General features: G+C 45.2%; 47 protein-coding genes and 1 tRNA gene (2 of these 48 running past the window's edge). 15 read left to right on the top strand and 33 right to left on the bottom strand.

Annotated features, from left to right (window positions below; translation table 11 throughout):
- The 6 genes from OO016_RS12345 to nagB all read right to left on the bottom strand — a co-directional run.
- Positions 1-542, bottom strand: the 5' end (the start) of a protein-coding gene (locus OO016_RS12345; protein ID WP_266014473.1) for a hypothetical protein. It extends 712 nt beyond the left edge of the window; only the first 542 of its 1,254 coding nucleotides appear in the window; it begins with the start codon at positions 540-542; the stop codon falls past the left edge of the window.
- Between the two features lie 125 nt (positions 543-667).
- Positions 668-1,744 carry an anhydro-N-acetylmuramic acid kinase gene (locus OO016_RS12340; protein ID WP_266014470.1) on the bottom strand — a complete coding sequence of 359 codons (1,077 nt, stop codon included), beginning with the start codon at positions 1,742-1,744 and terminating at the stop codon, positions 668-670.
- On the bottom strand, positions 1,731-3,347 hold the full coding sequence (locus OO016_RS12335) for a glycoside hydrolase family 3 protein (protein WP_266014467.1): 1,617 nt from the start codon (positions 3,345-3,347) through the stop codon (positions 1,731-1,733). The genes OO016_RS12340 and OO016_RS12335 overlap by 14 nt, the downstream gene beginning before the upstream one ends.
- The gene (locus OO016_RS12330) at positions 3,340-4,611 is read right to left on the bottom strand and encodes an MFS transporter (RefSeq protein WP_266014464.1); all 1,272 of its coding nucleotides are present in this window, start codon (positions 4,609-4,611) and stop codon (positions 3,340-3,342) included. Before OO016_RS12330 ends, OO016_RS12335 begins: the two co-directional genes overlap by 8 nt.
- Before the next feature lie 11 nt (positions 4,612-4,622).
- Positions 4,623-6,122, bottom strand: coding sequence for a glycoside hydrolase family 10-like protein (locus OO016_RS12325; protein WP_266014461.1), 1,500 nt, complete (start codon positions 6,120-6,122; stop codon positions 4,623-4,625).
- A 52-nt stretch (positions 6,123-6,174) separates the two neighbouring features.
- Positions 6,175-8,118, bottom strand: coding sequence for a glucosamine-6-phosphate deaminase (gene nagB, locus OO016_RS12320; RefSeq protein ID WP_266014458.1), 1,944 nt, complete (start codon positions 8,116-8,118; stop codon positions 6,175-6,177).
- Between the two features lie 179 nt (positions 8,119-8,297).
- Between nagB and OO016_RS12315 the strand changes: the two genes are divergently transcribed.
- A complete protein-coding gene (locus OO016_RS12315) occupies positions 8,298-9,047 on the top strand; it encodes a DeoR/GlpR family DNA-binding transcription regulator (RefSeq protein WP_266014455.1) in 750 nt (249 codons plus the stop codon).
- Position 9,048: 1 nt separating this feature from the next.
- Positions 9,049-9,864 (top strand): N-acetylmuramic acid 6-phosphate etherase, encoded by an 816-nt coding sequence (murQ, locus tag OO016_RS12310; RefSeq protein WP_266014451.1) that lies wholly within the window; start codon positions 9,049-9,051, stop codon positions 9,862-9,864.
- Here the strand turns inward: murQ and OO016_RS12305 are convergent.
- Both OO016_RS12305 and OO016_RS12300 read right to left on the bottom strand, forming a co-directional pair.
- Positions 9,861-10,265 carry a c-type cytochrome gene (locus OO016_RS12305; protein ID WP_266014448.1) on the bottom strand — a complete coding sequence of 135 codons (405 nt, stop codon included), beginning with the start codon at positions 10,263-10,265 and terminating at the stop codon, positions 9,861-9,863. The genes murQ and OO016_RS12305 overlap by 4 nt on opposite strands.
- Before the next feature lie 36 nt (positions 10,266-10,301).
- Positions 10,302-11,423, bottom strand: coding sequence for a PQQ-dependent sugar dehydrogenase (locus OO016_RS12300; protein WP_266014445.1), 1,122 nt, complete (start codon positions 11,421-11,423; stop codon positions 10,302-10,304).
- Positions 11,424-11,561: 138 nt separating this feature from the next.
- On the opposite strand from OO016_RS12300, the gene OO016_RS12295 reads away from it, so the two are divergent.
- The 3 genes from OO016_RS12295 to OO016_RS12285 all read left to right on the top strand — a co-directional run bounded on the left by OO016_RS12295 (position 11,562) and on the right by OO016_RS12285 (position 20,937).
- Positions 11,562-19,883, top strand: coding sequence for a T9SS type B sorting domain-containing protein (locus OO016_RS12295; RefSeq protein WP_266014442.1), 8,322 nt, complete (start codon positions 11,562-11,564; stop codon positions 19,881-19,883).
- Positions 19,884-20,240: 357 nt separating this feature from the next.
- Complete coding sequence (locus OO016_RS12290; protein WP_266014439.1) at positions 20,241-20,765, top strand: Dps family protein; 525 nt, start codon at positions 20,241-20,243, stop codon at positions 20,763-20,765.
- A gap of 46 nt (positions 20,766-20,811) precedes the next feature.
- Positions 20,812-20,937 carry a hypothetical protein gene (locus OO016_RS12285; RefSeq protein WP_266014436.1) on the top strand — a complete coding sequence of 42 codons (126 nt, stop codon included), beginning with the start codon at positions 20,812-20,814 and terminating at the stop codon, positions 20,935-20,937.
- Between the two features lie 91 nt (positions 20,938-21,028).
- Here the strand turns inward: OO016_RS12285 and OO016_RS12280 are convergent, their stop codons facing one another.
- The 14 genes from OO016_RS12280 to OO016_RS12215 all read right to left on the bottom strand — a co-directional run bounded on the left by OO016_RS12280 (position 21,029) and on the right by OO016_RS12215 (position 33,187).
- Positions 21,029-21,787: a GW dipeptide domain-containing protein gene (locus OO016_RS12280; RefSeq protein WP_266014433.1), complete on the bottom strand. Its 759-nt coding sequence runs from the start codon at positions 21,785-21,787 to the stop codon at positions 21,029-21,031.
- A 162-nt stretch (positions 21,788-21,949) separates the two neighbouring features.
- Complete coding sequence (locus OO016_RS12275; protein ID WP_266014430.1) at positions 21,950-22,357, bottom strand: c-type cytochrome; 408 nt, start codon at positions 22,355-22,357, stop codon at positions 21,950-21,952.
- A 27-nt stretch (positions 22,358-22,384) separates the two neighbouring features.
- Positions 22,385-22,969, bottom strand: coding sequence for a hypothetical protein (locus tag OO016_RS12270; protein ID WP_266014427.1), 585 nt, complete (start codon positions 22,967-22,969; stop codon positions 22,385-22,387).
- Positions 22,959-24,317: an NrfD/PsrC family molybdoenzyme membrane anchor subunit gene (gene nrfD, locus OO016_RS12265; protein ID WP_266014424.1), complete on the bottom strand. Its 1,359-nt coding sequence runs from the start codon at positions 24,315-24,317 to the stop codon at positions 22,959-22,961. The genes OO016_RS12270 and nrfD (OO016_RS12265) overlap by 11 nt, the downstream gene beginning before the upstream one ends.
- Positions 24,314-25,225, bottom strand: a complete 912-nt coding sequence (locus OO016_RS12260; RefSeq protein ID WP_266014421.1) for a 4Fe-4S dicluster domain-containing protein — start codon at positions 25,223-25,225, stop codon at positions 24,314-24,316. Before OO016_RS12260 ends, nrfD (OO016_RS12265) begins: the two co-directional genes overlap by 4 nt.
- Positions 25,226-25,423: 198 nt before the next feature.
- Positions 25,424-26,662 (bottom strand): glutamyl-tRNA reductase, encoded by a 1,239-nt coding sequence (gene hemA, locus OO016_RS12255; protein WP_266014418.1) that lies wholly within the window; start codon positions 26,660-26,662, stop codon positions 25,424-25,426.
- Positions 26,663-26,759: 97 nt separating this feature from the next.
- A complete protein-coding gene (locus OO016_RS12250; protein ID WP_266014415.1) occupies positions 26,760-27,158 on the bottom strand; it encodes a c-type cytochrome in 399 nt (132 codons plus the stop codon).
- 11 nt (positions 27,159-27,169) lie between these two features.
- Positions 27,170-28,042: a hypothetical protein gene (locus tag OO016_RS12245; RefSeq protein ID WP_266014413.1), complete on the bottom strand. Its 873-nt coding sequence runs from the start codon at positions 28,040-28,042 to the stop codon at positions 27,170-27,172.
- Positions 28,039-29,358 (bottom strand): NrfD/PsrC family molybdoenzyme membrane anchor subunit, encoded by a 1,320-nt coding sequence (gene nrfD, locus OO016_RS12240; RefSeq protein ID WP_266014411.1) that lies wholly within the window; start codon positions 29,356-29,358, stop codon positions 28,039-28,041. Before nrfD (OO016_RS12240) ends, OO016_RS12245 begins: the two co-directional genes overlap by 4 nt.
- Positions 29,355-30,335 carry a 4Fe-4S dicluster domain-containing protein gene (locus tag OO016_RS12235; protein WP_266014408.1) on the bottom strand — a complete coding sequence of 327 codons (981 nt, stop codon included), beginning with the start codon at positions 30,333-30,335 and terminating at the stop codon, positions 29,355-29,357. The genes nrfD (OO016_RS12240) and OO016_RS12235 overlap by 4 nt, the downstream gene beginning before the upstream one ends.
- A 21-nt stretch (positions 30,336-30,356) precedes the next feature.
- Positions 30,357-30,623: a hypothetical protein gene (locus OO016_RS12230; RefSeq protein WP_266014405.1), complete on the bottom strand. Its 267-nt coding sequence runs from the start codon at positions 30,621-30,623 to the stop codon at positions 30,357-30,359.
- Between the two features lie 14 nt (positions 30,624-30,637).
- Positions 30,638-31,531, bottom strand: coding sequence for a DUF5777 family beta-barrel protein (locus OO016_RS12225; RefSeq protein WP_266014402.1), 894 nt, complete (start codon positions 31,529-31,531; stop codon positions 30,638-30,640).
- 21 nt (positions 31,532-31,552) lie between these two features.
- Positions 31,553-31,939 (bottom strand): hypothetical protein, encoded by a 387-nt coding sequence (locus OO016_RS12220; RefSeq protein WP_266014399.1) that lies wholly within the window; start codon positions 31,937-31,939, stop codon positions 31,553-31,555.
- A 120-nt stretch (positions 31,940-32,059) separates the two neighbouring features.
- Positions 32,060-33,187, bottom strand: coding sequence for a hypothetical protein (locus tag OO016_RS12215; RefSeq protein ID WP_266014396.1), 1,128 nt, complete (start codon positions 33,185-33,187; stop codon positions 32,060-32,062).
- A gap of 316 nt (positions 33,188-33,503) precedes the next feature.
- Here OO016_RS12215 and OO016_RS12210 point away from each other — a divergent pair, with 316 nt between their 5' ends.
- A complete protein-coding gene (locus OO016_RS12210; protein ID WP_266014393.1) occupies positions 33,504-34,214 on the top strand; it encodes an urease accessory protein UreH domain-containing protein in 711 nt (236 codons plus the stop codon).
- A gap of 56 nt (positions 34,215-34,270) precedes the next feature.
- Here the strand turns inward: OO016_RS12210 and hypE are convergent, their stop codons facing one another.
- The 7 genes from hypE to OO016_RS12175 are packed head-to-tail and all read right to left on the bottom strand — an operon-like array spanning position 34,271 to position 42,834.
- Entirely contained in the window at positions 34,271-35,296 is a 1,026-nt protein-coding gene (hypE, locus tag OO016_RS12205; RefSeq protein ID WP_266014390.1) for a hydrogenase expression/formation protein HypE, read from the bottom strand.
- A gap of 15 nt (positions 35,297-35,311) precedes the next feature.
- Entirely contained in the window at positions 35,312-36,403 is a 1,092-nt protein-coding gene (hypD, locus tag OO016_RS12200; protein WP_266014388.1) for a hydrogenase formation protein HypD, read from the bottom strand.
- Positions 36,400-38,676: a carbamoyltransferase HypF gene (hypF, locus tag OO016_RS12195; RefSeq protein WP_266014386.1), complete on the bottom strand. Its 2,277-nt coding sequence runs from the start codon at positions 38,674-38,676 to the stop codon at positions 36,400-36,402. The genes hypD and hypF overlap by 4 nt, the downstream gene beginning before the upstream one ends.
- Before the next feature lie 36 nt (positions 38,677-38,712).
- Entirely contained in the window at positions 38,713-39,246 is a 534-nt protein-coding gene (locus OO016_RS12190) for a hydrogenase maturation protease (RefSeq protein WP_266014384.1), read from the bottom strand.
- On the bottom strand, positions 39,243-39,950 hold the full coding sequence (gene cybH, locus OO016_RS12185; RefSeq protein WP_266014382.1) for a Ni/Fe-hydrogenase, b-type cytochrome subunit: 708 nt from the start codon (positions 39,948-39,950) through the stop codon (positions 39,243-39,245). The genes OO016_RS12190 and cybH overlap by 4 nt, the downstream gene beginning before the upstream one ends.
- A gap of 10 nt (positions 39,951-39,960) precedes the next feature.
- Positions 39,961-41,688 (bottom strand): nickel-dependent hydrogenase large subunit, encoded by a 1,728-nt coding sequence (locus OO016_RS12180; RefSeq protein ID WP_266014380.1) that lies wholly within the window; start codon positions 41,686-41,688, stop codon positions 39,961-39,963.
- 12 nt (positions 41,689-41,700) lie between these two features.
- Entirely contained in the window at positions 41,701-42,834 is a 1,134-nt protein-coding gene (locus tag OO016_RS12175; protein ID WP_266014377.1) for a hydrogenase small subunit, read from the bottom strand.
- 199 nt (positions 42,835-43,033) lie between these two features.
- Between OO016_RS12175 and hypA the strand changes: the two genes are divergently transcribed.
- From hypA to OO016_RS12135, 8 genes are all read left to right on the top strand, one after another.
- Positions 43,034-43,375, top strand: coding sequence for a hydrogenase maturation nickel metallochaperone HypA (gene hypA, locus OO016_RS12170; RefSeq protein ID WP_266014374.1), 342 nt, complete (start codon positions 43,034-43,036; stop codon positions 43,373-43,375).
- A 173-nt stretch (positions 43,376-43,548) separates the two neighbouring features.
- Positions 43,549-45,369 carry an NAD(P)H-dependent oxidoreductase subunit E gene (locus OO016_RS12165; protein WP_266014371.1) on the top strand — a complete coding sequence of 607 codons (1,821 nt, stop codon included), beginning with the start codon at positions 43,549-43,551 and terminating at the stop codon, positions 45,367-45,369.
- Positions 45,362-46,627, top strand: a complete 1,266-nt coding sequence (locus tag OO016_RS12160; RefSeq protein WP_266014369.1) for an NADH-quinone oxidoreductase subunit B family protein — start codon at positions 45,362-45,364, stop codon at positions 46,625-46,627. Before OO016_RS12165 ends, OO016_RS12160 begins: the two co-directional genes overlap by 8 nt.
- Positions 46,628-46,662: 35 nt before the next feature.
- Positions 46,663-48,117, top strand: coding sequence for a Ni/Fe hydrogenase subunit alpha (locus OO016_RS12155; RefSeq protein WP_266014367.1), 1,455 nt, complete (start codon positions 46,663-46,665; stop codon positions 48,115-48,117).
- A complete protein-coding gene (locus OO016_RS12150; RefSeq protein ID WP_266014365.1) occupies positions 48,098-48,556 on the top strand; it encodes a hydrogenase maturation protease in 459 nt (152 codons plus the stop codon). Before OO016_RS12155 ends, OO016_RS12150 begins: the two co-directional genes overlap by 20 nt.
- A gap of 11 nt (positions 48,557-48,567) precedes the next feature.
- On the top strand, positions 48,568-49,392 hold the full coding sequence (gene hypB, locus OO016_RS12145; protein ID WP_266014362.1) for a hydrogenase nickel incorporation protein HypB: 825 nt from the start codon (positions 48,568-48,570) through the stop codon (positions 49,390-49,392).
- A 19-nt stretch (positions 49,393-49,411) separates the two neighbouring features.
- Positions 49,412-49,678: a HypC/HybG/HupF family hydrogenase formation chaperone gene (locus OO016_RS12140; protein ID WP_266014359.1), complete on the top strand. Its 267-nt coding sequence runs from the start codon at positions 49,412-49,414 to the stop codon at positions 49,676-49,678.
- A 91-nt stretch (positions 49,679-49,769) separates the two neighbouring features.
- Positions 49,770-49,846 (top strand) — tRNA-Pro (locus tag OO016_RS12135).
- A 723-nt stretch (positions 49,847-50,569) separates the two neighbouring features.
- On the opposite strand, the gene OO016_RS12130 is transcribed toward OO016_RS12135, so the two are convergent.
- The 3 genes from OO016_RS12130 to OO016_RS12120 all read right to left on the bottom strand — a co-directional run bounded on the left by OO016_RS12130 (position 50,570) and on the right by OO016_RS12120 (position 56,219).
- On the bottom strand, positions 50,570-51,937 hold the full coding sequence (locus tag OO016_RS12130) for a RagB/SusD family nutrient uptake outer membrane protein (protein ID WP_266014357.1): 1,368 nt from the start codon (positions 51,935-51,937) through the stop codon (positions 50,570-50,572).
- 8 nt (positions 51,938-51,945) lie between these two features.
- On the bottom strand, positions 51,946-54,939 hold the full coding sequence (locus tag OO016_RS12125; RefSeq protein WP_266014354.1) for a SusC/RagA family TonB-linked outer membrane protein: 2,994 nt from the start codon (positions 54,937-54,939) through the stop codon (positions 51,946-51,948).
- 353 nt (positions 54,940-55,292) lie between these two features.
- A complete protein-coding gene (locus OO016_RS12120) occupies positions 55,293-56,219 on the bottom strand; it encodes a DUF6607 family protein (protein WP_266014351.1) in 927 nt (308 codons plus the stop codon).
- 308 nt (positions 56,220-56,527) lie between these two features.
- Here OO016_RS12120 and OO016_RS12115 point away from each other — a divergent pair, with 308 nt between their 5' ends.
- Positions 56,528-57,298 (top strand): hypothetical protein, encoded by a 771-nt coding sequence (locus OO016_RS12115; protein ID WP_266014348.1) that lies wholly within the window; start codon positions 56,528-56,530, stop codon positions 57,296-57,298.
- Between the two features lie 90 nt (positions 57,299-57,388).
- Here the strand turns inward: OO016_RS12115 and OO016_RS12110 are convergent, their stop codons facing one another.
- Positions 57,389-57,671 carry the end of a 2-hydroxyacid dehydrogenase gene (locus tag OO016_RS12110; protein WP_266014345.1) on the bottom strand. 713 nt of this gene lie beyond the right edge of the window, so the window shows 283 of its 996 coding nt (coding positions 714-996); its start codon lies beyond the right edge, outside the window — the gene reads right to left on this strand; it ends in the stop codon at positions 57,389-57,391.

Genomic DNA, 57,671 nt, shown 5'->3' with positions numbered 1-57,671 from the left:
CCCACATGCCTTCCGAATTGATCGGAAAGTCCCAAAGTAGCCCAGGCCTGCCTGTGATTATCCAGCGTCATCATATTCAGGGTACTCTGGCTGTTTAGCCTTGATATTCCGTTGAAGTAGTGCAAACCACCACCAAGCGCATGGTTTTTGTTGAGGTTGTATTCAACCCAGGCCCCGTGAAAAAATAATTGTGAACCTTCCCCTTTTCCTGTTGGACTTATGGTATTACTGTTCAGGTTGTTTAATCCAAAATGAGTGACGATCAGGAAATTTCGATTCAGCTGGGAATATAGTAAAATCCGTGCCCTTCGCAGGTTAAAACTCAGGTTGCTGTTTTGGTTACCATTGACATCAAAAGTATCTTCAGTATTGTAAACCGCCTGTCCCTGCACCCAGGATATTATACGAATGTATTTGGAGCCATCTTCACTAAGTTCAAATTTGAATCCTCCCTCATAATTAGGGAAACCCTGTGCGATAATTGCCTGACCAATACAAATTAAAAATCCTGTCAGGAAAAGGGCAGCTTTTCTGGTTGACATCATATTTTGTAACTGTTGTGAATGCCTGGGGAACAGGCTCATATTCAGTACAAAATTGGGACTATAAGTTGTAGAATTTTATGACAGAAATCATAGTACGGAAATATTCATACTGGCCTGTATTACTAGGCTGGATAATAAATTACACCGCCAGTGCTGTCCCTTTCTGCACCTGTCACCGAGGAGAGGATATTGATCTCGTTTTCCATTCTCATCACACCCATGAGTCCAAAAACCAGAGCTTCTTTGTAGTCTACCAAAGTTGCGTCCGGAACAACAACCTCAGCGTTGCCTGAAAGCTTTTCAGACAGTTGTCCGATCAAAAATTTGTTATGCGCGCCTCCGCCGGTAACCAGCAGTGTACGGCCCTTATTTTGGCCGAAGATTCGCACCTGATCGGCTACCTGACTGGTAATATGTTCCACGGCTGTGCATAACTGGTTTTCCAGGCTGTCCGGGTATTGCTCCAGTAAGGGCACCAGATCATTCAGGAACCATTCATAGCCTGTCGACTTAGGAAAAGGAAGCCGGTAATACTCCACGTTATTCAGGGCATCCAATAAGGGTTCATTAATTGTTCCCTTTGCGGCAAGGGCACCACCCTCGTCGAACAAAAACCCTGATTTCTGGCAGATGTGGTTGAGCATCATATTGGCCACCCCAATGTCGTAAGCGATCCGCTTTCCCTTGTGGTGAAGGGAAATATTGCTTATTCCCCCGAGGTTGAGGCAGAAAGTATAATCTCCAAATAGTTCCTGGTCTCCTATGGGTACCAGGGGAGCCCCCTGGCCACCCAGGGCCACGTCGTTTGATCTGAAATCGCAAACCGTTTGGAGGCCGCAGGCGTTTGCCAAGTGCTGACCGGAACCAAGTTGCCAGGAAACGCCTTTATGAGGCTGGTGATGTGAAGTATGGCCATGGCTGGAAACAAAATCAACATCCAGCCCCTCCTCAGCGATAAAGCTCCGTACCTGCTGACCCAGCCAGGTACCGTATTCATTATGGAGGCAGGTATGTTCCAGTGCGGGGAGTGTGATAGCCAGTTTAAGGACTTCCCTTCGCTCTCTTTCGTAGGCAACCTGCCGTGTTTTTTTAATTTCAAATGTCCAGCGCGAATCTGACTTCGCAAAGTGGCAATATGCCATATCCAGGCCATCCAGGGAAGTGCCGGACATCAGGGCTAAGACCTTATGCTTTTTCATTACTGTCGCATTTGAGTTTTACGGGAAGTTTGCCTGGAGCTTTACACCTGCCCGTCAAATATTCTAACGCAATGTGCTGGAATTCATCAAAATGCTGATATGCAATCAGGACTTTTTGATTCGGATTCAATTCCAGGAGGTTCAAAAAGTAAGGATTTCCAAATAAACATATGGTCACGTTGGCAAACTTTAGCAGGTCATTGATGAACGAGATCGTATGTTCTGAAAATCCAAAATTGCCCGCTGGTTTAACCAGTGGAGGATTTAGGGACAGAAGTATTGTGTCTTCCGGACTCAACTGTCCCGGGGCTATTTCAGGATTTTGGCGGTCTACAATTATTTCCCTTAGTCTCCCTGTTTCCCTGAGTTTATTGAACAGGAGATCATTACCAGCAGAGCCTAATTGAATTCCGGTAACTGCTATTTCATTCTGCGCAAAGAGGTGGGAATCCGGCCCCATTTGAGTAAGGCTTCTTCTGGCAATTTCCAGGTTGAGGGAATGCGGGTTGGTCAATTCCGATTTATCCGAACCATTTATCGGAATGCTCCTGGATTTCAATCGCCATATACGCTGAAAACTTTCATCTATAGCGGCTTGATTCCCCTTTTCGCAGATCTTCTGAATACCTTCCACGGGGTTCTCCGAAAAGCAGAACAAGTCTATGCCAGCTTCGAAAGCACGGAATTCCAACTCCCCTTTTTCCTTGAACGATCTGGATACGGCGTGCATGTTAAGTGCATCTGAGACAACCACTCCGTCAAAACCCATATCTTTCCTGAGCACACCTTTGATTATTTTATCCGATAGGGTTGCCGGTAGATTTTGGTCTCTACTAAGTGCGGGCACGGCCAGGTGTCCGATCATTACAGAATCGACCCCGGAAGCGATAAGCTCTTTAAAGGGAAACAATTCATTTGCTTCCAGTTCTGCCCGGGATTTATCAATTAACGGGATTCCCAAATGCGAATCGGTGGCCGTATCTCCATGACCGGGAAAATGTTTGGCGCTGCTCAACACTCCCTGGCTTTGCATCCCTTTAGCAAATGCAATGGCGTAATCTGACACCTGTTTTTTGTCGCTGCCAAAGGATCTGTAGCCGATTACGGGATTGTCCGGGTTGTTGTTAATGTCGGCCACAGGCGCAAAATTCCAGTGAATTCCTGCTGCGCGGCAATCGGCCCCAACCTGGCTACCTGCCTGATAAACCAGTTTATTGGCATTGCGCATCGCCCCAAGGGTAAGGGCATAGGGATAACAGGGTGTGTTTTCAATGCGCATGGCAAGCCCCCATTCAGCATCTATGGCAATGAGCAAGGGAATTTGTGCTGCTTCCTGATAGCGTTTAATCAGGGATTTGAGGGTGGCAAAACTATCCTCGTTATAAGGGACTTCCTTTTTACCTTCATAATTAGTCGCCGCACTGGCCCTGCTGTGAAAAAAACATATACCACCAATACCACATTCCCGGATAAGCTCCTCCAATTTGAGGATTTCTTCTTCACTATCGTTTATGAAAGCAGCAGGCATAAAGAGTTGACCAACCTTTTGCTGCAGGCTGAGCTGTGCAGCTGCTTCATCAGAAAAATCAAATGAACTATTCATCAGAAGCCCCTTTTTTTCCGTAATCCGCCGGGTAATCAATAAACTTTAGCAATATAATGGAAGGTAGTGCTGCAATAACCACCCATATAAAAAACCCATCGTACCCCAGCCATTCCTGAACGTACCCGCTAATGAGCCCGGGCAGCATCATCCCAAGGGCCATAAATCCTGTGGCCAGGGCATAATGGGAAGTCTTTGAGGCCCCTTCCGCAATATAAATCAGGTACACCATGAAACCCGCAATGGCAAAACCGTATCCGAATTGTTCAAGCACTACGGTAGTAACAACCGCAGCTATATGAGAGGTGTTGCTTATGGCCAGGAAGGCGTAGAAGGCATTAGGTATATTTAGGGATAACACCATCGGGAACATCCACCTTTTCAGGCCGTGGCGGGAAATCAGGACACCTCCCAGTATACCTCCAACGGTAAGCATGATAACCCCGATAGTTCCATAGATAGTACCCACTTCAGCAGTTGAATATCCCAACCCGCCAACTTCAGGATCGTCCAGCAGGAATGGGGAAGCCATTTTCACAAGCTGGGATTCCCCCAGCCGGAAAAATAAGATGAAGGTAAGTGCCATACCCATTCCCTTTTTACTGAAAAACGTCCTGAATACCTCCAGGAAACCTTTGGGCTTTTCCAGGTTGATGTCTGAAGAACTTTCGTATTTGGGTGTTGCAAAAAAGTTAGCCGCCGTTAGCATAAACATCAAAAGTGCTGCTGCAAGCATGGTTACGGACCAGGCTCTGGTATTGTCCCCGTAGTGGTTTTCCAGAAATCCGGCCAGGATAACCAGTAAGCCCTGCCCTGTAACGTTTGCAAGCTTGTAAAAGGTGCTCCTTACCCCTACAAAGAAGGACTGTTTTTCCTGGGTAAGCCCTATCATGTAGTAGCCGTCAGAAGCAATATCATTGGTTGCTGAAGCAAAAGCCGCCATCCAGAAACAAGCCAGGGTGGTGATGAAAAAAATGTTGGTGGGGAGGGTAAGACCTATCCCAAGGAAGGAGAGGGAAACCAGCAATTGCATGAGCAGGAACCAGTTGCGTTTGGTACTCAGCAGGTCAAGAAAGGGGCTCCACAAGGGTTTGATCACCCAGGGCAGGTAAAGCCAGCTGGTGTAAAGGCCAATATCGGCATTGCTGATACCCAGTTTCTTATACATGATCACTGAAACCGTAACCACCATGACATAGGGCAGTCCCTGGGTAAAATAGAGTATGGGAACCCACGCCCACGCCCACTTATTTTTTTGTATCATAGAGGTCAGGTTTATTTTCGGTTGATTTTCAAGGGTTTGGTTTTTTGACGGAATTTATCGGTAAAGACCAGTTCCAGATTTTTCATTCCCCTAAGGTCTCTGGCAGGAACACGAAATGAACTAAGTTCTCCTAAATATATCTTTTTCCCGCGATATCTTTTCTTTTTTCCAGTACCGGTAACCCCCGGACTGCGGATTTCGACAAATTGGTACCGCAATTCGGTATCGGTAAGGGTAAAATAGAGGTAGTCCCGGGTTTCCTTAAGAACTATACCTGGCCTTTTAAGGGAGGATTCGACTGTCTGCTCAAGGGGTGGCGGAAAGACAGGTTTGTTATAGATCTGATTGCGGAGTATACGAACTACATCGGTATTTTTCCGCATAAGAGAACGGGCACTAAAAAATATATTTCCTTTGATATTGCTGGTCTTCCTTCCCAGTATCAGTTGTTCCGGCAGCTCCGTCTTGTTGCTCCAGGCCTCATCCGGATTATTGCCGATTTTATAGGCCCCACTACCAATCAGCAGCGGTGTTTCGGGTACTGCCCCGGACCACCAGCTGAGTAGTTTTCGGTGGGCTGCAGGGGCGTAGTCCAGGCTCCAGTAGAGTTGCGGTGCCAGGTAATCGACCCAGCCATTGCGAGACCACTCCAGGGGATCTGCAAACAGGTCGTCAAAATTAGTTTGTCCGGCCCGGGTATCTGACCCCCTTGGGTCCTGAGATGCGTTTCGCCACACCCCAAATGGACTGATGCCAAATTGTACCCATGGCTTTAATTCTTTGATGGCAGCATGCGTATCACGAACAAGCATACTGATATTGCTTCTCCTCCAATCCTCAAGCGACTGGTCCTCAATGGCGTAGTTTTCATAGGCTATGGAATCTTCAAAAACTTCTCCCTGAATGCGATAGGGGTAAAAATAATCATCAAAATGAACCCCGTCAACGGGGTAGCGCGCTACTACTTCCCGGACTATATTTACCAGGTGCTCACGTACCTCTGGAAGGCCGGGGTTGTAATAATATTTTTTCCCGTATTTAACCATCCATTCCGGAAACTTGTAAAAGTCATGCGTAGTATCCAGCAACTCGGTCTTCATGTCAAATGTGGCCCGGTAGGGATTGAACCAGGCGTGGAATTCCATCCCGCGCTTATGGGTTTCATCAATCATCCATTTAAGCGGATCTGTAACCAGGTCTCCCGGGTCTCCTTCCTTTCCGGTAAGGTACCGTGACCATGGGGCTAACCTGGTTGCATACAAGGCGTCCCCTGCTGTTCTTACCTGCACAAAAACGGCGTTGAACTGCAGTTTGCTATAAAAATTGAGAATTTTTAGAAAGTCGGCTTGTTTTTTCCCCCAGGGATCTGCGGGGTGCTCCGGCCAGTCAATATTGGCTACCGTAGCCACCCAAACACCCCTGAATTCCTCTTTAGGTTGAGGAACAGGGGTCTTCAGGGTACTACATGCTATAAACACAGGCAGTAACAAGAGTAAAAAGAATCGGCCCATAGGCTGCCTGTCCTTTGTGTTTTAAACGCCAGGATATTTTATGCCTGCCAAATCACATAAAGTGGTATCTGACAAATCCTTCCATGGCTTCATATTCTGCCATACCAAGGTCATTGTATTTGCGTGCGGTTTCCGTGTTTCGTTGTTCCGCCCGCTGCCAGAATTCCCTTTCATCATTTCCAGGGAACATAGCACTGTCTTTCTGCGACTGGTGTTTAAAGATAGCGTTCTTTTTTCGTTCCATGTCCATGGGACCTATAGGTACAGCCATTTCCATATCGGCTATATCCCATTCCTGCCAGGCACCTCTGTAGAGCCAAACGTAGCAATCTTTAAGCCATTCAGCTCCTTCTTGCACGAGCCTGTCCAGTGCGCTGTAAATTACCTGAAGACATACCCGGTGTGTCCCGTGGGGGTCAGACAGGTCACCCGCGGCAAAGATCTGATTCGGTTTAATTTCCTGAAGCAGGTTGTAGGTGATCTCGATATCGGCCTCTGAATGCGGCTTCTTCTTCACCGTGCCTGTTTCATAGAAGGGAAGGTTAAGAAAGTGTGCATTGGATTCATCCACACCGCAATATCTGCAGGCTGCAAGTGCCTCACCTTTACGGATCAGTCCTTTGAAGTGCTGTATTTCAGGGCTATCTACATCTCCTGGTTTTTTCGAGTTCAGAAATTCCCGCACTTCCTGGAATTGTTTCTGCAATACTACATTATCTTCCTGCACATCGGTGGCAAAGTCCAGAAAACGAATCACTTCGTCATCAAAAACCGCAATATTACCTGAGGTCTGGTAGGCTACATGGACCTGATGCCCCTGGTCTACCAGCCGTAGCAAGGTTCCTCCCATGGAAATCACATCGTCATCCGGATGCGGGCTGAATATAAGGGATCGCTTGGGGTAGGGGTCCTTTCTTTCTGGCCTGCTGCTGTCGTCCGCATTAGGTTTGCCCCCAGGCCAGCCCGTTATGGTGGCCTGCAGTTGGTTAAACACCATGAGGTTGATGTGTTCTGCAGAACCTATCTCGGCAATCAGGTTACCCATCCCATATTCGTTGTAATCCTCATTGGTTAGTTTCAGGATGGCCTTGTCCAGTTTTTCGGACAACCAGAGTGTGGCTTTTTTGATCAGTTTTTCATTCCAGTCGCACTCAGAAACCAACCAGGGTGTATTTACGCGAACCAGGTCGGATGCGGCGGCATGGTCAACAATAAAATTGCAGTTTCCATGGTTTTGCAGGAATGTGGCGGGTACGGACTCTCGGATCTTACCTTCCACAGCTTGATGAATAACTTCTGATTTCCCTTCACCCCAGGCCATAAGGATAATCCTTTTGGCGGCCATGATGGTACCAACCCCCATGGTAATGGCCTTTACGGGTACGTTTTCCAATCCAAAGAAATCACTGGCGGCATCCAGGCGAGTTACCCGGTCCAGTCGTACCAGCCTGGTTTTACTGGTTAGAGAGGAGCCTGGCTCGTTAAAGCCGATATGACCGGTTCTTCCTATCCCAAGTACCTGTATATCAATTCCCCCGGCATCTTCTATCTTTTTTTCGTATGCGTCACAAAAATCGCGCACATCTTCCTTTTCCAGTGTTCCATCCGGGATATGCACATTTTCCTTTTTGATGTCGATATGGTCAAAGAGGTGCTCATTCATAAACCGGACATAGCTGTGTATGGAATCCGGTTCCATGGGATAGTACTCATCCAGGTTAAAGGTGATTACATTTTTAAAGCTAAGCCCTTCTTCCTGATGGAATTTTACCAGGAATTCGTAAACCTTGGTTGGGGTTGAGCCCGTTGCCAGACCCAGTACGGCATGTTTACCCTGCCTTTGCCTTTGCCTGATCAGTTCGGCAATTTCATTCGCAACATAAAAAGAAGCCTCATCAGAGTTGTCGTAAATGTTGGTTTTGATCTTTTCAAATTTCCTTGATTCCTCATCGATAGGGAAATTATTTACACTTGATTTAGTAAGCACTTCTGCCATTTTTAGTCCGATTTTAAATTCAGGACAAAAGTAGCACTTATTTCTGTATTATGCTGTTTTAATATTTAAAAACTGCAAATAATTGCAATAATTTAACCTTTATGTAATAAATAACGGTACAATACGGCATAAATGAAATTTCTATATCTTTGTACAAAATCCCAAAAAAAGCGGTAAGCATGCTCAAAGAAGAACGGCAGCGGGTAATCATGAATGAAGTAGACCTTCACAATAGGGTGCAATTGACGGATATAGCCGAAAAGCTGGAAGTATCTATTGATACGATCAGGCGTGACGTTAAGGAGCTCGATGCTGAGAATAAATTAAAAAAGGTCCACGGTGGTGCTGTTTCTCTTGGTTTTACCGGACTGGCCAATATGGACAACCGGGTGTATGCACAGCCTCAGAAAAAGCGAATTGCCGAAAAGGCCCTCGGATTACTAAAACGCAACCAGGTGGTCTTTATTGATGGGGGTACTACCTGCCTTGAATTGGCAAAGGCTATTCCGGATGATCTCAGCTTTACTTGTTTTACATTTAGTTTGCCGGTTGCAGTTTTGCTACTGTCCAAGCCTAAAATCCGAGTGATATTCCTGGGGGGAGAGCTTTCCCAGGAAGCACAGATAGCTACCGGGGCGGGGGTAGTACACCAGTTAAGCGAGGTGCGGTTCGATTACAGTTTTATCGGAACCGGATACGTGGATTCCCTGCATGGCCTTACGGAATTTGACTGGGACATTGTTCAGGTAAAAAAAGCGGTGGTTCAGGCTTCCAAAAAAACGGTACTTTTGTGTATCTCTGAAAAACTGAATTCCCAGCATCGGTATAAGACCTGTGATATCAATGCGATAAATACCATGATCACCGAGTTGGAACCTGAAAACAACCTGCTCAACCTTTTCCGAAACCAGGACATCCGTTTACTCTGATATGAAATTCAAGAAAATAACCGAATCTCCTTCGCTTTACGACCACCTGGAGAAGCTGGATACTGCAACCCTACTGGAATACATCAACCGGGAAGACCAGAAGGTTGCTCTTGCTGTATCCGGGGTGATCCCACAGATAACCAGGCTGGTGGATTTGCTCGAGGAGCGTTTTTACAAGGGTGGAAGGTTATTTTACATTGGAGCAGGGACCAGTGGTCGGCTGGGTATTTTGGATGCCTCTGAAATTCCACCCACATATGGCATGCCTCACGACCGGGTAATCGGACTTATTGCCGGCGGTGACGGAGCAATAAGAAAAGCTGTGGAATTTGCCGAAGATAATACAGAACAGGCATGGAAGGATCTGGAAGCCTATGATATCAGTACACTGGATACTGTTGTGGGGATAGCTGCATCGGGAACAACCCCCTACGTGCTAGGTGGGGTCAGGACTGCCCGAAGCAAGGGATTGCTGACAGCCGGAATTACGAACAACCCGGGATCTCCGCTAGCAGAGGCTGTTGAAATTCCAATTGAGATCAATGTGGGCCCGGAATTTATTACGGGTAGTACGCGCATGAAAAGCGGTACCTCCCAGAAACTGGCCCTGAATATGATCACCACGGCCCTGATGGTCCGAATAGGCCGGGTAAAAGGGAATAAAATGGTAAATATGCAGCTAAGCAACAACAAGCTGGTAGACCGGGGCACCAGGTATTTGATGGAAGGGCTTCAGCTTAACTATGACGAGGCACAGGCAGTTTTAAAACAATATGGTTCCGTAAAAAAAGCCCTGGATGCTTTAAAGAAAGACTAGCGAGGCCTCGTTTGGGCCACTTCTTCAACCGTGACGGGTTTATCCTGGTTGTTTCCCCAGGAATTCATAACAAAATTCATTACATCTGCTATCTCCTGATCCTCTAGTCCTAATGGCATCATGGTGTTATTGTACACTTCGCCATTCACGATGATCTCGCCTCGCTGTCCGTATTTTATCCCCCGAATGCTGGCCTCCCGGTTATTGGCCAGATAATCCGATTTGGCAAGAGGCGGAAAAGTGTAGGGAACACCCTCACCTTTTTCCATATGGCAGGTAACACAGAAATCCGAATAAATGGCTTTCCCTCGTTTGATGCTTTCCGTAAGTTCCTTGTCCTGCTGCAGGCAGAGTGCCAGTGCTGCAACACAAATCAAATACCCGAATAGAAAAGACTTCACGATTTTTTTAAAGATTTAAACCCACTGGAAAAAGGACTAGGATTCTGGAACAAGTCGGAAAATCCCCTTGCCTTCCACGGCCACGTAGATAAAACCGTCCAACCCTTGTTTTACGTTGCGTACGCGGCCTACATCCTCCATAAGTTTTTCCCTGTAAGTAACGCTGTCGCCATTAAGTTCGAGGCGTTCCAGGTACTGGAATGAAAGTGAGCCCACCAGCAGGTTGCCTTTCCAGGAAGGATAGCGGTCCGAAGTTACGAACTCCATGCCGCTGGGGGCAATTGAAGGGACCCAGTAGTGTATGGGCTGAGCCATGCCTTCCATTTCAGTTTTGTCAGTTATGGGCGTACCGCTGTAATTAATGCCATAGGTGATAACCGGCCAGCCATAGTTTACACCTGACTCAACAATATTGATCTCGTCTCCTCCCCTTGGACCGTGTTCATGTATCCAGATAGCTCCTGTTTCCGGATGCCTTGCTATTCCCTGTGGATTCCGGTTCCCATAGGTAAAAATGGCTGGCCTGGCCCCTGGTTCATTTACAAAGGGGTTGTCCGAAGGAATTCTGCCGTCATCGTGCAGCCGGTAAACCTTTCCGCCATCCCGGGTAATGTCCTGGGGATTTACGTCTCGTTCTCCCCGTTCACCGATAGTAAAATAGAGGTAGCCATTGGTGTCAAATTCTATCCTGGAGCCAAAATGCTGTCCTTTGGTGGTGTTGGGGGTTGCCTTGTACAGCACTTCCAGGTCCGTAAGGCTGTTCCCACTTAGCCTGGCGCGCGCTATAGCCGTATGTCCGCCCTTTTCGGTTCCTTCCTCAGAGGCATAGGAAAGGTAGATCCAGCCATTATTGGAATAGTCGGGATGAAGCCGGATATCCATAAGGCCTCCCTGTCCGCGATAGTATACCTCAGGAGTATTTTCAATTACTGTTTTCTGCCCGTCGCGGAAGAGGATGAGTTCCCCGGATTTCTCGGTGATTAGCATGCCTCCTTCCGGCAGGAATTCCATGCCCCAGGGAATCTGCAATTCAGGCACGAATAACTCAGCGGTGAAGTCTGTCTCCAGAGGTGTATTTATCTCATTGTCAACTTTCTGACCACAAGAGGAAATGGTAATTACAACGAAAAAACCGAGCAGGGCAATACTTTTTTTCATATTCGAACGTTAGATGAAATAATAATAAAGTAGGTTGAACTACACAAAATTAATTAGAAAATATAAGTTTAGATAATTACGCTTCAGAATATCCTGACCCCAAATCAAGCATATTCTTGCCATAACTCGAATTAACCTATGCTCCCAATAAAAAACAGGCATCTTCTGTATGCCGTGCTTTTGCTAGGGCTATCTATCATCGGAACTAGGGCCATAGCAAACACGAATGTTTACGATATTTTTTGGGCATCACTCAACACTGATTCCCCTGCAGAGCAAAAGGAATCAGATTCAGATGTAACAATAAGCACCGCTACCGAGGGCGAATATCTGTTCACTCAGGCACCTATGTTTATGACCATCATTCAGGGTGCCAATGAGGAGGTGGTATGTCCTAATGACGGAAGTACGCTTGCCAAGTTTTTTCTATGTGGTACCAGTGACATACGTGCCATTTCCCTCAGTGTTAGCGGTAGTTCTTATGAGTGGCAAAAGCTGGATTCCAATCGATGTGCCCCTTCTGTTATTGACGATTGTGCTAATACCGGAAACACCTGCTACGACACAGTAGGTACCGGATCAACCTACAACCTGGATTCTGCAGGAGAATTCCGGGTGAGGGTAGATGGCGGGCAGTATTATTATTTTAAAGCCACCCTAAACCCCCTAAACCCGCAGTTAATCAAGGAAGATATAATCTGTGGGAACCCGGGCCGGGTAGAAATTACCAATGTACCTGCCGGGTATGAGTATAGCCTGAACAGTCCTTCTGGGCCTTATCAGAATGACCCCTTTTTCGATGTAACCAATGCGGGGAATTACACGGTTTATGTGCGCTTGCAAAACGTTTCGGGCAGTGCCTGTCTCTTCCCCTCCAATACAGTAACCGTACAGGACCTGGACATCACTGTGGATGTGACGGCCAATGATATTCTTTGCAGCGGGGAATTGGGCAGTATAGATGTATCAGCATCCGGAGTCCCCGGATTTTTCACTTACCGGCTGATCAAAAACGGGGTTACGGTAGATACCTTTGGTCCCGATGCAGCCAGCAATTACACCTTTGCCAATGTAAGCCCCGGAATTTATACCGTCCGGGTAGAAACCAACAAGTGTAACGAGTTGATCACCCTGGATACCAATGGTGATCCCATTGAGATAGGTAACGGGATAAGTCCGCTTGCCGTTTCAGCTACCGCGACCGACAGTTTTGGCTGCGGGGCAGCATCTGTAGATGTCACCATTGAAACCTCCGGGGGTACGGCCCCTTATCGCTATAGCCTGGATGGAGGAGCTACTTTTAGTCCGCCTTATGGAGGAACCGACGTATTCACCGTAACATCAGCCGGGACATACAACATTCTAGTAGAAGATGCTAACGGATGTACCCGGACGGCTAATGTAGACGTCGAAGACCTTCCGCCTCCTGTATTTACGGTCACCGAGCTGGATGCTAATTGCGGGGGTGTTAACGATGGCAGTATTGTAGTCAATGTAACCAACGGATTTGGATACAACCTGGAATTCAGTATTGATAATGGTGTTAATTATCAAACCGGAAACGTTTTTACCGGACTGGCTCCGGGGAGCTACAACGTGGTTATTCGTTACCAGCAGGATAGTTTTAGCTGCACCACTCCGTCTACCAGTGCAACTGTTGGGACGCCTTCTACTATTTCCGGTACGGCTAATGCGGACAGCGTACCCAGCTGTTTAGATGAAACAGGCGGACAAATAACCATCTATGGAGTTTCCGGGGGTACGGCTCCTTATGATTACAGTATTGGTGCCGGATTTAGCGCCACAACTGTATTTACCAATCTTGGCGTAGGAACCTACACCCCACAGATTCGGGACGCCAACGGCTGCGTGCAGACCCTGGCGCCGATTGTTTTCAACCCGCTGGATAAGCCTACAGACCTCGACTTTACCATTTCCAGTATTGACTGTATTACTACTACAGCCACTGTTACGGTCGCCGTTACTGACGGAACAGCTCCCTTTACTTATGAAATAATAGCACCTGCAGCAAGTGTCATTAATAATGGAAATAACAATGTATTCACAGGCCTAGGACTGGGTACATATACTTTTCGGGTTACGGATACAGAGGGCTGTTCGTATGACGAAAGCTATGCGATTACCGATATCAGCTCTATTTCAGTGCAGGCACAGCAAACCAAAGTTGTGACCTGTGTTGGTGACAGCGATGGTGAAGGGCGTTTCCTGGTTGATGGCTTTGATACCACCTACAGTTATAGTATAGATGGCGGTCCCCTGAATACCGGCGAAACCTCAGGAATAATCCCCCTTACCGGGCTTTCCGCGGGTAGCTATGTGATTACAGTTACCGATGAAGATACTAATTGTACTGATACAGCCACCCTGGTGATAGAAGAGCCGGCTGTAGCCCTTGCCATAAGCAACCTGAACGTTACCCCAATGAACTGCCAGAATGGGAATATTGGAAATGTTACTGTAAATACCGTTGGGGGATGGGGAGGTAACCGCTATGAATTAATTCAGCCCAATGGTGTTTCACGCGGACCTAAAAACGGAAATACATTTTCTAACCTCTCTCAGGACGGGCTATACCAGGTAATTGTGACCGATAACAACGGCTGTACGGTTACGGATACTTTTACGCTAACCTCACTTGCGTCCCCTGCGATCAGCCTGGATGCTGTGGCATCGGATTTCTGTTATGATAATGTAGATGCTGCTACCCTGGCAGTCAATGCTGCAGGCGGATTGCCTCCGTATCAATATCGGATTAATGGGGGACCACTGGTAGGCAGCAGTAGTTTTGCAGGGCTTACCCCTGATACATACACCATAGAAGTTGTGGATGCAAATGATTGCCGTGATGATATCACCCTTGTCATTGAACCGGAAATCTCAGCAACTGCCACTACAATTCAGGAGCTTACCTGCGGGGGCCCTGACGCACAAATACGCGTAAACATAAGTAACGGATATCCCTCAGGCGGAGATTATGATTACTATGAAGTAAGCATTGACGGAGCACCATATACTACTGGTAATTTCAATATTACCGGCAATTCTTTCATTTACTCCATTCCTAACAATGGTACTATTACTACCGATACAACCTTCCAGTTCGAGGTCTACGACAGCGAAGGCTGTATGACAGTGACTAATGTGGTAACCATATCACCTACGGAAGCCATAGCAGGAGCTGCGGTTCCTACAAATACCACATGTGGTGATGACAATGGTATCATTGAGCTGGTACCAGACACTAATTTTGGCGTTCCTCCCTACGAGTTCAGTATCGATAACGGGGCTACGTTCAGCACACAAAATATTTATTCCGGATTTCCTCCGGGTACCCACAGCACCTTTATGATTCGGGATAGTCGTGGATGTACCACACCACTGCTTTCAGCTACTGTTGCAGCCAGTACACCAATTGATGCTACCATTGCCGTAACCGATGCCGTCTGTGGGGCCGGTACAGTAGAAGGTATAATTGATGTAACCGCTGTGGCTAATGGCACGGCCGATTACACCTACACGGTTCTGGATATCAATGGAAATCCAGTTGCCACTGCAGGACCAACAGCCAGTACTACGGCCAATTTTCCGAACCTGGTCCCTGGGACTTACACGGTGGTCACCCAGGATGCTTCCGGTTGTGAAGACCGGGACACGGTTACCATTTCACAGAATCAGCTGGATTTAATCCCTGTATCGACCACAACGCCAGCAGATTGTACTTCGGCATTTACCTATATCGTGGATATTGTAGGTGGAACGCCTCCGTACCAGATTGGACTTCTGGGAGGACCGCTTGGACCGCCTAATGTCGATGCGGACACACATGATTTCACAGGACAAATTACCTACGGGGTTACCTTTTTTGTTGAGGTAATTGATGCACTGGGTTGTCGTTATATTGAACAAATCGATCCCATACCCGGTCCCAATCCGCTGAATGTGGCTGCTACGGCTACATCGGCTTCCTGTGCGCCGGGAGGTAACGGTCAGATCGACTATCAGGTAACCGGAGTTGGTTCACCTACAGATATAATTGTGTCTCTCCAAGATACTAACACCGGGGCTATAGTGGTTGGCCCCACAACATTGAATAATGTTACCATTCCTTATAACGGTTCATTTTCTGCACTACCTCCGGGCAACTATCAGGTAATAGTTCAGGATATTCCCACCAGTTGTAGGGCCAGTGACCTTGTAGACATTATCCAGGACATTCCCGCTATTGTTGTAGATAGCAATGTCCCGGCCACCTGTAATGTGGGAGCTCTGGTGACCGTAAGAGGAAATGGGGGAACACCTGGTTACGAATTTGCATACGTGCCCACAGGGGATCCGGCACCAACTACTTATAGCACTGATACAACATTTGAGATTGCCGGACCTTACCCGGAAGATTACGATTTCTATGTGCGCGACAGCAATGGCTGTGTAAACTTTACTACGGTAACTGTTACTGAAGCTGTAGGTGTACCTGACCCCACCGTAAACGTAATAAACCAATGTACGGCTGTTGCGAACTACGATATTTTTGTAACCTCTCCTTTAACTTCCGGACCCGAACCAGAGAATACCTTTGAATATGACATAGGGGGTGGCTTCCAGTCAAGTCCTAATTTCACAGTCCCTAACCCCGGAGACTACACCATTGTGGTCCGGGATGGAAACGGATGTACCAATACCGTTGTGGCAAGGGTTTTTGATTTTTTTGCGATTACAGCAAGTGCTACTTCCGAGCCTACCTGTAATGCCGGTGATGGCGTAATAACGGTGAACACCACGGGTGGTAGCGGTAATTTCCGCTTCGACCTGGATGATGGGATCAATCCTACAGTTACCCAGATCAATGATCCGGTCTTTATCAATCTGCCTCCGGGGAATTATTCCATACTGGTTACGGATCTGGACTCCAACACGGTTCCGCTGTGTACGGATACCGCTGTGGTAGACGTTACTGTAGTTAATAACCCGGTAATAGCGGCAACACCCAAAGGTGATATCACCTGTAATGGGGCCAATGATGGCTACATAGATGTGGAGCTCCTGCCCGGATCGGATACAGACAGTCCATTTAGCTATATACTCTATGATGGAGGAACGCCTACAGTCGTCCGGCCTGCACAGGGATCTTCCCTGTTCGACAATCTTGCTCCCGGCACATATCAGGTTGAGGTGATCTCAGATCGCGGATGTACGGTCCGTTCAGGGGATGTCGATATTATTGAACCCAGCCCGCTGCAGATCGCCACAACAGCCACTACGTTTACCTGTGACCCGAACAGCAACCGTTTCAATACAGCCACCATTACCGTGTATACGGACACAAATGGTGATGGTACCGGAACGGATACCGGAACAGGACCCTATACCTACAGCATGAACGACGGTACCCCTCAATTTGACGGGACTAACTTCCAGACCAGCAACACCTTTGAAATTATTGATAATGGGGGTACCCAGAATATTATCATTACGGCCCGCGATCAGAACGGTTGTGAGATCATTGATAGCGTTACCCTTAATCCACCTTCAGATCTGACGTTTAGTTTTAACGTGAACCCAATAACATGTGATGTAACCGGATTTGGTGTAAATCCGGGAACCATTGAGATCATTATTAATGAGGGTCCTGGAAACTACGATGTGGAGATATTGCCGCTTGGCTCGCAGGCCCCGCAAAATTCCGGAGGTACGGATAGAGTAAGCTGGGCAATCGATACGCCTGGGGACTATATCTTCGCCGTTACGGATATTGGAAATGGCGGTTGTAGCTACCTGACCCCTATAGTAAATGTGCCGGAATACAACACGATTGATGCCGTAATTGCCGAGGTAAGCCCTGTAACCTGTTTCGGTGGCAATGACGGAGAAATCAGCATACAGGTAAACAATTACGCCGGGGCCTATAACTATGAGGTATTCTCCAGGGATAATGCCGGGGTGGAGACATCCACTGGAGAAAGCGGGACCTTTGATACTACTGTACCCGGACAAAATCCCGCGATAATTGGGAACCTGCCTGCCGGTAACCTGGTTGTAAGGGTAGAGGCCCTTGATACACCTTTCTGCGATACTTCCAGTAATGTGGCTACTGTGCGACAACCAGACCGCGGCCTTACAGTGGCCCTGCAGCAAACCTCGGAGGTTACCTGTGCCACGCCCGGACTTGGTGAAATATTCGCTACCGGCGATGGCGGCTGGGGAGGTTATGAATACCAGCTGATTGCTCCGGATGGTGTTACCATTATCCAGGATTTCCCGGATACGAATAATACGTTCAGCGGTCTGTCTGACGGGACCTATACCGTAAATATCCGCGATGCGGAAGGCTGTGTTAATACTAATACAATCAATCTGGCTTTACCAGCACCAATATTTGCCAATATTCGAATTACCAATCCATTAGCCTGTAATAATGACAATGACGGGGTAATTGAAGCTTATGATATGAGTGGCGGACAGGGAGCAGGAAATTACCTCTTCCAGTTAAACCGATTGTCCGAGGGCACTAACAGCGGATTGCAGACCAGTCCTACTTTCGCAAACCTGTCTGCAGGGGATTATACCATAACAGTCTTCGATGGCTGGGATTGTAGTTTTACAACTGTACCTATTACCATTACAGACCCCGAGATCGTTATCGCCGAACTGGTGGAATTGCAACCTCCGGGATGCGGGGACGTGGGTGTTATGGAATTAACGGTAACCAATCCGGAACCGGGGGTAAGTTATTTTTATCGCAGGTCCGGAACAGCAGATCCGTTCCTGCCTTTTGATAATGCTGATCCATTAGCGACTTCTGTACAGATTACGGAAAATATTACCATAGATCCGGGACCATTCCAGTACGACGTGCAAAATTCCAACGGATGTCCATTTGAGAAATCTAACCAGATATCCCTGGACCCTGCCGCACCGCTGGTTATCTCTTTAGACCTGACCAATGCAACTATAAATTGTGCAGGCGAGGCAACAGGTATCATCCGTTCAGAAGCCTTCGGGGGAATTGGAAACTATTTCTATACGCTGTTGAATTCAGATACTCCGCCTAATCCCACTGCAACCAATACGGTCAGGAGTGCCCAGAGTTCTGGTATTTTCAGGGATCTGGGACCGGGAACCTACTGGGTATACGCCCAGAGTGGGGGATGTGAGGCCATATCTACGCCTATTACCATTACGGATCCTCCGCCGCTTGTACTGGATTACGTGGAGGCCGTTCCTGTGAGTTGTTTTGGAGATACGGATGGTCAATTGATCATTGAGGCCAGCGGGGGTACTGGTGTGATCCGATACTCCATCGCAGACCAGCTGAGTGAATTCTTTGAAGGGGATGATCCAATGTTCCCTAACAGGAAAACATTCACCGACCTGGCCCCAAGGAGCTATGAGGTAATTATTCAGGACGATCTGGGTTGTACCATCACACAGACCATTACCATAACGGAACCAACCGAATTGGTAGCAGGGATAGCAGATTCTACCCCGGAAACATGTCTGGGGGATACGGATGGAACGGTAACCTTACAGGTCAATGGAGGAACCCCTCCTTATGAATTTGCTGTGAATTCGTCAGATCCGGCAGATTTTGCTCCTAATCCTTCTCAGTTCTTTGATGGGCTGACAGGAGGTGATACCTACGTCATTTTTGTAAGGGATTCACAGGGATGCGAAACCAATGTAATTGTACCTGTTGGAATTGGGGTAGACTTGATGCCGGAAGCCCTGGTAACCTATGGGTGCGAGGGTATATTCCCAAATAATTCCGTGGAAGTGGTAGTACAGGATACCAGTCAGTACCCCTTGCTCCTTTATGCGCTTGATCCTATGGACCCTACTGACGCTATTACTGCCCAGGCCGGTGATGTAAGGCAATGGGGTGATCTGGCTGCCGGTGATCATACGGTGTACATTTACCACCAGAATGGTTGTACTACCTCCGTAGACTTTACCATAGACGCCTACGATCCGTTGACCCTGGAAGTGGTCAAAACAGCGGCCAATGAAATTACGGCGACTGCTACAGGGGGTTACGGAGGATACGAATACTTCTTCAACAGTGTTTCCTATGGTAGTGACAATGTGTATACCAGCAATCAGGATGAAACCGTAACGGTGCGCGTGGTAGACCTGCAGGGTTGTGAAGCGGTAATGTCCTTTCCTTTTGATTTTACCGGTATGCTGGATATACCCAACTTTTTCACTCCGGATGGGGATAACAATAATGATTTCTGGTTTCCCAGGAACCGCGATTTCTTCCCGAATATTGAAGTTATAATTTATGACCGATACGGCAGGGTAGTGGCCCGATTGGACCAGGTTTCCAAATGGGATGGTAATTATGACGGCAAACCAGTTCCTACAGGAGATTACTGGTATGTGGTAAACGCCAATGATAAGGAAAAACAACAGTATGTGGGACATTTCACCCTATACCGTTAAAAATATAATTCGATGTTATGCTAGGCAAAAGGGGCTGCAATTTGGGGGTAGCCCTTTTTCTTTGGTCATAACCAACTGTCTCTACTGAGTTATCATTAACATTTATTAGGATAAACCCCCTTAAATCAATAAATATCTTAATAAAAACGTTAATAGTTGTTAAAAATTTGAATAATTCATAATTTTTACTATATTAAAGTATGTTGAAAAACAAAACATACCACTTCAAAGACAACGCCTTCTAAGGTCGTTCCATTACTCGGGAAGAAAGTTCCCTAGAATCTAACTTTTATTTAAAATCTGATTAAAAAGCAAAATGCTTTTAAATCACTATTACTAATCTAAAAACCGAATATTTTGGAAAATACGAAGACACTGAATAAGACAATTGACAAAAAGACTATTAAGGATAAGACCTACAAAAAACTGGGATTCACCTATCTGGATACCGCCGATATAGTAGTGCGTTTAAAGAAAGTACTGGCCAATTACCAGGTACATTATCATAAGTTGAGAAAATACCATTGGAATGTAGAAGGGCCGGATTTCTTTGAATTGCATGAGGAGTTTGAAAAGGACTACAAGGACGTCATGCAGAAAACTGATGAAATCGCAGAGCGAATCCGCGTATTTGGACTCAAGCCGATGATGAATATGAAAGACAGTATCGAATTATCCAATATCAAGGAAACGAAAAAGGAGCTGTCCGGCATCGCCATGGTGAGGGAAATACTCTCGGATTATGAAATCATTCATGACGACTTGCTGGCAGCCCTGAAAGTGTCCCTGGATACCGGAGATTCTGCTACCGAATTGATGCTCAACCGGTTTATTGCCGACCTGGAGAAGCGGAACTGGATGTACACTTCATGGTGCAAATAAAAAGCAGGTTGAGTTAACTGAATTTTAATCGAAATAATTTAATGCTATGGAAAGGAAATTTGAAAGGTCAAAGACCAAAGCAAAGCCCACGAATTTTGGGAAAATAAACCAGAATACTAGGGATTTCGGCCTGGATGCTGATACCATAAAAGAGCAGCAGGAGAAAGATTGATTTTCAACCTGTTCCTTCAAACAAAAAGGGTTCTCATTTTGAGAACCCTTTTTTATTTATTATAAAGCAGGGAGCTACGTATTTACAGTTACTACTTAACCATTATTCCCTCTTCCAGCAATACTTCATAGGAATATCCGGCCCCAAAATCTTTATTCAGGCTCACCAGGGCTCTAAAGCTAACTTCCTCTCCCGGGACGGCTACCCATTGTGAAGTTACCACCACTTTGTTTTCCGTTTCATCAACGTCCTGCAGGTGGATCCAGTTCCGGCCCATGATCCCGGTATTTATTTTTGTGCATTCCCCGTGGACTTCCACCATCTTTCCTTCATAAGCTCCGGGATTTGAAAGCAATTCACCTATGGTCATTTTTTCAGCATCCCTGTAGATTCCGCTGGTATGGTGTTCACCGGTTGGTTCCAGATTTTCTGGAGTTGTTGCAGAGGCTTCATTAGTAACTGACTTCAGTTTCTCTGCCTGGCTTTCGGGTAGCAGTTGGGTTACCAGATACAGGGTATCGAAGACCTTTTGCATTTCCTTGCTCTCAAATTGCGTCATTAAAAGCGCTTCGTTGTAAAAATAAGTGTCGCCTTTAGTAATCTCTTTATTACCGGTTGCCATCCAATACTCCCTGTCCTGGTCTGTTACTTTCAGGTAAACATATTTTGAAGTGGGTTTCACCTCAAGGATTTCCACCTTGTGTACATTCCGGTCAATTACATCCCGGTTAGCTTCCGCTGCATGCATTTTTTCTAAAGAAACAGGCTTAGTGGCATCCGGGCTTTGTTTACACCCCGTAATAAAAGCGAAAAGCACAAGAATAATAAGGGCACTTTTAAATTCTGTCATGATGAGAAATTATAATGAAATTAATAATGAATTTACTGATAATCAGGATTTTTAGCCAAAGGAATTCTACTGTAGGGTTATTTTTTAAAAAATAAACACACGTAAAAACAAACCTACTAATTAGCAATAGTAATGAAAATGGATAGTGAAATCAGTACTCGTTTATAAGTTTTTAATATAGTTTACAATCATCCATTGTTCTTCTTCGTCTACTATCTTTTTCATAAAACTTGGCATTTCACCCCTGCCAACATAAGTTTTATAGTACAAACTGCCGTCTGACTGTTTCTTAAATTCGGCTCCGGTAAAGTCTCTGATAGCCGTTTCAAGTCCCTTTGCTTTAGTACCGTCACCATTTCCTTTGGTGCCGTGGCAGGACCGGCAATGTTTTGCATATAAAATACGGCCTATATTATCAGCATCCTTAACCCCTTCGTAAGGATTTTTCATCTTTTCATATTTCGCCGGGACTTCCCATTTGTCCTGTAAGTCTTCCGGCAGGCCACTCATGGACAGGAATATAAAACTTCCGATCAGGGCGGTGGCGAGGATATAAAATTGTTTTTTCATGATATGTTGATTTAAATTGAATTAAGCTTATGTGTTTACCTTGTTTAATTTACTGATTTTAAATAAGATAAATATAATATAGCCAATTATAGACCAGACTGCAAGAATCATACCACTGGTTGCTAAAACCAGGGCTATGGGTGCGTTGGCGGCTGCAGCCCACAAGGATCTTTTTTCTTCAAACTGATCAACCGGGGTTGGTATCCCCCAGTTTTTGATTCGTTCCACAGTAAGATCATTGTAACTGTCAGAATCCTGCAATTTGACTATAATTTTGACATGGCCCTCTTTGTCCCCTGGCAGATCCCCGGGAAATTCTACTTCAACCATCCCATTCTCATCAGTGAAATTAATGAAATCACCAATGGGCAAAAGGCTAAAGGTTCGCTGTACGTAAAAATATAATTCCAGGTCTGTTATTGGATTTCCTTCCATATCCCTGGCAGTTGCCCGTATTATTTTAGAATCATCCTCCTCCAGGAAAGAGAGGGTTACCAAAGCATCCTGATACTCTTCCTCCGCCTCCTGAGCATTTAATAAGGGCATGTTCAATAAAGCTATTAACATTAACAGTATGGGTATACTGGGAATAAGAAACCTGTTATATTTCATCGTTATCGGATTGGGAGTTGGAATTTGATTTTATAAATGCCTCCTCTTTTTTGACAGGAATAACCGGAAAGATCTTAACTAAAAAAGTGATAATTAAGAGGAACCAGGCAAAGGAAGAGATCGTAATCGCCCACTCTTCCCATGTCGGGTTATAATGTAAATAGGATTCGTCAACACCCTGAATGGGTAAATAAGGGTGCTGTAACGATGGGATCACAATCAAAAACCGCTTAAACCAGGCCCCCAGAAGTACCAGCATGGATATCACAAATGCAGGTAATGGTTTTCGCAGTGGTTTGAACAGAAGCAGAATTATGGGTAGTACGAGACCTCCTATCTGCACAAGCCAGTACATCGGTGCATAATTTCCAACAAACAGTTCCGTAATGTGTTCTCCTTCAACTCCTACCATCTTGAATGCCGGGCCCAGATATTCATTAATATTGAAATAAAGGTAAACCAGGGAAAGAAGCACCAGTAGCTTGCTCATTTTGTCGAAATGCCCTTGTGTAATGTATCTTCCCAGGTTCATGTGCTCCCTTATAAAGTACATGGCAACGATGATGATTGCAGCCCCAGCCATAAAAGCTCCGGACACAAAGTAGGGACCCAGGTTAGTGCTATCCCATCCGGGCCTCCAGGTGGTGGCAAATAACCAGGAGGTAATGGTGTGGATTGCAAAAGCTACAGGGAGTACGGTTATGGCAAGTATTTTGTTGATTTTTTGCAGCTTCTTCCACTGTCTGGGGTTATCATTCCAGTTTAGGGCTAAAATCCGATACAACTTTTTCTTCCACCGGGGAACCGAGGTCAAACGGTCACGGCATAGCCCAAGATCGGGAAGCATGGAAATATACAATAAGAGGAAACTGATAACCAGGTAGGTCGATATGATGATCACATCCCAGATAATCGGTGATTGAATTCTCAGGTACCTGATTACATAGAAAAACCGGTCTGGTCGACCCATATCTACAATAATAATCACGGCGGCACAAATAATGGCAGAAACGGCAATAATTTCTGAAATTCTGGTCAACGGCCTGGACCATTCATTTTTGTTCAGTTTCAAAATGGAACTGAATAAGGAACCTACAAGGCTTATGGCCACGAAGAATACGAAATTTGAAATATAGATTCCCCACGAGGTATAGTCCCGCATGGCAGTGACTACGAGCCCGAATTTTAGCTGTCTGTAATATCCAATAAGACCGAATACAACAAAGACCAGCAGAACTGCGATCCAAATCTTATATTTTAAGGAAGTAGAGGTTATGTGACTTAACAGGTCTTTCTCTCTGGGGGATTTAAAGATTTCTGAATCTGTTTTTGACAACACTTTGCTCATGATTCACTATTTAATTCGGTGTCTTTTTCAAAAGGGAACAAGCGGTCAACCGGTGGGAGATAATAAACACGGGGTTTGGTACCCAGTTCCTCCATATAGCGATAACCCGCTTTTTCCTTAAGCAAGGTTGAAAGGCGTACGGTTTCCACTCCATTAGTGACCGTATCATCAATTTCATCTCCAAAGTAAATTACCCCATTGGGACAGGATGTCACGCAATGCGGTAATTTGTTTTGACGCAACATGTCAGGGCAAAAATCACACTTTCCAACGGTGCCAATTTTACTGGGTACACTGGTTTCAGGGGAATAGGGAATATTTTCATCTTCTCTTGGTGGCTCACCCCAGTTAAATACCCTCGCCGAGTAAGGACAGGCAGCCATACAAAACCGACATCCTATACAACGCTCGTTGTCAACGAGAACGATGCCATCTGTACGCTTGTAAGTTGCGCCAACAGGACAAACCTTTACGCAGGGAGGGTTGTCGCACTGAAAACATTTTTTTGGCATCCAGTAAGGTGCAGATTTCTCATTGTCCTGCATTTCCAGAACTTTGATATACGGCCTGTCCGGAGTTAAATTATGAGTGTGATCACAAGCTTCCACACATTTTTTGGCATTCTTGCATTTGGCCAGATCAACTACCATGACAAATTTCTTACCTGGGATCCCTTCACGCGCTTCTGCCGGTGTTGCCGGATGATGTTGATGCTCCATGGCTTCTATTTCTGAATTGGAAACCTGAACCAGCTTGCCATCTGTAGTCATTAAAGTGGTCTTTTCCCCGGAATTCTGTTTGCAGGAAACCGAGGTGCAGGCCATCCCGGTAAGGGTAATCATACTGCCGGCAGACAAATTTTTTAAGAATTTTCTTCTGGAGGAATCTTGGTTGGTATCATTTTCCATGACTATTGTTTTGGGAAGGTCAGCTTAAATAATTTATCCATATCCAATGGATAAGATTGCTTGTTAAGTCTAAAGTTAAATACTTATAAACCAGCAATTCATGACAAATGTCATATACAGGACTACCTTTTTTTCGGATTTATCATGAGCTGAACGAAAAAGAACAATAAGAGTCAGAAGGAAAGCTCTCTTGGGAGCTTAAAAGGAGGTTTTTAAAAGGATAGAGGCCTGATCTGCGATTAAAGCGTCTATTTCTTTTGAAGGAAAATTGAAGGATTCAGACTCGGAAAACATTTTTTTAATAACCTGGTTGGTGAGCATTTCTGCAGTTTCAGGCTCCTCTGATTGCAATTCTTTTGCCAAATATGCCTGTACTTTCTTAAATACCATTTCCTTTTGCTGCACCACCTTATTTCTGAGAGAGGCCATTTGAAACCATTGCATAAATGCATTCACCTCATTATCCAGGATTTCCTCTACCTCTACAATAGCAGCCATCCTTCTGTTCCTGTTTTCCTGCAGGTCCTGGGCAATGGTGTCTAAATCATAACAAATCAATTTACCACCTCCTTCAATGCCTTTGCTGATATTGCAGGGCATTCCTAGGTCAATAAGGATTCTCCTGCTGGAACTTGGATGAATGTTTTTAATTAATTGCGGGTAATTGCTGACGGCACTGATGACCACATCAAAGTCCCGAAAATCATTATCCAGCACTTTTTGCCAGGGGTAAACACTGCCCTGGTAAAGTGATGCCAGATTCCTTGCTTTTTCCTCAGTCCTGTTACTGATATGGATATTGCTGAAACCAAACTTGGAATTATATTTAAATAATTGCACTACAATATCCCCAGCCCCAATAAAGAGTATTCGCTTTGTTCTGGATGATTCTTTCGGGAAAATATCGTCAATAACTTTCAGAGATTTATACGCCACGGAAGTGGTTCCATCCCGATAATTGGTTTCGTTGCTTATTCTCTTATGGCTCCTGAATACAGTTTGCATGGCGCGTTCCAAAAGAGACCCCTGTAATTGACGCTCCATAGAAAACAGATAGGCTTTCTTAATTTGGTGGATGATTTCGGCATCTCCCAATACCTTTGATTCCAGGCCTGAAGATACTTTCAGCAAGTGCTTCACAGAAGCTTTTGTGTGGTCATTGCAGGTAAACCAATTTTTAAATTGAGCAGGATCTTGTTTACATTTTAAGGATATCAATTCCTCCTGTACCAGGGCAGAGGTAGTGGTTTTGGATTCGAAATAAACCTCTGTCCGGTTACAGGTGACCAGCAAGAGCAACCCGGAAATATCAGGAAATCGTTCGCAGAGATGATCCATAATCAAGCCTTTCTTGCTCTCGGAAATATGAAATTGTTCCCGAAGACCAACGGAAGCGGATTTATGAGAAATACTGACGTATCGCAATATTTTAGGCATACCAGCTAGTATATATCAGTTTTAAATAAGAATGTTGTTATCCTGTCCAATACGGAATATTGGTTTCTTAAAGTCTGAATGAAATGGCTTTAAAAGATTATTCTGCCAGGGTCCTCATGTAATTAACGATGAGCCAGCGATCCTCGTCATCCGGCATCTTTTTGGTGTATTCCGGCATATCGGCACGGCCAAAAGATGTTTTGTAAAAAATTTCCCCATCCGTTTGTTCCTGGAATTCAGGAGATGAAAAATCACCAAGGTCACCGTTCATGTCATCGGCTTTGGGTCCGTCTCCGTATCCTTCTTTACCGTGGCAGGATTGACAATGCTTGCTGTATAAAGCTTTTCCAATGTTAAGATCAGCGGATGGGTCTGTTGGATTCTTCATATTCACATATTTTTCCGGAACCACCCATTCATCTTGTGTTATGGTTGTAAAAGAATAGAATGCGAGGGAGATAATTCCCACTAATAATAGCATTTTACGTGTTTTCATATTTGTAATGATTAATTTTTAGAAATTTTGAATAAGTTTATTATTAAGTAAGCAAAAAATCCCCATATGACAAAAATAATGGCATTTACAAAAATTAGCAGGAATAAAGGTGTTTTGTCCCTGCTGGACCACATGTTCCTTTTATCAAATGAAGTGTCAAATTCAATCGGGGTGCCCACATCTGCAACCACTACATCCTTAAGGGTTCCATAGGTGTCGCTATCACTTAATACAACCTCAATATTTAGTTTACCGTCGATACCCGGAATACCTTCTTCAATAGGAACAAGAATGGTGCCATTTTCGTCCGTAAAGTTAAATTGTTCACCAATTCTCAGCGGTCTGAATAATCGCTGTACCTGGACGCTCAGGGATTTTCCCTCGAGCACGCTGTCTGTTGCTGTTTCTTTGAGTAAGGCAGAAATATAATTCAGGCTATCTATGGTTACATATTCCGCAATTATCTGAGCTTCTTTAATGTTTACAGTACGTGAGGCTTTGCGAAAGGCATCATTGCCCTTAAAAGCAACTCCCAGGTTATACGTGTTGGTTGAATCTGCCTGCAGGTTAAAGGACTCTTTCAAAATAAAGGTGCATTCACCGTTCATATCGGTAACAGTATTGCCCAAAATCTTTTCTTCGCCAGCTATTTCATTATATACTTCAAGTTCTATGTTAGGCACGTTTTCGTTTTTACCGTCAATCCTTGCACTGGCTTTAATATTAAGGTAGGCGTCTTTGTCCATTATACGCACATAATCTGCTCTTAAACGCAATCGGTTTTTTTTCTGGTTTTGAGCATATAAAAATGGAGATCCTATGCCGAGGAAGAGCATGGCCATCAAGGCATAAAAAGTAAACCTGTATGTATTTTGATTTTTCATGACTCCTCTTTCTTGTCAATTTTTGTAAGGTATCCTTTTTCTTCTGCTGTTCTTTGGATAGGGATTACCGGCAGATAACGCACAAACAGGGTAATGATCAATAGGGCCATCGCCAGTGTAGCGCTGGTAATTAACCATTCATGTACACTTGGAAAATAATGTTGCCAGGATTCTGGTACTCCTTCTATGGGCAAGAATGGGTGTAACAGGGTAGGCGTCACAATTACATAGCGCTTCCACCAGGACCCGATAACTACCATAAGGCCAACAATAAACATAGCCCTGGGTTTACGCCCTGCTTTAAATAGAAGAATAATGAGCGGTAATAGCAGACCTACGACCTGAGAGAACCAGAACAGGCCGGCATATTCCCCATAAATCAACGCATTGAGGTGTATTTCTTCCTCCACTGGGGCAGTAAAAATTGGGATTACATATTCATTAATGTTAAAATAGAGGTATACCAAACAGGTTAGTGCTAAAAACTTACCGAGTTTATCGAAATGGTATTCTGTAATATAATGTTCCAGTTTCCTTACATATCGGATTACAAATACCACAGTGATCAAAGCTCCCAAACCAGCTACAAAAGCACCAGATATGAAATAGGCGCCCATATTGGTGCTATCCCATCCAACTCTGTAGGTTGTGGAAAACAGCCAGGCATCAATGGTCTGTAACATGATCCCAACCGGTATGGCCATCACTGCGATTATTTTTATAGATTTTTGCTGAATAGCTTTTTGTTTTTTGCTTCCACTCCAGTTTAAACCGAATTTTCCGTACCATTTGCTCAGGCCAGGTCTCGATTTCGCAAATGCCTTCTTCAGCACTTTTAGATCCGGCAGCAGAGGGAAGTACAGCATGAGAAAACTCAACACAATGGACGTTGGAATAATGATTACATCCCAGGTAATGGGCGACTGTAGTCTGGCATGAATAAAGAGATTCATGAGCCTGTCTGGCCTGCCCATGTCCAGGACTATGGTAAACCCTGCCATAATTATTGAAGCCAGTGTAATGATTTCGGCAATTCGAACTACCGGGGTACGCCATTTATTTTTGGTAAGCCTAAGAACCGCTACAGTGGCAGAACCTACAAAACTGGTTGCAACAAAAAACACAAAGTTGGAAATATAAATACCCCACAGGGCATAATCCCTTAGGTTAGTGACCACTAGTCCCTTTCTTATCTGATCGATATAAGCTATAACTCCTGCAATTATTACCAGGACTAATAAAAAAACCCATATCGTTCCGCGCCTGCCAAATTTTCTTGGTGCAAGATCATTAATAAGTGTATCGTAGTTTTTCATTCCTCTTCAGGTATATCAACAGATTGGAATTCATTGTAATTTTCCATACCATCTTCAAACTCAACCAGCCGGTCAACCGGTGGCAGGTAATATACACTGGGTGCCGTTCCCAGTTCTTCGAGTAAACGATACCCCGCTTTATCTTTCAATAACTTGCCAAGCCTCAATGTTTCCTCTCCATTGGTCACCGTATCTTCATATTTGTCACCAAAATAGAAAACGCCATTGGGACAGGCTGTTACACAATGAGGTAGTTCGTTATTCTTAATGGTATGGGGGCAGAAATCACATTTATCTACCGTACCTTTTTGGCTTGGCATACCTGCATAGTCCGGAGAGGGGTGTTCTCCACCCAAATGCATGGTAATTTCACTTGTTTCACCTTGCTTGGGTTCTTCCCAGTTAAATACCCTAATTGAGTAAGGGCAGGCGGCCATGCAGAATCGGCATCCAATACAGCGGTCATCGTCTATTAGGACCAGGCCGTCCCTTCTCTTAAAGGTAGCGTCTACAGGGCAGACCGTAACACAAGCGGGCTGGTCACAATGCATACAGGTTCTGGGCATCCAGTAGGGAGCAGTGTCCCTGGATTCCTGCATCTTGTGCACTTTAAGCCAGGCATTTTCACCTGTTATATAGTGGTGTTTATTACAGCTTTCCACACATTTCAGGGCATTTTTACATTTCGCCAGGTCAATAACCATAACGAACTTCCTATTGGGTATACCTTCCCTTACATTGTACTTTACATCATCATCATGGGAATGTTCAACCTCAACGACCTCATTGGCATCTACCTGAACAATAGTGCCATCCGTCGTCATCAATTCCATTTTATAGTAGGATTCCGAATCGGTATTTGCTTCGGCCCGATTCGTTATTTTCGATAAACCAATTCCACCCAAGGCTCCGGCAAGGCCAAATTTGAGCCCCTTATCAAGAAATTTACGTCTTGATTTCTTATTGTTTTCTTTCATGTTTAAAGGACTTAAATGAAACTAGAATTTTTTATCCAGCCAATTCAGAAAGGTGGAGTTTGAAATATTTTTCTTGATTACTTTAGATTTTTTCAATGCGCTTTTTTTCACTTTAACGGTAGTGCCATCAGGTTTCAGCAAGGTCTGGTACTCTTCGTCCTCGCCTTCTTTTTCCTGGTTCTCCCCGCTGCGGCCGAAGCCTAATAATGGGATCAGCAGTGTACCTCCCAGGATCGGGAAAATTCGCCTCCTTGAAATACGCTTTTCGTTATCTGGTCCTTTCGGCATAGCTTTATTCCTGTTTAGAAGTTATACACCCTGGTGATGGTAAACCCGATGAGAATGTCAGGGAGACCATCCAGGAAGCTGTTCTGGTTTTTAAAGTAATTCGCTTGTGGAACTATACCATTATAGGTAGACATATAGATCTGGAAGGCGTGATTAGAGGTAACGAATTCCATTCCAACACTAAAGCCGGGTACCGGATTGAGTGCTGCATCGAAGTCTGTAACATTCGTCCGTGCGGTATTTTCTCCAAAACTGGTCACCGGAAGGCTGTATTCCATCATGATAGCCGTCCCCGGACTAATTTTGTGGCGCATTCCAAAGGCTACCGCAAAAATATCGTTAGGCATCCCCTCGGGCACCAGGTTGTAATGCGATATGCTTGGTGCAATCTGCATGGAGAAATTAGGGTTAAACCTTCTGGAAACTATAAGCTGGTGGAAGAAGGAATAGCGATCCTGTCTCAGGGCAAAGTTTTCCTTTTTCTTCATATTTACTGCCCCATTCCCATAATAGGTAAGGTTGATGGGAACACTGCCGGAACGGGTCTGCCTCAGTATGGCCACTTTCCAGTTGATATCCTGTAAGCGCTCAAACTTGGTAATCCCGTAGCCTAATTGAAGCCAGTTAAAAGGGGTATAGGAAACCCCAATACGAATATTTGCGGGTGCCCATATGCCGGCCAGGTCATTATCCCCTCCACCAATGGTACCGAAACGGTGCTGGAAGACTACCTCCAGGCTGTTTTTGTTATAGAGGATATCCGTTGGGTTATCAATTAAGAAATTGCTTTCAAATGCGGGTCGTTCCGGCTTGTCCACAGGTTTTTGTTCCTCCTCCCCAGTTTGCTGGGCAGTGATTAAGAGGGGTGAACAGCACAATAACAGTAAGAAAATATATATTGATCTCATTTCAATGTTTCTTTTAGTTGGTTATTCCAGAACAAGCCCGTTGATCCAATTTTCAATCGTGCTGATTTCACTTGCAGTCAGGCTAATGCCTACTGGTGGATGATCACTTCCGGTATTGCCGGGTAGCCTTTGGAAAAAAATACTGGCTGAGGCATCCCCTGCTACAACATAGCCGTCCCCAATAAGGGAATTCAAGGCATTTTGTGGCCGCAGATCGGGGTTCAGACTTGCATTATGGCACTGAGTGCAGTCGTATTTAGAAAGGATTGGCAGGATATCTTCATTAAAGGTATCCTCTATGTCAGGTGCTATTTCAATTTCTTCCACTGGGGGTAATTCGTCGTAATAACAGGAGGAGCTGAAAAGCAGTAAGCAACCTGCGAGAATGAGAAGTGCGTTTTTTTTCATTGGTTTCGGTTTAAGACTTCACCTGGAAATTAGAAATCAGGCGCCTAACTCCTTTTCCTCCGGACCGGGGAATGGATTAGTTAAGGGTACCATTGACACCCGGTCCGGAAAATCAGGATATTAGTCTTCGTTAAGAAGTGCTTCGATTGAGTTTTTCAACAATGCCTTGGTGTAATCCGGATTGTGGATACCCCTACTTTGGTCATGATATATCGTGGTGTAGTTCCAGGCAGCCATGGCGGCAACATCCGAGAAAATACCAGTATTGGTCCGATATTCAGAATCAGCCTGTATTATCCCAATTACGGGCTCTCCAGTAGGGATATAATTACCATCCGCATCTTCTTCATAAGCTACACCTTCCACATTCCTCAACAGGGTCAGGAGGGTTGCCATATCCGAAGCATAATCCTGGGCTGAACCGGGTACCGCACCGTGACAAGTTATACAGGCATCCTCGGTATATTCCCAGCTGTGACCACCTCTTTCCGGATCGCTGGATGGTCCCATATGGCATTCCACGCAGGAAGACAAAGCTCTGTGTCCGTTTCCATCGGAAACACCTACATCGCCAGGGGCAGGATAAGGCTCTGGACCTGGTAGTTCTGCTCCGAGAACACCTTCAAACATAGTGGACTGTGGACCATAGTGAGGTGCAAAACGAGTACTGGTAACAACATATGTTCCGTCTGCATTCAGAGCAGGAATCGGGTAAGAATTTCTAGGTTGGTGGCAGGAAATACAAGCATTGCTGGAACCTTCAAAATCTAAGGTAATACTAGGCGCCAAAAAAAGCTGCGTTCCATCCGTTAACCTCAGCGCATAATCCTGCCCGTCATTCTCGAAGTCGAAACTTTTATGCATATCGTGGCAGGTGCTGCAATTAATTGTAGTTCCGTCGTAGTCAACAGTTCCATCACCGGCTGGACCAAGAGCCATTCCCATTTCAATTTGGTCAATAAAGCCCTCGCTGTCGTGGCATTGAGCGCATCCAACACGTCCAGCGGGATAACCACCATCTGCATGTTGTGACATGGCAAATGCTGCGCGAATAGGATCCCGTTTTGCATTGGAGTGGCAGGCAACACAGGAGGCTGTGCCGCTTACCCCGTCCTGACCATCAACCCCGTCCTGTCCGTTTACCCCTGGAGGGCCTTGAATGGGTTCTGGTAATTCGCTAGTACATTGTACAAACAAAAAAGCTGATGCCAGGATCATCAGTAATCCGAAAAACTTGTGCTGTTTCATGAGGCGCTTGTTTAATTATTGGTTTGGTTTAATTCAACAGGTTGTACTTGTTGATCTTAAGCTATAAATTTTTGTTAAAAATACCAATGAAAGTCGCGCAAAAAGATGATATAAATCATAGTTTGATACTTTTTTTAGAAAATTTTACATTAAATATTTATATGGATAGCATAAATAAAATTTATGTAAAAACCCTTAATTGTGCTTTGGAATATCCTCCTAAGAATCCGGTTTTTCCACTCTGATCTGCCGGAATGATATATTTTAATTAATTCGTAGTTTTAGGAGGAAATCATCTTTAACAACCGCTCTGAATATGGAGGCCACTCTACCCATAACCGCCGGTCTTATTACATCCATGCTCCACGTAATATCTGGTCCGGACCACCTGGCTGCAGTTACCCCTTTTGCCATAGAATCCAAAAAAAAAGCCTGGAAGATTGGCCTTTCCTGGAGTATGGGCCATCTCGCCGGGATGATGGCCATAGGCTTGCTTTTCACAGCATTTGGTGAACTCATACCCATAGAAGCTATCTCGGCGTATAGTGAGCAACTGGTGGGGATTGTGCTTGTGGGTGTAGGTGTTGCGGCGATCTTCAAGATATTTAGAAAGAAAAAGGACCATAGTCATTTGCATGTGCACAGCGAAAATGCACCCTTAATCCACAGTCATGAGCACGATCACAGTCGCGAACAAACCCACAGGCATGTTCACCCTAAAAATTTGAAACAGAGTAATAAGGCTTCTTTTTCCATAGGACTGTTGCACGGGTTCGCTGGAATTGCTCATTTTTTGCTTTTCCTGCCTATACTGGGTTTCGAGACCCGCTCCGAGAGCATTACCTATATCGCCGGCTTTGGTTTTGGAATTATCATTGCAATGGTAGCCTATGCCATAGTTGTGGGGCAGATAGCTGCTATTGCCAGAAATGGCCACAATGAGGTCTTTTTTAAAGGAATTCGCCTGGCGGGAGGCCTGTTTGCCGTTATAGTAGGGGTATACTGGTTTTTTGCTGCATCTGCCTAGTTGTTTTCCAAATCAGGTGGCATTTCAACAGCATTACTAAAGTCACCACCGGCCGGCTAGCATATCCTGGGCAATTGTTCTCCTATAAGCGGACTAATGATTCGCTTGCCCCCAATACTGCTTTTCATGATTACCTTGGTGGGGTGCTCATCGGTTACTTCCCCTATACAAACTGCATTTTTGCCCTTTTCGTTATCCCGCATGGCGTGGACAATGTCCTCAGCAACCTCAGGGGCCACAACCGTGCAAAAAACACCTTCATTAGCTACAAACATGGGATCTAACCCCAAAATCTCACAGGCAGCGGCAACCTGCTTCTCCAGGGGGAGTTTGTTTTCCTCCAGCGTAATACCTTTATTAATGTCTGCTGCAATTTCGCATAATGTACTGGCCAAACCACCCCTTGTAGGATCCCTGAGCATGCGAATCTTGTCCCCAAAACGGTCCAGCAACTCCCATATCAGGAAATTCAGGTTGGTGGTGTCGCTTTCAATTGAGGATTCAAATTCCAGGCCTTCCCTTTGAGACATGATGGCCATTCCGTGCTGGGCAATATTGCCATTGACGATTATCTTATCCCCTTTTCGGATATTCTCGGCGCTTACCTTTGCTTTGGGATGCAGGGGTCCGAAACCGGTGGTGTTGATGAATATCTTATCTCCTTTTCCCCGTTCTACCACTTTGGTATCCCCGGTGATGATCTGTACGCCGGAATCGTCGGCAGCTCTTTTTATAGATTGTACAATCCTAATAAAGTCCTGTATATCCAGCCCTTCTTCTACAATAAAAGCAAGGGAAATGTATTTGGGCATGGCCCCGCACATAGCCACGTCGTTAACTGTGCCATGCACGGCCAGCTCTCCGATATTTCCCCCTTTGAAGAAAATAGGGGATACCACAAAACTGTCGGTGGAAATCGCCAGCTGGCCCTCTGTTCGAATCAGGGAACCATCGTGTTTCTGATTCAGGTAGGGGTTGCTGAAAACCCTGAAGATGATCCGGTCGAGGAGTTCGCGTGTCATAAGTCCACCACTGCCGTGTCCCAGGCTGATATTGTCAAATCCTAAATCGGATATATCCATATGCTTTTATTAAAGTTAAGAAATTAGGTCACTGGCAAAATGATAATAGGCGGCGCAGGCCCCTTCGGAAGATACCATGGGAGCCCCAAGCGGGTTGGCCGGGTTACAGGCCTTCCCAAACTGACTGCACTGATGTGGTTTTTTTATGCCCCGTAAAATTTCACCCGCAATACAATCCGGGTGTTCGGGTGCCTGTATGGACCCCACCCCAAATTTGGATTCAGCATCAAAGGCACGGTACGCTTCTTTTAAAACGTAGCCGCTGTTCGGGATGTTGCCAATACCCCGCCATTCCCGGTCGCCGACTTCAAAAACGTCCTGAATCACTTTTTTAGCAGCTATATTCCCTTCTTCGCGCACTACCCGGGCATACTGGTTTTCTACAATATGTGTGCCTTTCTCCAACTGCTTAACCGCCATATAGATGCCCTGTACCAGGTCCAGCGGTTCAAAGCCCGTGATCACAATGGGTATTTTGTATTTCTCAGCCAGGGGGTAATATTCATCCAGGCCCATGATGGCACAGACATGTCCCGCTCCCAGGAAGGCCTGAATATTGCAAAGTTCGTCGTCTAAAATGCCTTCCATGGCCGGGGGCACCAATACATGGGATACCAGTATTGAGTAATTGGTAAGTCCTTCCTTTTTGGCATGGAGCACAGAAAGTGCATTGGCCGGTGCCGTGGTCTCAAAACCTACCGCAAAAAACACCACTTCCTTGTCCGGGTTCTGGCGGGCAATTTGTACCGCCTCCAGGGGCGAATATAAAATGCGCAGGTCCCCGCCAAGGGCCTTGGCCTGCAATAGGCTTTTCTTACTTCCGGGAACACGAACCATATCCCCGAATGAACATACAATGATGCCGTTCTCCAGCAATTCAACAGCTTTGTCTATCAGGTTCATCGGGGTAACACAAACCGGGCAGCCCGGGCCGTGGATCATCTGAACATGTTCCGGAAGCAGATCCAGAATTCCGTTTTTCACCAAACCATGGGTTTGGCCCCCGCATATTTCCATGATATTCCAGGGCCTGGTAACAGTATTTTCTATAAGCTTCAGGTAACCCTTGGTCGCCTCAAGATCCCGGTATTCATTTAAATACTTCATTGCTTTTTGTTTCCGCTACAATATATATGGTAGTTTATTTGCCCGAAGGAAACATTTTCGTCATTCGGACTCAAGTTACGATTAAAATAAAGTTTATAATTGGTCCCGGCCAATTCTATAAGCATATCAATCAATGTTGTATTCTGGAAAACCCCGCCGCTGAAGGCCAGATCGCTTATCTTATGTTTGTCGGCCATTTCAAAAACAAGATGTGCCAGCGTATACAGGAAACTGGCAATAATGTTTTCCCTGGAAGTCCCATTCGCATAATCGTTATAAAGGTTTTTCAAAAGTAATTGTGTTGGTATATTACCAGTATCAGGCAGGGAAGCATAGGATTTACAAGCACTCAAATCATATTCCTTAATATTATTTTCCAACAGGATGGCCGCTTCCCCCTCATAGGTATTGTAATCGCAAATTCCAAGAAGGGAAGCAACGGCATCGAACAGTCGGCCTACGGATGAGGTTTTGAGTTTGTTCCTTTCCCTGATGGACTTATAAATGTTTATTTCCTGACTCGTGAATTTCCGGGACAGAGTATCCTCCATATGGTTGTCGGATAAGGATAAGAGGGAAAGCCTGGGTTCCCTGGCCATTTTATCGCCTGCAAGCCAGTCAAAGTACTGCAAATGCCCTATGCGGTCTATCTGACCATCCTGGTAACTAAAAAATTCTCCACCCCAGATATTTCCGTCGTCCCCATATCCGGTGCCGTCCCAGATAACCCCCATTACAGGACCGTCCCTTTCAAAAAGGTCGTGCTCTCCCAGGACCGAAGCAAAGTGCGCCTTATGGTGCTGTACATGAAAGAGGTTCGTGCTTAGCTCCTTGCTTAATTCCTTGCCAAATTGCGTACTCTGGTATTCCGGGTGGGAATCTACCAGGATGGTGTCTGGTTTTTGTTCAAAAATCTCCATAAACCGGTTGGCCGTTTGAGTAAAACGGGTGTATACATCGTAATTATCCAGGTTGCCCAAATACTGGCTGAGGTAGATATAGTCATTGGGAATAAAGCCAATAGTGCTCTTTAAATGTCCGCCCATGGCCAGGATTTTTTCCTTTCCGGAATGCACTTTTCCAAAATAGTTTGGGGCATAGCCCCGGGAGCGCCTGAAGATTACTTCATGATGGAATTTGCTGCTGAACTTCACTAAGGAATCATCCTGTGGGTTGCTTACCGGCATATTGTGATGCACAAAATAATCGGCCACAGACTGCAGTGTTTGGAAACAATCTTCATTATCGCTAATTATAGGCGATCCGTGAAAATTACCGCTGGTAGCCACAATCGGCATGCTAATATGCTCCGCCAGGAGCTGTAAAATACCGGTATAGGGCATCATGATCCCCAATTGGTTCAATCCAGGCGCCAGTTCTTTTAGAGCCAGACTTCCCTTATATGCTTCTTTTTGAATAATCACGATGGGCCTTTCAGCGGAAGACAGGGCTTCCCTGTGTTTATTGGTAAGCCTTAGTTCTCTCTCCAACAAGTCAAAACTTGGATAAAGAATGGCAAAAGGTTTATTGGGCCTGTTCTTTTTATCCCGTAATCGTTGCACCGTTTCCGGGTTGGTCGCATCGCAGCACAATAGATAACCGCTGGTGTTTTTCAGCGCGATGATGGCCCCACTCTTCAATAGCTCCCCGATTTTCTCAAAAAGTTCCGTTTCCAGGTATTGCAGAATTTCACCCTGGCTATCCGTAAGTTCCATGCCTATGCCGCATTTGGAACAGGAATTGGTCTGGGAGTGGAAACGCCTGTCTAGTGGGTCGGTATATTCCCTTTCACATTCCGGGCACATGGTGAATTCTACTATACTGGTATGGTTCCGTTCAAAGGGGAAGGTATTGGTAATGGCCCAGCGTGGGCCACAGTTAACGCAGGTTGTAAAGGGGTAGTTATAACGACGGTTTGAAGCGTCCAGGATCTCACCAGCACAATCCGGGCAGATGGCAAAGTCTGGTGTTAGTTGAAGATTGAGCTTGCTTCCTTTTTTGGAAGGAATTATGCTGAAATCTTCATAATCCTTCAGAACAATTTCCCGTGCAGTATGCGTGTTTATCCGGGATACCTTGGGTGGATTTTCAATCAGCTGTGAAACAAAAGACCGGATATTCTCCTCTTTACCGGTAAGGTAGATGATAACCCCTTCTTCGTTGTTGGATACGGTACCGGTAAGGTCCAGCTGTTTGGCCAGTACGTAAACATAGGGTCGGAAACCAACTCCCTGTACCTGTCCTGTGATTATTACTTTGAAGGATTTGATCATCTTATATCGACTGGGACCTAAGCCAAAATAAGAAAATCAGGAATGTAATTCTTTTGTGAGCTGCACAATTTTCTGGATGGCCTTTGGTATTGAAGCCCTGACCTCCTCAGAAAGTTCCAAAGTCATGGGCTTCATTTCTTCAATAGAGATGGTTAGCAGGTGAATATCCGGTATCTGGTCCATAAGATATACAGCCTCTACCATATCTTTCAAGCCCACATCGTGTACACTTAGGGCAGAGGGGAAATCGGATGCAAAGCGTGGCTTAATTAGACTTAAGGAGCCCGGCGGTTTACCGTCCATGGTAGCATCCACAAAGATGATGGTTGGGTAGGATTCAAAACATCCCAGCAGGGTAAAGCCTCCGGTGCCTCCGTCTAGTATATCCACATTTTCCGGAAGGTCCAGTTTGGCCATTTCCTGGATGATGTGCACCCCTATGCCTTCATCACCCATCAGGTAATTACCCACCCCCATTACCAGGATGCTATCTGATTTGTCCTTCTCGAAGAAAAACGAATCACTGCTTATAGCAATGGGGGAGGGATTAGTGTCTTTATATCTGCTCATTTCTTTTTAAACCGTTCTTTGCGTACAAACTTGTATCCGCTGATCATGGCTGAAGTTTCGCCCCGTCCTTCCAGCCAGTCGTGATAGAAAACCAGATAGACATGGATCAGGGTAAACAGGATGAACAGCCAGGTAGCTGCGTGATGAATCTGCCGGGTAGCAAAATCGCCTCCAAGGAAGTCCGGCACCCATGCAAATAGCTGGGGTAGCCACCAGCCTGAGGTTGGCGCATACAGCCCGAAGCCTGTAAATATCTGTATCACAACCAGAACAAACAGGGCAAGGTAAGATAACGAAGCTACATAGTTGTGTCCTACGCTTATATTCTTTAACACCTCTTTTTCCTCGTTCCGCAACAGCACATCCACTTTCAGGACATGCTTGATGTTCTCCCAGGCTCTTTTATCCAGGGGCAGGAACCTGCGCCAGCTGGCGTAGTAATTCCCCATAAAACCCCAGTAAATCCGTATAACCGTACTGATCAGGAAGATATAAGCGGTGATGAAATGTATGGCCCTTACGGTTCCAAACCAGTAGATGTCACTGGCTTCTGCCTGAGACATAATGGCCGGTGGGTCTGCAATAATGAACCCTGTTACTGCCAGGACGAATATTGACAAGGCATTTATCCAGTGGCAAAAACGCACTGGTAATTCCCAGACCAGAACTCTCTTAAATTCATAGGTTTTAACAGCTTTGTCCATAACAGTGTTTTTAACAACTATTGATGTTAGTTACTCTGGAAACGTGCTTTCCATGCTCGTCGTACAAGTGCACAGCACAAGCCAGGCAAGGATCAAAGGAGTGAACCGTCCTGATGATTTCGAGCGGTAGTTCAGGATCTTCCACCGGAGTGTCTATCAGACAGGCCTCATAGGCAGACATTTGCCCGTTTGGATCCCTGGGTGAGGCGTTCCATGTAGTAGGCACTACCTGCTGGTAATTCTCGGTTTTCCCGTCCTTGATTTTGATCCAGTGGGCCAGGCTTCCACGAGGTGCTTCCGTAAAGCCAATTCCCTTGGCTTCAGCGGGCCATTTTTCGGGCTCCCAGAGTTCTGTATTGGCCATACGGGTGTCCCCGTTTTTGATATTGGTAAGCAATTGCTCATAGAATTCTATTGTCCAGTCTGCTACAAGCTGTGTTTCCAGGGCCCTTGCTGCAGTCCTGCCCAGTGTTGAGAACAGCGCTTCAACCGGAACTTCCAACTTGTTCAAAACTCCGTTTACGGCATTTTGAACTGCTTCGTTTCCACGTCCATAAGCAACCAGCAGTCGGGCTAATGGGCCCACCTCCATAGGTTTACCCTGCCATCTCGGTGTTTTTACAAAACTGTATTTCTGTGAAACATCCAGATGTTCAAACGGTGGTTTTGGTCCGGAATATTTAATATTGGTTTCTCCGTCCCATGGGTGTCTTCCGGTGTCTGCTCCTTCGGAATAGTTGTCGTACCAGGAGTTATTGACAAACTCTTCGATATCTCCATTTCTGTGATCCACATCATAAACTTTAGACAGATCACGATTCAGGATAACCCCTTGCGGGAATTTAAAACTACTGGGATCCCCATAGCCATTGGTTGGGAAATCACCATAAGACATATAATTACCATGTCCTTTGCCAATGAAGCCCCAGTCCTTATAATAAGGAGCTACTGCCAGTACATCTGGAATATAGACCTGATTGATAAAGTCTCTACCTTGTTTTAAGAGTTTGCCAACATGGGCCAGACGCTCAGCATTGAGGCCTCCCATGCTATCTTCATTGATGGCGCAGGCCATACCGCCCACCAGGTAATTGGGGTGGGGGTTTTTTCCTCCGAAAATGGTATGTACCTTAACTATTTCCTTTTGCCATTCCAGTGCTTCGAGATAGTGAGCTACTCCAAGTAGGTTTATCTCTGCGGGCAGTTTCATTTGCGGATGTCCCCAATAGCCATTGGCAAAAATGCCCAGTTGTCCGCTATTCACAAACTTTTTAAGTCGGTTTTGTACATCGCTGAAATAACCGGGTGAGCTTTTTGGCCAGTTGGAAATACTTTGGGCAATACGCGATGTCTCCGCGGGATCAGCGCTCAGGCAACTTACCACATCTACCCAGTCCAGGGCGTGAAGGTGGTAAAAGTGGACAGCGTGGTCGTGCATATACAGGGCACCTTCCATGATATTGCGGACCATTTCCGCGTTGGGTGGAATGGTAATACCCAGGGCATCTTCCACGGCACGTACCGAGGCTATGGCATGTACTGTGGTACACACCCCGCAGGTACGCTGCGCAAAAGCCCAGACATCCCGGGGATCCCTCCCTTTCACAATATTTTCAATTCCACGCACCATGGTGCTGGAACTGTAAGCGTCTACTATTTTACCGTCTTTAATTTCGGCTTCTATCCTTAAATGACCTTCTATTCTCGTAACGGGGTCAACTACTATTCTGTTAGCCATGATGTCTTGGTTTTAATTGTCTTTTTCCAGTTTCTCTTCGTTGACGATTCCCCTTTTGTAGCGGTCCTTGAGTTCTTTGCGTTTGGAAACATTGGCTGCGATGGCATGTGCAGTTATACCTGCAGCTACTACTCCGGCAGCCACTTTTCCTACCTTGTCTGCGGTTCCTTCAATGGAGAATCCCGGGATATTGGTCTGGCGCTCATAGAAAGGCCCATTGTCCCAGAAATTCGCCTCGCTACAGCCGATACAGCCATGACCCGACTGAATAGGGAAGCTTACTCCATTGTTCCATTTCATACTACCGCAGGCGTTATAAGTGCTTGGCCCTTTACAACCTACCTTGTAAAGGCAATAGCCTTCCTTGGCATTTTCGTCGTCAAAGGTCTCTGCAAATAAACCGGCATCGAAGTAAGGCCTTCGGTAACAGGTATCGTGAACCCGTTTTCCATAAAATGCTTTAGGCCTGCCCATACGATCCAGTTCCGGCAATCTACCAAAGGTTACGTAGTGGACAATCAGGGCGGCCATGGCTTCCCCTATAGGCGGGCAGCCCGGCATTTTAACTATGGGTTTATTCTTGATAATCTTATGGATGGGCGTAGCATCTGTAGGATTGGGTTTGGCACCCTGCACACAGCCATTGCAGGCACAACTACCCCAGGCAATGATAGCTTTGGCACCCTCTGCAGCCTCCTTCAGATGGTCCAGTGCGGTCCTTCCTGCAATGGTACAGTATACACCGTCTGCTCCCATTGGCACCGAACCTTCAACACATAAGATGTAGTCGCCATAATACTTTTTCATCGTATCGTGTTTGGCGGCTTCGGCCTGGTGGCCCGAGGCAGCCATCAGGGTTTCTGTGTAATCCAGTGAAATATTTTCGAGGATGATGTCTGCCACGATGGGGTGGTCAGAACGAATAAAACTTTCGCTGCAACAGGTACATTCCTGATAATGTTCCCAAATGACTGGCAGGCGATAGGTGGTCTCCAGTGATTTTGCCACCTGCCCAATCATGGAATGTTCTAATCCCATATAGGCAGAAATAAAAGCGGCAAATTTCATGAAGTCTCGTCGGCTATATCCGTGTCGGATAATACTTTCGTAATACGTTTCCCTGGCGGGTTTTACTAGCTTTCCCATGAATGTTTTGCTAAGATGGAGAGTTTAAAATTATATATCTGAAAATCAACAGATTAAAAAAAGGTCCCTTAAAAGTCCTAAACAATTAGCAGGAAGGCTATGATAAAAGTCATATTTTAATATTTAAAATTGCTTTAAATAAGTAGGTTGATTTTTAGTACTGTAAGAAGTAAAGTTGCAATCAAAATATTCCTTTGTAATGCACGAAATGTCCATTGCCATGAGCATTGTCAAAATTGCTGAAGAAGAGGCCAGGAAAGCCAATGTTAGGCATTTTTCAGCTATCGATCTGGAGATCGGAACCCTGGCTGGCATTGAATTTGACGCACTGGATTTTGTATGGGAAGCTGCCGTGCAGCAGACGGTACTCGAAAAAGCAGAGAAACGAATTATAAAAATTCCCGGCAGGGCGCGTTGTGCAGATTGCAACGAGGAATACCCCGTCTCATTTATCTACGATAACTGTCCCTCCTGCGGCAGTTACCTCAAAAGTATTTTACAGGGGAAAGAACTGCGGGTAAAAAGCCTGGAGACCCTTTAAATTTGACGTTGAATCCTCCCCTGATTTTTTAGACCCTTTTACTTCGGAATCCTTTGTGTTTCAAAGTGCTAAAATCTGCCTTTTAGCCCAAAAAATCTTACGTTTTATGACAGAAGTCATTATTCTTTTCGGGCCTCTACAGTACTTTTCGGATCTAAATAAATTTCGGAAATATGGGAGCAGAAAAGGGCACGGACCGGAGCACTTTGATGGACATTCTTTGGGATGTTCAGCGCAGAAAAAGATACATCAGCGAGGACGATATCGGAAAGATTGGGCAGGCATTCAATATGTCGAAAACGGAGTTGGAAGGAGTCATTACTTTTTATCATTTCTTCTCCACAACCAATCGCGGCAAATACACCATCTATCTCAACGATTCCATTGTTGCCAACCAGTCGGGCAGAAAAGCCATTCAGAGGGCGTTTGAAGAGGCGCTTGGTATTAAATTGGGCCATGTTACGCCCGACAATATGTTTGGCCTTTACCGGACTCCCTGTATTGGACTGAGTGATCAGGAGCCTTCCTGTTTAATTAACTTCAAACCCTTTACCAATCTTACCCGGGACAGGGTTTTTGAGATCGTTACCGAATTAAAATCCGGAAAAAGGCCCTCGGAGCTCTGCGATATCCCCAAGAGTATTATTCATTATACACCTGCAGAGGAAAGGACAGTATTTTTCAAACCTTACCGGCAATTTTCTTCCCTATCTATCCTGAATACCTACTCTCCGGAGGAGATAATAGATCTGGTTAAAAAGTCCAAATTAACAGGCCGGGGAGGTGCTTTTTTTCCCACAGGCCTGAAATGGGAATTCTGCCGCAATAACCCCTCAGAAATCAAATACATCATATGCAATGCAGATGAGGGAGAGCCGGGCACTTTCAAAGATCGGGTGCTTATGGAGGAACATCCCGAGTTAATGATTGAGGGGATGATCTTTGCAGCCTATGCAGTTGGTGCTAGCGAAGGGGCTATATACCTGCGGGCAGAATACATGTATTTAAGAGACCGGCTTGAGGAACTCCTGAGCAAATACAGGTCCCAAGGCTATCTTGGTAAAGGGATCAAAGCCAAAACCCCATTTGATTTTGATGTCTATATCCATATGGGTGCCGGTGCCTATGTATGCGGGGAAGAAACCGCCCTGATCCATTCCATGGAAGGTAAAAGGGGAGAACCCGGGACTAGGGAGTTCTTTCCTGTGGAAAAGGGATTTAACGATAGGCCTACCATTGTGAACAATGTGGAGACCCTTTGTGCGGTACCCAGGATCCTGGAAATGGGCATCAGTAAATATTTGAGCCTGGGAACCAAAGCAACTCCCGGAACAAAGCTTTTCAGCGTATCCGGAGATTGCAGCAAACCGGGAATGTATGAGATAGAATGGGGCATGAAGCTTCGCGATTTCCTGGACCTGATAGGAGCCGAGGATCCCTGCTTTATCCTTTTTAATGGCTTTGCCGGGGAGTGCCTCTCCGAGGCCGATTTTGACCGGGAGATCTCCGGGGAGAACCTGCTTGCCGAACACATGCAGTTCCGTTTTAAGGACCCACTGGAATACGCCCGAAAAATGGGTGGTATTGGTTTGAGAAGCGGGGGATCCTTTATGGTCTTTAACAAGCAACGGGACCTGCTGAAGATACTTAAAAATGTGGCCGACTTCTTTGTGGCAGAATCCTGTGGCATTTGTGTTCCCTGTCGTACCGGAAACTTTTTGCTTAACAAGAAGATTGATAAACTCATCCTGGGGCATGCGGAACAGCAGGACCTGGATGAAATTAAGGAATGGAGCAATATCATCAAGATCACCAGCAGATGTGGTCTGGGGAAAATGTCGTCAACTGCCCTTAACCATGCCATGCTTAAATTCCCCGAAGTCTTTGAAAAACGGATATCTGCAAATACGGATTTCAACAAATCCTTCAGTCTGGAGGGTGCTACAGCCGACTACGATAGAATTATAAATGAAATGACTCTGGATTATGACTGACAAAGTGAACATTTCCATTGACGGCAGGCACATAGTAACGGAAGCCGGAAAGAATCTTGTTACTGTAGCAAAAGAGCATGGGGTTTATATCCCTACACTGTGTTACTTCAGGAACCTGAATCCACTGGGAACCTGCAGGATTTGTACTGTCAGGGTGAACGGTAAGGATACCACGGGTTGTACGGTAAAAGCTGCCGGGGGAATGGAAATTGAGGTCAATACCCCCGATTTGCTGGAAAACCGCAAAGCAATCATTGAAATGCTGTATGCGGAAGGCAACCATTTCTGTCCAACCTGCGAGAAAAGCGGAAACTGTGAAATGCAGAATCACGCTTATGACATGGGACTTACAGTAACGCGTTACCCCCAGGTTTTCAGCGCAAAGAATGTGGATTTTACACCTAAGCGCATGATCATGGAATCTAACCGCTGTATTCTATGCAAGCGCTGTGTGGAGGAGGTAAAGACAAGGGACGGGTATGACGTTTTTTCCTTTGTCCAGAGAGGAGTGAAAACCCGGGTTCAGATCGATTATGAACAGGAAGAAAAACTGAGTGAAGCGGAAGCTATAAGGGCTATGAACCTTTGTCCGGTGGGCGCCATCCTGGTAAAAGGTATGATACAGGAACAGCCTTTTGGCGAACGCAAATACGACTTACTTGGGAAAGACATTAAACCGGTGGTAAGGAATGAGTCTCTGCGTAAAGCAGATAGCGGTAAATATATTATTGGCACAACTTCCCTGGCGGGTTGTTTTGGCTGCCATATGTCTTTGCTGGATATTGATACGGATTTACTGGACATTGTTGAACTGGCGGAATTCAATAAGTCGCCTTTAACTGATATCAAAAAATTCACCAAGCAGTGCCATATTGGCCTTATTGAAGGGGGTTGCTCCAATTCTGAAAACGTTCATGTGCTGAAGGAATTTCGTAAAAAGTGCGATATCCTGGTAGCCTTTGGCGAGTGTGCTATTATGGGAGGTATACCCGCCATGCGGAACTTTGTACCCCTGCAGGAATGCCTGGAGGAAGCTTATCTCAATGGTATAACCACGGAGATAGGTGCCCACGTGGTACCCGGACATGAGGATATTCCTAAAATGCTGAACAATGTATATCCCTGTAATGAGGTAGTAAAGATCGATTATTACATACCCGGCTGTCCGCCAAGTGCACAGCATATATGGAAAGTAGTGAAGAGTATTTTGCTTGGCGAAGAATTTTCAATCGCTCATGATGAATTTAAATACGACTGATCCGATCAAAAAAGAAAAGAACTAAACAACATAAGATGTCGCAAAAACTGGTAATTGATCCGGTAACCCGGGTTGAAGGTCATGGCAAGGTAACCGTCCACCTGGATGATCATAATAAGGTAAAAGATGCCTTTTTTCATGTAGTGGAATTCCGGGGGTTTGAACGCTTCATTCAGGGACACCCCTATTGGGAGGCCCCTGTTCTGGTACAGCGCTTGTGCGGGATTTGTCCCGTAAGCCACCATCTTGCTGCTGCCAAGGCCATTGATCAGATCGTTGGCCTGGACCCGGCAGACCTTTCCCTGCCTGCACAAAAGATCAGAAAACTGCTTCACCTCGCGCAGATATTCCAGTCGCACGCACTGCACTTCTTTTACCTGGCCTCGCCCGATCTATTGTTTGGGTATGATGCAGATCCGGTGAAGCGCAATGTGGTAGGCGTGGCTATGGAGTACCCTGCCCTGGCAAAGAAGGGAATACTGATGCGAAAATTTGGGCAGGAAATCATAAAGATGATAGCCGGCAAACGGATACACGGGATCTCTGCCACGCCGGGAGGGGTACACAAAAAAATAACTGTTAAGGAACGCAGCTATTTCCTGGAGGACAATGAAACCCCGTCAATTGATACCATGATCAACTGGTCTGTTGAAATTGTGGATTTTATTAAGGAGTATCATGGGAAAAACAAGGCCTTCCTTGATACTTTTGCCGCTTATCCATCCGGACATCTGGGTTTGGTGAACAAGGAAAACGGATTCCTGGAATTATATGATGGCAACCTGAGGGCTACGGATTTTGAGGGAAACGTAACCCTGGATGATATACGGGATGTGGACTATAACAAGCACTTTTACGAGGGAGTTGAAAAGTGGTCCTACTTAAAATTCCCATACCTGAAGCATCTGGGACGCGAAAAAGGATGGAACCGCGTTGGTCCGCTGGCGCGTATCAATATATGCGACGGGATTGAAACGCCTCTTGCAGAACGGGAAAGGCAGCTGTTTAAAGCCGAAACCAATGGGCAAATCAATAATATGACCATGCATACACACTGGGCCAGGCTTATCGAAATCCTTTACTGTGCCGAAATGATGAAGTCCCTGCTTGAGGACGATAATATCTTGTCAGGCGACCTGCACAGGAAGGGAGAGCGGCGCAATGAGGGCGTTGGTGTTATTGAAGCGCCAAGGGGTACCCTGATTCACCATTATGAGGTGGACGACAAAGACCGTATCACCCGTTGCAACCTGATCGTATCCACTACGCATAACAATGAAGCTATGAACCAGGCCGTTCGCTGGGTGGCTTCACATGAGATGAGCGGCAAACCCAGGGTGACTGAGGCGATGATGAACCAGATAGAGGTCGCGATCAGGGCCTACGACCCCTGCCTGAGTTGTGCTACCCATGCCCTCGGACAGATGCCCCTGGAACTCACACTATATGATGCCTGCGGAAACATAGTAGATGAAAGGATCAGGCAGTGACATATTGATCATAGGCATTGGCAATAGTGGCCGGGCTGATGACGGTCTGGGCTGGGCTTTTGTTGACAGGATCAGGGAAAGCCTTCCGGACCGCGTAGACTATGCTTATAATTACCAGCTTCAGATAGAGGATGCTGAATTAATTTCACATTACAGCAGGGTTTATTTTGTGGATGCACACATTATGGAATGGGATGAGGGTTTTACGCTGGACCCATGCACTCCGAAAGCCAACCAAGGTTTCACTACTCATGAACTTGAACCTGGTGCTGTATTGTACCTTGCTGAAACCCTTTACCATAAAAAACCTGAAGCCTTTATCCTGGGAATTACAGGCCTGAATTTTGAATTAAAAACAGGACTTTCGGAGGGGGCAGAGCAGAACCTGGCCAGGGCTTTGAACTACTTTAACGAAAATGTACTAAATTTAATAACCTAATTGATTAAGATATGTGTGGAACTTGTGGATGTGGAAGCGGAGAAAATGGAGTACGGATTTTAAGCCCTCTGGAAAAAAATGGTCATCATCACCATGATCACGACCACGATCATGGGCATCACCATCATCATGACCATGATCATCACCATCATGATCATACCCATGACCACCATCATAAAAAGGTACTGGAGGTGGAGCAGGACGTGCTGCAGCAGAACGAACTTATGGCAGCGAGAAACCGGGGTTATTTTGAAGCCAAGAATATTTTTGCCCTTAACCTGGTGAGTTCCCCCGGTGCCGGTAAGACTGCCCTGTTAGAGCGGACCCTTAAGGATTTGAAAGAGGAAGTACCTTTCTATGTCATTGAGGGCGATCAGCAGACGTTAAACGATGCCAACCGTATAGCGGCGCTTGATGTTCCTGTGATACAGATCAATACGGGGAAAGGTTGCCACCTGGAAAGCGATTCTGTTTACGAAGCAGTTAGGAACCTGAACCCGAAAGAAAACTCTGTATTGATGATCGAAAATGTGGGCAACCTGGTTTGTCCGTCGATGTTCAACCTGGGTGAGGCCATGCGGGTGGTTATCATAAGTACCACCGAAGGGGTGGATAAACCCTTGAAATATCCGGATATGTTCCACACTTCGGATATCTGTGTGATCAATAAGGTAGATCTCTTGCCCTATCTGGATATTGATATAGAAGAACTAAAGCAGAACGCGCTAAGGGTTAATCCCGGTCTTCGATTCTTTGAAGTTTCGGCTACCAAAGGCGAAGGGGTGGAATCCTGGTATTCCTGGTTGAAGGAGAATATTAAAGTAGCCTCTCATTGAGAATTCAAAAGTTTGTACCATGTGCCTGTCAATCCCCGGAAAACTAATTGAGATCACTTCCCAGCTGGATGATACCTTCAGAATGGGAAAGGTATCTTTTGACGGTGTAATAAAGGAAGTAAGCCTAACCCTGGTCCCGGAAGCTAATGTAGACGATTATGTCATGGTGCATGTAGGTGCTGCGATAAGCGTTGTGGATGAAGAAGAGGCTCAGAAAACCTTCAGCCTTCTGAAGCAGCTTGGTGAATTGAACGATCTGGAAGACGGCCCGGACAACGGGTTATAAAGGCGGCCTTTATTTGATTAAGCGCTATCTTTTTTCCCGGCAACAACCCCTCAGTTTTAATATTTTTAGTTTTATATTTGCAATCCGATTTCGGGATGTGGCGCAGTCTGGTAGCGTACGCGCATGGGGTGCGCGTGGTCGCTGGTTCGAATCCAGTCATCCCGACCAAGGAAAGCCAAGCAAAATTGCTTGGCTTTTTACATTTCCATCGGCGTCAAAAGCATGCTTTTGAAAGCAAGGGAAATGGAAAAACCATAAAGCGGAGCTTTGCGGGCATTACTTGAGCACCAACCCCCAACTCTGGATCACCGACTGGAAGGAGGTAATCCAGTAAAGGATGCATTAATATGTCTTTTGAAAGCAGGGGAAATGGAAAAACCATAAAGCGGAGCTTTGCGGGCTTTACTTGAGCACCAACCCCAACTCTGGATCACCGACTGGAAGGAGGAAATCCAGTAAAGGATGCATTAATATGTCTTTTGAAAGCAAGGGAAATGTAAAAACCACAAAGCGGAGCTTTTCGGGCTTTACTTGAGCACCAACCCCAACTCTGGATCACTACACCCTACGGGGTAATCCAGTCACCCCGACTCAGTCCCCGAAGTTTTAAGCGAAGGAGGATATTTTATTTTACGTAAACCTCATCAAATAAGATAATTACATTCGTGTTGTGAGGTCTGGTAAGTCCAAACTTGAAACATTTTAATTCTTTCTAGTGACTTGGGTTGTCCAGCATTTTTTTGGAATCAACATGATTTTGATAGCATGTTGCGGCCTTAGCCATTAATTTGATTTTGGGGTGGGGTTTAGGCCCCCAATGTTTACAGCGGACATTATAAAATAAAAAAGGCCCATATTTCTATGAGCCTTTTCTCTTTAATTAATTTATTATTAATAGCCAGCGTTCTGTTCCATCAGGCCATTGGTGTCCATTTCACTTTGTGGAATTGGCAATACCAGGGAGGCATCATTCCAGCTTAGTCCGCCAATTGTACCCTGAGTTCTTTTGACATCGTGGATAAGATGTCCTTCAAAAGCCAGTTCTAGCTGCCTCTCATTAAAGAATACATCAAGATCCAAAGCAGCCAGAGGACCGGCATTTGAGCGGCCTCTAAGGGCATTTATTTCAACCAGGGGATCCAGACCGATACTGGTTCCCTCCCTGAAATTTGACTCGGCTCGTATCAGGTGCATTTCCCCAATCCTCAAAACAGGCACGTTACCAAACTGGTTAGTGTATTTTGAAGTGAGAATCAAGCCATTATCAGGGCTTATATAATTGAAAGATAATCTGAAATCAGCAGGATCATCAAACAGATCCAAATAGGCCTGTTCTATAGAAATATCACCTCCTCTACCTCCATTGCTTTGTGAGGCATAGAAAACAATAAAGTCATTATCTCCAGACTGGTTAGTAACCTGCAAGGTAAAAAGATCCTCAACTCCATCTGCATCATTGTTAAATGCACCGTCAAAAGAGGCGGCAAGGGCATGTCCGCTGTTAGTTAAAACATCATCAGCTGCGTCGCGAGCTGCGGCGTAATTGCCCTGCTGAAAGTAAACCCTGGCCAGAAGTGCCTGAGCGGAATACCTGTCGGCAAATTCAGCATTATCAGCTGGTAAAAGGCTGTACGCATCATTCAAATCGCTGATAATTTGATTGTAAACATCTGCAACACTACTTCTCGCAATATCCAGATCCTGTGAAAAATCTGTTATTCCCTGAAGCCTCAACGGAACACCCAGTTGTGTGTTGGCCTGTCCGGCTTCAAATGCAGGAGCAAATAATCTTACCAGGTCAAAATAGGCCATTGCACGCAGGAATTTGGCTTCTCCTTCAACGCGATCAGCTTCTTCCTGACTGCTTTCAACCGCGCTGATATTGTCTATTACCAAATTGGCCTGATTTATGGTTTCATAATTGTTATCCCAGGCTCCTTCTACAAATCCATTGGTAACCAGAATGTTCTTATTCAGAAATTCTCTGGGATCAGCAAAGGTACCATTCCAGGATACTTCATCTACAGTACCCAAAAGGTCGGCCATGATCTGGCTTGAACCTCCAAGACTTGCATCATTACCTATTTCAGCGTAAACACCAATAAGGATATTCTTGATATTTTCTTCACTGCCGAGAGCTACATCCGTAGAAATACTCTGGGCAGGTTCTGTTTCGAGTTCGCTTTCGCAACTAACTAAAAATAGTGAGGCCACTACTAATAGGGAAAGCAGTTTTGATATGTATATTGTTCTTTTCATGACGATTTTTAGAAATTTAAGTTTACACCTATAGAATAAGTTCTCGCTGCAGGAGCAGAGTAAAATACCTGACCTATACCTCCGGCATCAGATCGTGATTCTGGGTCATAACCTTCAAAATCAGTAAATGTCAACAGGTTTAATCCGCTAACGTAGAACCTCACGTTTGTCATCCCCAACTTATCCATAATTGACTGTGGCAATGTATATCCTAAAGTCAGGTTTCTCAATCTGATAAAGTCACCATCCTCCAGGTATCGGGTTGAGTGGGCGGTACCATTTCCACCAAATAACCTGGCTTCCGGAACATCTGTGATGTCTCCCGGGTTTTGCCATCTCCTCAGCTGATCTGCAGTCTGGTTATCGAAGAAATCAGCATTGGCTGACTGGAATCTTCCACCGCTGTTATATATGGATGCACCCCATTCACCCTGGAAGGTAAATGAAAAGTCAAAATCCTTATATCGTATGGTGTTGGTCAAACCACCAATCCACTCTGGCAATGGTCTTCCGGCAACAATTCGTTCTGCCTCATTGACGTTGGTAGTAGTGCCTCCACTTCCATCGTTAAGATTGTAAAGTGCATCACCATTGTCCGGATCAACACCTGCGTATTCAGGCAGGTAGAAAGAGTTGATTTGCTCTCCTTCCCTAAGGATATTCCTGCTGAAGATTACATCGCTACTGTCTGGAAGTTCTTTTACTTCAACATCGTTTTTAGAGAAGTTGAAATTGGTGTTCCAGGTAAAGTTTTCAGTATTGAAGTTTTTGGTACTGATGCTGATTTCAAAACCAGTGGCTTGCAAACGACCTATATTCCTGGTAATACCATTCTGATTAGGGTTACCTGAAGAACCTGGAAGCGGTTGTGCAAACAGCAGGTCATCTGTATCCTTTACATAGTATGCAAATTCACCTGTTATGACATCATCAAATAAACCATACTCAAATCCGATATCGGTCTGGGTTGAAGCCTCCCAACCAAGAAGCGGGTTACCGGCCTGTGTAGGCTGTAAACCAGGTCTCTGGTTGTAGGAAACACCCTGGAAGAGGTTTAATGAAGGGAAGTTGCCAATTTCGGCGTTACCAACTTTACCCCAGCTACCCCTGATTTTCAGATAACTCAGAACATCAGATTCGGACAGGAAGTCTTCCTCGCTGATTATCCAACCTGCTGAGAATGCAGGGAAGTAACCAAATCGATTTTCGGAACCAAATCTGGAAGATCCGTCACGCCTGATACTGGCTTTTAACAGGTATTTATTCTTGTAGGAATAGGTAGCCCTGGCAAAATAAGAAAGGAAGCTAAACTGGGTAAAACTACCTGTACCGGAAACAATTTCCGCGGCGCTGTTTACTGTCTGGAAGTCATCCGATGGAAATTGATTTCCTTCCACACTGGTTGCCCGTCGCTTACTTTTATTCAATTCACTACCAACTACCAGTTCCACATCATGATCTTCGTTGAAGGTCTTGTTGAATCTAAGCAGGTTTGTGAACACATAGTTTTCTGTATCTACGTTAGAAGCGAAAGCCTCACCGTTGGTAGATTGGAATGGTGTCAATCTTCCTCTGAACTGGTCTTCCGTCTGGGTAAACAGATCGTGTGAGAATGCAGAAGTGAACGTTAACCAATCTGTAAAGTCGTATTCAAAATTTATCCTACCCAAAAATCGCTTGACGATTGTATTGTAATAAGCGTATTTGTCCTCGAGCAGGAAGTTGGGATATAGGGTATTGGGGTTAGGATCACCATTTTCCAGAAAAGCAGGAGAAATTGGTGCCTGGGCAATGGCTTGCAAAGGCGTAACGAATGCATTGTCATTGGCAATCCTGTCGATATTTACCCTGGAATAACTCATATTCATCCCCATCCTGATTTTGTCAGAAAAGTTGTGGTTGATATTGATCCTTCCGGAAACCCTGTCCAGCTCATTCCCCCTTACAATACCCTGGGTATCGTTGTAGGCGGTGGAGAAGAAATAAGTTGTTTTGCTGTTACCTCCGGACATTGAGAAATCTGCATCGCGGATGCTGCCGTCCTGGAATGCCAGTTCCTGCCAGTCTGTATCAACTGCCAGGTTCCTCCAGTCGGTTCCATTGGAATAGCGGTCAAACCTGCCTTCCAGGAAACTGCCGGATAAATCTCCGAAAGGTGACCTTTCCGCAGCTTCGGTGAACAATTCAATGTATTGTGCAGCGTTTAACCAGTCCCTTTTGTTGGCTGGCTCACTGGTACCGGTTGAAAAGTTCAGTGAGAAACTGGACCTTCCTTCTTTACCTTTTTTAGTAGTAATAATAACCACACCATTGGCACCCCTCGAACCATAGATTGCCGCGGCAGAGGCATCTTTCAAAATATCTATGGATTCAATTTCACTTGGGCTAAGGGTTAGGAGTGGGTTAGATGGAGAACCGTTATTGGATTCATTATCATTTGTTAGTGGAATTCCGTCCAGTACAAATAGCGGATCAGTTCCCGCACTGATACTGGCCTGGCCCCGTATCCTGAAGTTAAGACCACCTTCTACCTTACCGTTCTGCTGGGTAATTTGTACACCCGCTGCTTTGGCGGCAACAGAGTTGAAGACGTTCGGGGTCGGTACATCGGCTATATCCGCACTGCTCAGGCTGGAGATATTATCGGTTACAAGCCTTTTGGACTGTGTACCATAACCTACAACAACTACTTCACTGAGGCTTTCGGCGTCTACCTGCATGCGAACATTAAGCGTGTTGGAACTACCGATTGTTCTGCTTTCTGTCCTGAATCCCAGGTAGGTAAATACCAGAACCTGGCCTTCAGCTACATTAATGGCAAAGTTACCATCAAAATCTGTCTGAGTACCGGTGGTTGTTCCCTGTACTACAATGTTTACTCCGGGCAGAGGTACACCGTCAGCATCTGTAACCGTACCCGTTATGCTTTTACTTTGTGCATAAACCAAATGTACAGCCAACACCAATAGAAGGGTGAGGACTGCTTTCAATTTCGTTTTCATGTTTATTTGAGTTTGAATTAGCTCAACAAAAGTCTTAAAAATTGGTTAAAGAGCCAAGTATTTACCTGATATTAACGTAATGCGATAAATAATTTAGGAATGTGTAAATCTCGCTTGTAAAATTGATTATTCTTAAATTAATGGCAGGGTTTGGCGCGAATTTTTTACAATCTTCTGCATTCATCCACATTAGTGATATGCTAAGTGACATGTTGTCTAACGGTAAGACCGCACACTGTTTCCCTGGATTTGCGAAAATGGAAAAGCCGGCAAGCATTGCCTGCCGGCTATATATTGTGGCCTTTATTAAAAGGTCTTGAAATTGGAAGAATCCAATTCCTTATTGTGTGATTTTATTTGCTTCCAACAGCAGAGCCTTCAGTTTCCTGCACTATAAATTGTTTAATAAGCCCAATTATTTCAGCTTTACCGCCACCTTTCTTTTCAAGAGGGTAGAGGTGCCTGTAAAGGGGCTTGTTATCCACTTTTTTGACAAGGATTAGATTGCCTTCACGAGGGTAAACCTCGCCCCAGGCATCGCGTACAGAACTCCAGAATTCCCCGTGTTCCGTCCACCAGTCTATGGCAGCTTCACATTTTTTTGAATCTACCCGGGTATAGCTGTTCATTCCTTTTTCCTGAGCAAGGAGTACGTCTTCCTTTCCGTTTTCCCTAATAATTTTGTCATTATCCTGCGCATGGATCCAGCCAAACGCTGTAATCTCGTGCCGGTTTCCCCTTAGCATTACATTGTAATCATTTCGTTTGGTATACTCACGGCGGGGCAGGGGAGAGTCTGTTTTATTTTCCCAATAGTGTTTATCGTCCACGTGAACCCAGCTTGCCGTACCGGAATACCTTGGACTATCGTCTACCTGGTAAACCTTTTGGGTCCATTGACCTTTTACAGCCTCAGCAGGTAGTTTTTGAAAAGTCCAGATATTATCCTTGTCGTAATAAAATACTTCCTGGTTTTCATACAGCCAGTCCTGTCGCCAGTGTTTGATAACGGTGCTGTCATTTACAAGCAGCAGGTGCTGGATAGAAATTTTGTTTTCTTCATCTGCAATTGGCAATGCCAGTTCCATGGCTGAGGCAAAATAATTGGGTTTTTTCTCGTAGTCCTGGTTCGGAGAAAATGTTTCAGCATATTCAAACGTGATCTCATAGCAGCCACACATATCCTTAATGGCTTTTCTGTCCAGTTCTTTTTTGGTTTGTCCGTAGGTAGCGCTAATAAATGTAAGTAAAGAAACAATGAGTAGTGATAGTGGTTTCATTTTTGACTATATTAAATTAATTTAGACTTATTAAAAATAAAGTTCAAAAATAAACGTCACGTGGAATTAAAAAAATATCTCAACTGATTTTTTTGAACAGGGGGTTAGGCCTACCTGATCTCTTATATTGCTATGACAGACCTGGAGACCTATGATTTACAACAAGGTAAAGTGCAGGGGATTACTTGTTCGCATTATCTACAAAATATGACTTCTATCATGTTTCTCCTCAGAATGCCTGAATAACTTTGTTTTTGGATTTACACCAATTTACATAGCGGGGCTCAGTAAAATCTAAATTCATTATCATGAAAAAAATTGCATTTATTTTCATGGGGTTTTTAGTCTCTGCCCTGACTCTATCCTGTACTTCAGACTTTCATTCAAGGGATTATCAACAAGTTGAGGACATAACAGAAACTCCAGACGGGTCCGGTTCGGACAACAATGGTATTGGTAATGCTGGTAATTCCAATGGGGACCCTTCTGGCGGAAGCGGAAATTCGGACAATACATCTGGGTCTGATACTTATGCCGGACTTGTAACCTATCTGGCAGATGTCAAACCTGTAATGGACCAACTTTGTGTATCCTGTCACAATGCTGCTTATAAAGAAGACGGGGTTGATCTCTCCACATATTTGTTGACAAAATCTCAAATTGATGACATCCTTAAATCGATGCAGGAAGATGAGGGTGAGGACGACCTTATGCCCCCAAGCGGTCGTGTTGACAATGCAATCATACAGACCCTCATCGACTGGAAAACTGATGGCTTATTAGAAGGGGAGTCCCCACCGGATAATGGCGAACCCGGAGGATCAGATGGTAACTATACCTACACCGCGGATATAGCTCCTATCATTTCCAATCATTGTATTTTTTGTCATGGCTCCAATTCCCCTGCCGGAGGATATGACATTTCTACTTATCAAAAAACCGTAGATCAGATTGCAGTGTTTATTGAGCGCATAGAACTTCAAACCGGTCAGGCAGGCGTTATGCCCCCAGCAGGGCGCATGGATGAGGCCGTTATACAGAAAATAAAGGATTGGGTAGACCAGGGAATGCCGGAGTAATTGCGAATTAAAGATACACAGTTTTTACTTGCCCTGATTTACATTTAGACACAGTAAGGATTTACAGTCTATCCCCTTTATGAACAGGTATTATGGAGTGTCAATGATGTTTTCGTTACTTCTACCCTCATTGAAATCTTGAATATTCTGAAGGGTGGTTTTGGTAATCTCGTCCAGAGCTTCCTGGGTAAAGAATGCCTGGTGGGCGGTTACCAGTACATTAGGAAAAGACATAAGCAATGCCAGGGTATTGTCGTCTATGATTTGTTCCTGAAAATTGTGAAAGAACAAGCCTTCTTCCTGTTCATAAACATCTATGCCCAAATACCCCAGTTTCTTATTTCTCAAGGCCTCAAGGGTGTGTTCGGTATTG

Source organism: Lentiprolixibacter aurantiacus, assembly GCF_026241225.1.
GTDB lineage: Bacteria > Bacteroidota > Bacteroidia > Flavobacteriales > Flavobacteriaceae > Lentiprolixibacter > Lentiprolixibacter aurantiacus.
Note: the sequence above shows the minus strand (reverse complement) of the source record. Positions and strands in the feature narration are given on the sequence as shown.

What these genes read in the sequence shown, in the direction of transcription:
- OO016_RS12340 (WP_266014470.1), bottom strand. Translation starts at nt 1,744, where the DNA reads ATGAAAAAGCATAAGGTCTTAGCCCTGATGTCCGGCACTTCCCTGGAT.
- OO016_RS12335 (WP_266014467.1), bottom strand. Translation starts at nt 3,347, where the DNA reads ATGAATAGTTCATTTGATTTTTCTGATGAAGCAGCTGCACAGCTCAGC.
- OO016_RS12330 (WP_266014464.1), bottom strand. Translation starts at nt 4,611, where the DNA reads ATGATACAAAAAAATAAGTGGGCGTGGGCGTGGGTTCCCATACTCTAT.
- OO016_RS12325 (WP_266014461.1), bottom strand. Translation starts at nt 6,122, where the DNA reads ATGGGCCGATTCTTTTTACTCTTGTTACTGCCTGTGTTTATAGCATGT.
- nagB (WP_266014458.1), bottom strand. Translation starts at nt 8,118, where the DNA reads ATGGCAGAAGTGCTTACTAAATCAAGTGTAAATAATTTCCCTATCGAT.
- OO016_RS12315 (WP_266014455.1), top strand. Translation starts at nt 8,298, where the DNA reads ATGCTCAAAGAAGAACGGCAGCGGGTAATCATGAATGAAGTAGACCTT.
- murQ (WP_266014451.1), top strand. Translation starts at nt 9,049, where the DNA reads ATGAAATTCAAGAAAATAACCGAATCTCCTTCGCTTTACGACCACCTG.
- OO016_RS12300 (WP_266014445.1), bottom strand. Translation starts at nt 11,423, where the DNA reads ATGAAAAAAAGTATTGCCCTGCTCGGTTTTTTCGTTGTAATTACCATT.
- OO016_RS12295 (WP_266014442.1), top strand. Translation starts at nt 11,562, where the DNA reads ATGCTCCCAATAAAAAACAGGCATCTTCTGTATGCCGTGCTTTTGCTA.
- OO016_RS12285 (WP_266014436.1), top strand. Translation starts at nt 20,812, where the DNA reads ATGGAAAGGAAATTTGAAAGGTCAAAGACCAAAGCAAAGCCCACGAAT.
- OO016_RS12280 (WP_266014433.1), bottom strand. Translation starts at nt 21,787, where the DNA reads ATGACAGAATTTAAAAGTGCCCTTATTATTCTTGTGCTTTTCGCTTTT.
- OO016_RS12275 (WP_266014430.1), bottom strand. Translation starts at nt 22,357, where the DNA reads ATGAAAAAACAATTTTATATCCTCGCCACCGCCCTGATCGGAAGTTTT.
- OO016_RS12270 (WP_266014427.1), bottom strand. Translation starts at nt 22,969, where the DNA reads ATGAAATATAACAGGTTTCTTATTCCCAGTATACCCATACTGTTAATG.
- nrfD (WP_266014424.1), bottom strand. Translation starts at nt 24,317, where the DNA reads ATGAGCAAAGTGTTGTCAAAAACAGATTCAGAAATCTTTAAATCCCCC.
- OO016_RS12260 (WP_266014421.1), bottom strand. Translation starts at nt 25,225, where the DNA reads ATGGAAAATGATACCAACCAAGATTCCTCCAGAAGAAAATTCTTAAAA.
- hemA (WP_266014418.1), bottom strand. Translation starts at nt 26,662, where the DNA reads ATGCCTAAAATATTGCGATACGTCAGTATTTCTCATAAATCCGCTTCC.
- OO016_RS12250 (WP_266014415.1), bottom strand. Translation starts at nt 27,158, where the DNA reads ATGAAAACACGTAAAATGCTATTATTAGTGGGAATTATCTCCCTCGCA.
- OO016_RS12245 (WP_266014413.1), bottom strand. Translation starts at nt 28,042, where the DNA reads ATGAAAAATCAAAATACATACAGGTTTACTTTTTATGCCTTGATGGCC.
- nrfD (WP_266014411.1), bottom strand. Translation starts at nt 29,358, where the DNA reads ATGAAAAACTACGATACACTTATTAATGATCTTGCACCAAGAAAATTT.
- OO016_RS12235 (WP_266014408.1), bottom strand. Translation starts at nt 30,335, where the DNA reads ATGAAAGAAAACAATAAGAAATCAAGACGTAAATTTCTTGATAAGGGG.
- OO016_RS12230 (WP_266014405.1), bottom strand. Translation starts at nt 30,623, where the DNA reads ATGCCGAAAGGACCAGATAACGAAAAGCGTATTTCAAGGAGGCGAATT.
- OO016_RS12225 (WP_266014402.1), bottom strand. Translation starts at nt 31,531, where the DNA reads ATGAGATCAATATATATTTTCTTACTGTTATTGTGCTGTTCACCCCTC.
- OO016_RS12220 (WP_266014399.1), bottom strand. Translation starts at nt 31,939, where the DNA reads ATGAAAAAAAACGCACTTCTCATTCTCGCAGGTTGCTTACTGCTTTTC.
- OO016_RS12215 (WP_266014396.1), bottom strand. Translation starts at nt 33,187, where the DNA reads ATGAAACAGCACAAGTTTTTCGGATTACTGATGATCCTGGCATCAGCT.
- OO016_RS12210 (WP_266014393.1), top strand. Translation starts at nt 33,504, where the DNA reads ATGGAGGCCACTCTACCCATAACCGCCGGTCTTATTACATCCATGCTC.
- hypE (WP_266014390.1), bottom strand. Translation starts at nt 35,296, where the DNA reads ATGGATATATCCGATTTAGGATTTGACAATATCAGCCTGGGACACGGC.
- hypD (WP_266014388.1), bottom strand. Translation starts at nt 36,403, where the DNA reads ATGAAGTATTTAAATGAATACCGGGATCTTGAGGCGACCAAGGGTTAC.
- hypF (WP_266014386.1), bottom strand. Translation starts at nt 38,676, where the DNA reads ATGATCAAATCCTTCAAAGTAATAATCACAGGACAGGTACAGGGAGTT.
- OO016_RS12190 (WP_266014384.1), bottom strand. Translation starts at nt 39,246, where the DNA reads ATGAGCAGATATAAAGACACTAATCCCTCCCCCATTGCTATAAGCAGT.
- cybH (WP_266014382.1), bottom strand. Translation starts at nt 39,950, where the DNA reads ATGGACAAAGCTGTTAAAACCTATGAATTTAAGAGAGTTCTGGTCTGG.
- OO016_RS12180 (WP_266014380.1), bottom strand. Translation starts at nt 41,688, where the DNA reads ATGGCTAACAGAATAGTAGTTGACCCCGTTACGAGAATAGAAGGTCAT.
- OO016_RS12175 (WP_266014377.1), bottom strand. Translation starts at nt 42,834, where the DNA reads ATGGGAAAGCTAGTAAAACCCGCCAGGGAAACGTATTACGAAAGTATT.
- hypA (WP_266014374.1), top strand. Translation starts at nt 43,034, where the DNA reads ATGCACGAAATGTCCATTGCCATGAGCATTGTCAAAATTGCTGAAGAA.
- OO016_RS12165 (WP_266014371.1), top strand. Translation starts at nt 43,549, where the DNA reads ATGGGAGCAGAAAAGGGCACGGACCGGAGCACTTTGATGGACATTCTT.
- OO016_RS12160 (WP_266014369.1), top strand. Translation starts at nt 45,362, where the DNA reads ATGACTGACAAAGTGAACATTTCCATTGACGGCAGGCACATAGTAACG.
- OO016_RS12155 (WP_266014367.1), top strand. Translation starts at nt 46,663, where the DNA reads ATGTCGCAAAAACTGGTAATTGATCCGGTAACCCGGGTTGAAGGTCAT.
- OO016_RS12150 (WP_266014365.1), top strand. Translation starts at nt 48,098, where the DNA reads ATGAAAGGATCAGGCAGTGACATATTGATCATAGGCATTGGCAATAGT.
- hypB (WP_266014362.1), top strand. Translation starts at nt 48,568, where the DNA reads ATGTGTGGAACTTGTGGATGTGGAAGCGGAGAAAATGGAGTACGGATT.
- OO016_RS12140 (WP_266014359.1), top strand. Translation starts at nt 49,412, where the DNA reads ATGTGCCTGTCAATCCCCGGAAAACTAATTGAGATCACTTCCCAGCTG.
- OO016_RS12130 (WP_266014357.1), bottom strand. Translation starts at nt 51,937, where the DNA reads ATGAAAAGAACAATATACATATCAAAACTGCTTTCCCTATTAGTAGTG.
- OO016_RS12125 (WP_266014354.1), bottom strand. Translation starts at nt 54,939, where the DNA reads ATGAAAACGAAATTGAAAGCAGTCCTCACCCTTCTATTGGTGTTGGCT.
- OO016_RS12120 (WP_266014351.1), bottom strand. Translation starts at nt 56,219, where the DNA reads ATGAAACCACTATCACTACTCATTGTTTCTTTACTTACATTTATTAGC.
- OO016_RS12115 (WP_266014348.1), top strand. Translation starts at nt 56,528, where the DNA reads ATGAAAAAAATTGCATTTATTTTCATGGGGTTTTTAGTCTCTGCCCTG.